Consider the following 57,671-nt stretch of genomic DNA (forward strand, 5'->3'; position numbering starts at 1 on the left):
ACACAATTCACCTGCGCACACTGTCAAAGATCTTCTCGCTTGTCGCCGATTTCTCGGTGACGCCCCAAGACGTTTCGTCCTAGGTGAGCCGCCCATTCTACATCGCTTTTGGTGACCGTCAACACCCGTGAAGAAGAATTTTTCGTCGTCGGTTGTTGCGGAGACCTTCGCGAAAGGGCGTTTCGTCGAAGGGGGACGAATCATAGCGCTGTGGCGTACATCTGGGAAGGGCTTCGTGCATTTTTTCTGTCACGAAAGACGCAGGTGGCGGCGACACTACACTTCGCATGGCTTCCCTCCGCCTATGGATGAGTGCACCTGATGAGAAGAATGCTCACACCCCTGTTGCTCTTGCTGACCAGTTGCACCAACACGGCTCCCGCGAGCACGAGTCATGCAACGCCCGCCGTGAAGTTGCATGGGCAGCGCTTTTCGGTCGAATTCGCCACTGACGAGACCAGCCGCGTGCACGGCCTGATGATGCGCAGCGCGCTCGCCGCCGATCACGGCATGCTGTTTGTGTTTCCCGACACGGCCCCACGCGCATTCTGGATGAAGAACACGCTGATCCCGCTCGACATCCTGTATTTCGACGCGGATCGCCGACTGGTTTCAATGCAGCTGGATGTGCCGCCGTGCAAGGCTGATCCCTGCCCAACCTATCCAAGCAATGCAGCTGCCCGTTACGTACTGGAGCTCTCGGCCGGCACGGTGCAGCGCATCGGCGCAAGGGCGAACGATGAACTGAAGATCGACGGGGAGGTCGGAGCGGTGCGTTGAGCGACCGTTGCCGACCGATCCAGCAGGCCGACGCGATAGGGAATCAGATCCTCGGGACGCAGTCTCTCCAGTGCGTCCCAATCGTCTTCGAACGGAATGAATTGCTGCATGGGATGCTCCACGGCGTGACACACCAGATGATCGTGCGCAAGAGCATCAGAGCAGACGGCCCGGTCAATCCGGTGACGGGTTCGGGCCGTTTGCAGGCAGGGTGAGGCGTTCAGTCGATTTCGATCATCTCAAAATCGTCCTTGGTGGTGCCGCAATCCGGACAGGTCCAGGTATCGGGCACAGCTTCCCAGCGCGTGCCGGGAGCGATGCCTTCATCGGGCACGCCCACGGCTTCGTCATAGATATAGCCGCAGACGACGCACATCCATTTACGCAAGGCTGCGGTTTCGGTGGAGCTCTGGCTCATGGTCGGACTTCTTTGCTTACGGTTGAATGACGCATTCTCTCAACTCGTCCGACAATGCGAAAGCATGCCGACACCATCGGACGCCCTATCCACCCATTCGAGACCCGTACTTGAAACAATCCCTGCAACTGAGCGGCCACGGTCTGTACGTGATTACCGATGGGCCGCGCCCTGACCTGCTGGATGTCGTCGCGCAGGCGCTGGCCGGTGGTGCACGGCTCCTGCAGTACCGCGACAAGAGCGCCGATACAGCACGACGCCACGCGGAAGCCTTTGCACTCAGGCAATTGTGTACGACCCATGCGGTACCGCTGATCATCAACGACGACGTTGCCCTGGCACATGCCGTGGCGGCAGACGGTGTGCACCTGGGCAGGGACGACGACGATACCGCTGCGGCACGTGCCGTGCTGGGCGAAGGCGCGATCATCGGCGTGTCATGTTACGACTCACTGCCACGCGCGCAGACGGCAGCACGCGCCGGCGCGAGTTACATCGCCTTCGGTGCGTTTTTCGCCTCGCCCACCAAGCCGCTGGCGCCGCATGCCCCGCTCGACCTGCTGAGGCAAAGCGCCGCGCTGGGCGTGCCACGGGTGGCGATTGGCGGCATCACGCCTGACAATGCCGCTTCCCTGGTGAAAGCGGGCGCGGATTATCTCGCCGTGATTTCCGCGATCTTTGGCGCCGCCGACGTGCGCGCTGCAGCCCGACGCTTCACCGACCTTTATTCCCAAGATTGAGAATCTGACGATGAGCAACCACGAACTCTTCCAACGCGCGCAGAAACTGATGCCCGGCGGCGTGAACTCGCCGGTGCGCGCGTTCAAGTCGGTCGGCGGCGAACCGTTCTTCACCGCACGTGCCGATGGCGCCTATCTGTGGGACGTGGAAGGTACGCGCTATATCGACTATGTCGGCTCGTGGGGACCGATGATCGTCGGCCACAACCATCCGGCGGTGCGCGAAGCGGTCGAACGCGCAGTGAAGAACGGCCTTTCGTTCGGCACGCCCTGCGCGGCCGAAGTGACCATGGCCGAGACGATCACCAAGCTGATTCCGTCGATCGAGATGGTGCGCATGGTCAACTCCGGCACCGAGGCCACCATGTCGGCGATCCGGCTGGCGCGTGGCGCCACCGGTCGCGCGAAGATCGTGAAGTTCGAGGGCTGCTATCACGGCCACGGCGACAGCTTCCTGGTCAAGGCCGGCTCCGGCGCGCTGACGTTCGGCGTGCCGACTTCGCCGGGCGTGCCGAAGGCGAGTGCCGATCTCACGCTCACCCTGCCCTACAACGATCTCGATGCCGCGAAGGCGCTGTTCGCCGAGCAAGGCCATGAGATTGCGGGCCTGATCATCGAGCCGGTCGCCGGCAACATGAACTGCATCCTGCCGAAGGACGGTTATCTGCAAGGCCTGCGCGAGCTGTGCACGCAGCACGGCGCTCTGCTGATCTTCGATGAGGTGATGACCGGCTTCCGCGTCGCCCTCGGCGGCGCGCAGGCGCATTACGGCGTGACTCCCGACCTCACCACGTTCGGCAAGATCATCGGCGGCGGCATGCCGGTAGGTGCCTATGGTGGCCGTCGCGACCTGATGGAACAGATTGCACCGAGTGGCCCGATCTATCAGGCCGGCACGCTGAGCGGCAATCCGGTGGCGATGGCCGCGGGCTTGGCGATGCTTGAACTGATCCAGACGCCGAGCTTCCATGACCAACTCGCCGCGCGCACACGTCTGCTCGCCGACGGCATCCAATCGGTAGCCGATGGCGAAGGCGTCGCCTTCAGCACCAATCGCGTCGGCGGCATGTTCGGGCTGTTCTTCACCAACGAAAAGGTGGAGAGCTACACGCAGGCTATAGCGGCGGATACGGCGCTGTTCAACCGCTTCTTCCACGGCATGCTGAAGCGTGGCGTGTACCTTGCGCCGTCAGCCTTCGAGGCCGGCTTCATGTCCAGCGCGCACAGCGAGCAGGACATTGCCGATACGCTGGAAGCGGCACGCGGCGCCTTGCGCGAGGCGAAGGGCTGATCACCACTGACCGGTGTTGGGCATCGACGCCCACGGCTCCTGCGGCGGCAAGCGACCTTCCTGTAACAACTCGATCGAGATCAGATCGGGCGAACGCACGAAGGCCATGTGACCGTCACGCGGCGGCCGATGGATGATGCACCCCATCGCCTGCAGCCGTGCGCAGGTGGCGTAGATGTCGTCGACGCGAAATGCCAGATGGCCGAAGTTGCGTGCCGAGCCGTAATCCTCCTGCGCACCCCAGTTGTAGGTCAGCTCGATTTCCGCCTCGGGACTTTCCGCCGCGGCTAGAAACACTAGCGTGTACTTGCCTTCGGGGACTTCCTTGCGACGCACTTCACGCAGGCCCAGGCCCTCGCAGTAGAACTGCAGCGAAGTGTCGAGGTCACGCACACGTACCATGCTGTGCAGATATCTCATCGGAAATGCTCCTCCTCGACGTAGCGATCTTCAGGTTGCCACGAAATCGTTCAATGCCGTGTGCAGGCGTGCAAGTCCTTCGGCCAGCTCGTCATCGGTGATCGTCAGCGGCGGCACGAACCGCAATACATCCGGGCCGGCCTGCAGCAATAGCAGGCCATGCGCGGCGGCGTGATCGAGCACCGCACCTGCTTTGCCCTTGAATGCGTCGGCCAGCACCGCACCGATCATCAGGCCGCGCCCGCGCACCTCGCTGAACAGCTTCAGCTGATGGTTGATACGTGCCAGTCCCGCGCGCAGCTCATTCGCCTGACGCTCCACGTTCCTCAGCACAGTGGGCGACGCGAGCTTGGCCAGCGCGACGCGGGCGACGGCGGAAGCCATCGGGTTGCCGCCGAAGGTGGTGCCATGCGAGCCGTACTGCATCACCTCAGCCACCTTTGGCCCGGCCAGCATCGCACCGATCGGGAAACCGCAACCAAGTGCCTTGGCCAGCGTCACGATGTCCGGCACGATCCCGTCCTGTACATGCGCAAACAGCGTGCCGGTGCGGCCCATGCCACACTGGATCTCGTCCAGTACCAGCAGCGCATCGTGTTCATCGCACAGCTCGCGAACGCGCCTGAGAAACTCCGGCGCAGCTGGCAGTACACCGCCCTCACCTTGCACCGGCTCCAGCATTACCGCGGCGACGTCGCCCGCGGCGAACGCGGCCTCCAACGCAACGGCGTCGTTGAAATCGAGATAGCGGAACCCGCCTGGCAAAGGCTCGTACCCTTCCTGGTATTTCGGTTGCGCCGTGGCGGTGACCGTAGCCAGCGTGCGACCGTGGAACGAGCCACGGAACGTGATGATCACCCGCCGCTCCGGCGCACGGCCTTTCGACGCGGCCCACTTGCGCACCAGCTTGATCGCTGCTTCGTTCGCCTCTGCACCGGAGTTGCACAGGAACACTCGCTCGGCAAAGCCCGAAGCATTCACCAGTTCCTCGGCCAGCCGCAGCGGCGGCTCGGTATAGAACACGTTGCTGCTGTGCCACAGCTTGTGCGCCTGCGCGCTCAGCGCGGCGAGCAGATCCGGGTCCTGATGACCCAGCGCATTCACCGCGATGCCGGCGCCGAAGTCGACGTAGTCACGCCCCTGCGTATCCCACACCCGCGCGCCCTTGCCGTGATCCAGCACCACCTCGCGTGGTCTGTACACCGGCAACCAGTAACGCTTGCCGAGATCCATCAGGATGGGTGCGGACGGGACCTGCGTATGCATGACATGCTCCGGGCATGGCCGCCGGGGCGATGCCGTCAAAGTGGGTGAGGGTGCCGCGCATCCTAGCCCAGCGAAATCCCGCAACACCAGTCATCCGCTGATCGCGACGCCAGAGCTCGACGGAATCGGACGGCTCCTGCCGTTCCGTGCAATCCGACACTCCACGCAACAAGCCTGGCGGTGACCCGTTCACCCGGGGCGCACACGATCCCGGTAACCATGCAGAACTGGGCATGGCGCCCCGAGTGCGGGATTGCCGGATGAACTTCAGGGTGCTGTGCACATCCCGAGTCGCTGGAGCCAGACAGCTATCAAGCTGCCGTCGCTGGCCGCCCCATGAACTGGCCATTTCCGCGCAACTCGCCCAAGGCCACCTTGTGCTTCTTGCACAGGCGGTAGACAGTTACCCGCGACACCTTGAGACGGCGCGCGCATTCACTGATGTTGAAATGGCTTTCACGCAGGCAGGTCAGCACGGCCTCGCGCTCGGCCGCCACGCGCGAAAAACCAAGACTGGAGCGATCCGCAGGCAGTTGCAAGTCCTGCAGATCCAGATCAGCTGCGCTGATGAGCGAACTCTCGGTCATCACCGCCGCCCGTTGCACTCGATTGATCAGCTCGCGCACGTTGCCAGGCCACGCGAACCCGCGAAGCGCCTGTCGTGCGTCATTGCTGAACACACGGGCGCGACCACCGTGCTGCTCATGGAACACGTCGAGAAAGTGCTGGGCAAGTACGTCGATATCGTCCTTGCGTTCGCGCAATGCCGGCACACGCAGGCGCAGCACGTTGAGTCGGTAATACAGATCCTCGCGGAAGGAACCCTGCGCCACGGCCTTGTCGAGATCCACATGCGTCGCGGCCAACACGCGCACGTCCAGCCTGATCAGTTGACTGGAGCCGACCCGCTCAAGCGTCCCCTCCTGCAACAGGCGCAAGAGGCTGGTCTGTGCATCCTGCGGCAGATCGCCGACCTCATCGAGGAACACCATGCCTCCGCTGGCGGCTTCGAAATGACCGATACGTCGCGCATTGGCGCCGGTAAAAGCACCGCGCTCATGCCCGAACAATTCGGACTGCACCAGATTCGGGGGAAGCGCCCCGCAGTTGATTGCCACGAAGGGCAGTTCGCGGCGTGCCGACAACCGGTGCAGCGCACGGGCAAGAACTTCCTTGCCGGTACCGGTCTCGCCCGTGATCAGCACCGGCAGATCCACCGACGCGAATTTTTGCAGGCTGGCCACGACGGTGCGCATCGCGTGGCTATGCACGCCGATGACCCCGGGAATGTTCACTTCAACCGCCTCAACCGCCGCCGACGGGGAGCCTGCAAACTTCATCAGCGTGTCGATCAGGCGTTGCATGTCAACCGGGACCGTAAAAAACTCGGCGCTGGCCTGAAGAATGCGCTCCACTGCCGTCGAGCGTGCTGCTGGTTCCGGAGAAACCAACGCCAGCCACGGCAGCCATGGATGCGTGGCCATCACTTGCGCCATCGACTGCACCGCATCGATACCGCCTTGGCGCAGGTCGGCCATCGCCACGACGATATCGTCATGCCGCGTGCCGATGCCATCCTGCAGCTGCGCGTCAGCCACGCGCGTATGCCAACCCGCCTGCGCCAGGAGTGCACGTTCCTCATTCCCCGAATGACCGAACCAGACTACACAGCGTCTGGGCGTTTCTTTGCTAGTCATGGAGATGCCCCTTAGCCCTTCCGGGGTGACTGACTGCAGTTCGGATGAAATATCGGGACGTCCCTACGTCCCGTCACCTTCGCACTCGCCGTCAGATATCGCCGCGAGGTGATGTTTTCCGAGTTATATACTCCGTCTGAAAAGCAAGTTCATGACAAAAGGGCACATTTCTGCCGGAATGACCACTTCCATACGATGTATGACTTGCGCACGAATTGACAGGCGATCAGCCATGCCCGCCCGAAATACCGCGAGATTTTACGACCCTCAGCCCAGGAAAAGATCCGGCAACAGCGAGGCACCCGGCTGCACTGCGTATGCATCGAAATCACGGATTCCCGTGTCGCGCAGAACATCCTCGTCGATGGCGAAGTGGCCGGTATAACCATGTGCCGGGCGAGTCAGGATGGCGTGAGCTGCGTCGGCGACAATTTCCGGCTTGCGGCAATGCTCAGGTTTCACGCCATCGATCATGCCGATCGCCGCGGTGGCGATCACCGTGCGCGGCCACAAGGCATTCACTGCGATGCCGAGCGGGGCGAATTCCGCACTCATGCCAAGTACGCACAGGCTCATGCCGTACTTGGCGATCGTGTAGGCCGTGTGCGGTGCAAACCACTTCGGATCGAGGTTCAGTGGCGGCGACAACATCAACACATGCGGATTGGCCGCCTGCTTCAGATACGGCAGGCAGCTCCGGGTGACCAGAAAGGTACCGCGGGTGTTGACCTGATGCATCAGGTCGTAGCGCTTCATTGGCGTATCGGCGGTGCCGGCCAGCCAGATCGCGCTGGCGTTGTTGACCACGACGTCGATGCCGCCGAAATGTTCGGCGGCCTGCGCCGCCGCGGCGCGCACCTGCTCCTCTTCACGAATGTCCACCTGCAAGGCCAGCGCCTTGCCACCAGCCTCCTTCACCGCTGCCGCGGCAGTATGGATGGTGCCGGGAAGCTTCGGATTCGGCACGCCACTTTTGGCTGCGATCACCACATTCGCGCCATCGCGCGCAGCGCGCAGCGCGATCGCCAGTCCGATGCCGCGCGAGGCACCGGTGATGAACAAGGTCTTGCCAGCCAGGGTGGTCATGCACATCGACTCCATCAGGAAATATCAGTTGAAACCGGATCAGCTTGACGGTTGCCGGCTCACGGCTTCTGGAAGCGCGGCAGGATGTCACGCAATTCCGCCAGGCGCAGTATCGGATCACTCAACTCAAGCATATGTTGCTGTTCGTGCACATCCAGCGGCAGCAGCTCGGCCAGGCGCAGACCCAACCAGCTGGCATCGTCGTAGGCGCTGCGCGGGGCATGTCGCCAGTGCGGCGCCATGGTTTCGATCAGCCGCTCGAGAATGCTCTGCAGCAACGCAAACTCCACCGGCACCGGCAGCTCCGGTTCAACCGGCCAGACCTCCGCATCGCCGCGCAGCAGGCCATCGGTGCGCACCCGTGTGCGGGCAACCCGGAAGCGCGAGCCGCCCTCGACCACGATGCCCAGCAGGCCGTCCTCGCCACGATGAAAATCGCTGATGCGAGCAATCGTGCCGATCGCTGCCGGAATCGCGGGCTCGCCGGCCTCTCGCCCTTCGAGAATCAGGCATACGCCGAAACCGGTGCCATGGCGCGTGCACTCGCGCACCAGGTCGAGATAGCGTGGCTCGAAGATGCGCAGCTGCAGCCGGCCACCGGGGAACAGCACGGAGGTCAGCGGGAACAAGGGCATTTCGATAAGTGGCGACTGGGCAGCCATAGGGCGAGTGTAGCCAGTGCCATGGAACCGGTCAGCGACCTCGCCAGCAACAACCAGCTCAGATCTGGCGCAGGCGCTCGACGAAACGCCGCGGCGCCGCCTCGAACCCGCCATTGGACATGAAGATCACCTGGTCACCCGGAGATGCCTGGGCGTGCAACGCCTCGATCAGCGCATCCACCGTCGGCGCAGTACGACCACGGCCAGCCAGCGCCGCGGTGACATGGCCCGCATCCCATGGCAACTCGGGACGATGAAGGAACACCACGCTGTCGGCATCAGCCAGCGAGGGCGCCAGTGCCTCGGCATGCGCGCCCTGCCGCATCGAGTTGGAACGCGGCTCCAGCGCCACCAGGATGCGCGCGTTGCCGACCTTCGCGCGCAGTCCGGCCAGCGTGGTGGCGATCGCGGTCGGGTGATGGGCGAAATCGTCGTACACACGCACGCCATTCACCTCGCCGACCAGTTCCATGCGCCGCTTGACGCTCTCGAAACTGGCGAACGCGGGCAGCAGGACGCGCGGATCGGCGCCGGCAGCAGTTGCCGCGGCCAGCGCGGCCAGCGCATTCATCACGCTGTGGTTGCCGAGTAGCGACCAGCGCACCTCGCCGATCAGCTCGCCATGGCGCTGCACGGTGAACACCGAACCATCCCCCTCGACCAGCGTGGCCTGCCAGTCGCCGCTACCGATGCCGAAGGTCTCCACCGGTGTCCAGCAGCCCATCGCCAGCACTTCGACCAGATGCGCATCCGCCGCGTTCACGATCAGGCGGCCATTGCCCGGCACCGTGCGCACCAGATGGTGGAACTGGCGCTGGATCGCCGCCACATCCGGGAAGATGTCGGCGTGATCGTATTCGAGGTTGTTGAGGATCGCGATGCGCGGCCGGTAGTGCACGAACTTCGAGCGCTTGTCGAAGAACGCGGTGTCGTATTCGTCCGCCTCGATCACGAACGGCTTGCCCTGCCCCAGCCGGGCCGACACGCCGAAATTGCCCGGTACACCGCCGACCAGGAAGCCCGGTGCGAGTCCAGCTTCCTGGAGCAGATGCGCCAGCAGACTGGTGGTAGTGGTCTTGCCGTGAGTGCCGGCCACCGCCAGCACTTCGCGGCCGGCCAGCAATGTCTCACCCAGCCATTGCGGGCCGGAGATGTAGGGCAACTGGGCGTCGAGCATGTATTCGACCGCGGGATTGCCGCGCGTCATCGCATTGCCGACTACCACCAGATCAGGCTGGCCGTGATCAGGTCCGGCCTGCAGATGTTCGGCGGCATAGCCACTCATCAACGTGATGCCAAGTGCTTCGAGTTGGGTGCTCATCGGCGGATAGACGTTGGCGTCGGAGCCTTCGACCGCATGGCCCAGCTCGCGTGCCAGCGCAGCGACACCACCCATGAAGGTGCCGCAGATGCCGAGGATATGCATGCGCATGCCGGAGAGGATTCCTTGAAAGCCTCTCCCCTATCGGCAAGGGAGAGGCATGGGCTCAGCCGTTGGCTGCTGCCGATTCTTGCTGCAGGGCGCGCTTGACCCGCGCGGTGACTTCGCTCAGTTCACCGACACCGTCGACCACCTGCAGCTTGCCGCGCTTCGCGTAGAAGTCGGCCACTGGCGCGGTCTGCTCGGCGTAGATCGCCAAACGCTTGCGCACGGTGTCCGGATTGTCGTCGACACGACCTTCCGCCTTGAAGCGGATCTCGGTGCGGGCAATGATCGCCTCGTTCGGCACATCGAGCTTCACTACGGCATCCAGCGGCTGACCGAGCTTGGCCAGCAGGTGATCGAGCGCATCAGCCTGAACCAGATTGCGCGGGTAACCGTCGAGGATGAAACCGGCCCGGGCATCGTCCTGGGCCAGACGCTCTTCCAGCATGCCGAGGAGGATGTCATCGGAGACCAGCTGACCGGCATCCATCACCGCCTTGGCCTTGAGTCCCATCGCGGTACCCGCCGCAACGGCGGCGCGCAACATGTCACCGGTCGAGATATGCGGCACACCCAGTTCGATCTTCAGCCGGGCGGCCTGCGTACCTTTGCCCGAGCCGGGCGCACCAAGTAGGACGAGTCGCATAATGCTCCACAAGTTTGGCCGGCTGCCGCACACTGCAGCAGCCCGCCAGATTCCGAGAATTGGCTGTCAAATTAGCCGCTGCACCCGGTGCCGTCAAACGGAAGGCGCCGTCTTCGGCAGCCAAATGCTTGTTGCCGCAAAAGATTGTCGTTGACTGCCCGCTTCGTGCCGCCACCTGATCGAGGATCCCCATGAGTCCGAACCGTCGCCGCCCGCCCGCCATCGTCGGCAACCTGCTGTACGCCCAGTCCGGTGGCGTCACTGCTGTCATCAACGCCACGGCTGCCGGCGTGATCGAGGCTGCCCGCGCCAAAGGTATGAAGGTGTACGCAGCACGCAACGGCATTCTCGGCGCACTGCGCGAGGAGTTGATCGACACCTCGAAAGAGTCCGCCGCCGCCATCGCCGCGCTGCGCCATACGCCGGGTGGCGCCTTCGGCAGCTGCCGCTACAAGCTGAAGTCGCTGGAGGACAACCGCGCCGAATATGCGCGGCTGATCGATGTGTTCCGTGCCCACGACATCCGCTGGTTCCTCTACAACGGCGGCAACGACTCGGCCGATACCGCGCTGAAGATCTCGCAGCTCGGCAAGGCGATGGGCTACGACATCCGCTGCATCGGCGTGCCGAAGACGGTGGACAACGACCTGGCCGTCACCGACTGCTGCCCGGGCTTCGGCTCGGTGGCGAAATACACCGCGATCTCCACGCTGGAGGCGAGCCTCGACGTCGCCTCGATGGCCGAGACCTCGACCAAGGTGTTCATCCTCGAAGTCATGGGGCGCCATGCCGGCTGGATCGCCGCTGCTGCTGGACTCGCCGGTGAAGGTGCGGACGCGGCACCGCACATCATCCTGTTCCCTGAGAACGTGTTCGATGAAAAAGCGTTCCTGGCGAAGGTGAAGGCCACCGTCGAGCGCGTGGGCTGGTGCACCGTGGTCGCCTCCGAAGGCGTGCGCAATGCGGCCGGACAGTTCCTCGCAGAAGCCGGTACACGCGATGCCTTCGGTCACGCGCAGCTCGGCGGTGTGGCGCCAGTGCTGGCTGCCCTGGTGAAGGAGAAGCTCGGTTACAAATACCACTGGGCGTTGCCCGATTACCTGCAGCGCTCCGCGCGGCATGCCGCGTCCAAGGTCGACGCCGAGCAGGCCTTCGCCGTCGGCAAGGCCGCGGTCGAGTACGCGCTGGCCGGGATGAATGCGGTGATGCCGGTGATCGTGCGCAACAGCGACGCACCGTATCGCTGGAAGGTCGAACCGGCAGCGCTGGCGAAGATCGCCAACCGCGAAAAGAAGATGCCGAAGAACTTCATCAGCCGCGACGGTTTCGGTATCACTGCCGTCGCACGCCGTTATCTGGCACCGCTGATCCAGGGTGAGGCGCCCCTGCCCTACGGCAAGGATGGCCTGCCGCGTTATGTGCAGTTGAAGAACACCGCGGTGGCGAAAAAGCTGCCTGTCTTTCAGCGCTGAAGCGCAAATCCGTGCGGTGCATCCCGATCAGCTGAGCCCAGCCTGAAGCCATCATGGGCCAGCTGCCCCTTGTTCAGACGCATGTTTTTACGATTCCTCCAGCCCGAGTCGATCACCGCACCGTTGCGGTCACGACCTCCACGGAGGAATCCATGATGAAACTCATCAACCACCTGCTCGTTGCCACTGCCCTGCTCGCGACCACCAGCGTGGTGCTGGCTGCCCCAGATCGCGACAATCATGGACGCCATGATCGTGACCACCACGGACATAACCGCGGCCACGACGACCACCGGCACGGCGATGACCATGGCCGCTACGGCTACCACGATGGCGGGCCTCGCAATTATGGTCGTCCGCACTGGCAGCGTGGCCATCGCTACGATGGCCCGACCTATGTCGTGCGCGACTACGGCCATTACCGCCTGCGTCAGCCACCGCGCGGTTACCACTGGGTGCGCGCGAACAACGACTTCCTGCTGGTCGCCGTCGCCACCGGCATCATCCTGGACGTCGCGCTGCATTGATCCAGCATCGACACACATGATCCAAGGCCATGCCATGCGCATGGCCTTTTTCTTTTCAAAATGATGGCATCCCTGCGCGCTGCGCCGCACAACAGCCTGTGCAACAAGGTCTGCCTATACTCCATGAGACCGCCTGTTTCGGCGGCCGCTTACAACCCATGGGGAGGCTCAGATGTTGCAGCAGTATGGCTGGATCGTTCTGGCGTGTGCGGTAGTGGCGATTTTGTATGGCGCGATTTCCGCGCGCTGGATCCTGGCGCAATCGCCGGGCAACGATCGGATGCAGGAGATTGCGGCAGCCATCCAGGAAGGCGCACGCGCTTACCTCAACCGCCAGTACACCACCATCGGGGTGGTCGGTGTGGTGCTGCTGCTCCTGATCGGCTTCTTTCTCAATTGGCCGACGGCGATCGGCTTTCTATTCGGCGCGATTCTTTCCGGCGCTGCCGGCTACATCGGCATGAATGTATCCGTGCGCGCCAACGTGCGCACGGCCGAAGCTGCACGGCGCGGCTTGGGACCGGCGATGGATGTGGCATTCCGCGGCGGTGCGATCACCGGCATGCTGGTGGTCGGTCTGGCCCTGCTGGGCGTTACCGGTTACTGGCTGGTGCTCAACCACCTGGGCATCAGCGGTGAGCCTGCCCTGCATGCACTGGTGGGACTGGCCTTCGGCAGCTCGCTGATCTCGATCTTCGCGCGCCTCGGTGGCGGCATCTTCACCAAGGGTGCCGATGTCGGCGCCGACCTGGTTGGCAAGGTCGAAGCCGGCATTCCCGAGGATGATCCGCGCAACCCGGCGGTGATCGCCGACAACGTCGGTGACAACGTGGGCGACTGTGCCGGCATGGCGGCCGATCTGTTCGAGACCTATGCGGTGACCGTGATCGCCACGATGCTGCTGGCCGGTCTGACCTTTGCCAACAATCTCAACGCGGTGCTGTACCCGCTGGTGCTGGGTGCCGTATCGATCATCGCCTCGATCATCGCGACCTTCTTCGTCAAGGTGAAGGCAGGCGGCTCGATCATGGGCGCGCTGTACAAGGGCGTGATCGTGTCGGCCGTGCTCTCCGCCGTGGCGTTCTGGTTCGTCACCGGCAACCTGCTGCCGGACGGCCTGACCACCGGCGACGGTCTGGTGATCTCCAATCACGCGCTGTTCCATTGCTCGCTGATCGGGCTGGTGCTGACCGGCCTGATCGTGTGGATCACCGAGTTCTACACCGGCACGCAGTACAGCCCGGTGCAGCACATCGCCGCGGCGTCGACCACCGGCCACGGCACCAACATCATCGCGGGCCTCGGCATCTCGATGAAATCCACCGCGCTGCCGGTGATCGTGATCTGCGCGGCGATCTGGAGCGCCTATGCACTCGGCGGCCTGTACGGCATCGCCATCGCCGCCACCGCGATGCTGTCGATGGCCGGCATGATCGTTGCGCTCGACGCCTATGGCCCGATCACCGACAACGCCGGCGGCATTGCCGAAATGTCCGACCTGCCGCCGGAAGTGCGTGGTGTCACCGATCCGTTGGACGCAGTCGGCAACACCACCAAGGCGGTCACCAAGGGCTATGCGATCGGCTCGGCCGCACTGGCTGCACTGGTACTGTTCGCCGACTACACGCACAACCTCGAAACGCATTTCGGCAGCGCCACCACATTCGACCTGTCGAACCATTACGTGATCATCGGCCTGCTGATCGGCGGCCTGATCCCGTACCTGTTCGGTGCGATGGCGATGGAAGCGGTCGGCCGTGCGGCTGGTGCCGTCGTCGAGGAAGTGCGCCGCCAGTTCCGCGATATCCCCGGCATCATGGAAGGCACCGGCAAGCCGCAGTACGACAAGGCGGTGGACATGTTGACCAAGTCCGCCATCAAGGAAATGATCGTGCCGTCGCTGTTGCCGGTGCTGGTGCCGGTGGTGGTCGCGTTCGGCTTCAAGTGGCTCGCCGGCTCATCCGTCGCCGGCGCGCAGGCGCTCGGCGGCGTGCTGATCGGCACCATCGTCACCGGCCTGTTCGTGGCGATCTCGATGACCACCGGTGGCGGTGCGTGGGACAACGCCAAGAAGTACATCGAGGATGGCCACCACGGCGGCAAGGGTTCCGAGGCGCACAAGGCCGCGGTCACCGGCGACACCGTCGGCGATCCGTACAAGGACACCGCCGGGCCGGCAGTAAACCCGCTGATCAAGATCATCAACATCGTGGCGCTGCTGCTGATTCCGCTGCTGTAAGCCACGCGTTCCGTGACAGCGAAAGTCCCGCTTCGGCGGGACTTTCCGTTTCAAGCAAGGGCAGCTCAGTTCACCCTGACTTTAGTCACAGGCGCCCGCATGATCATGCGGCTACGCTCGATCGGTCGCGGGCCACGCCCGTCACATCCATCCGCACACGAGGGGTACACGATGAAATCGGTCTGGCTGATGCTGGCACTCGGCGTCACACTGACGGGCATGAGCAACAGCCATGCGCAGAATGACAAACCCGCCAAGACACCCACGGATACCAAGGTGACCGATGATCCCTACCTGTGGCTGGAGGACATCCGCGGCACCCGTTCGATGGACTGGGTAAAGAAAGAGAACGCAGTGACGACGAAGCAGTTCGTCGACAATGCCGAATTCACCAAGACCCGTGACAGCATCCTCGAAGTGCTCGACTCGGACGCGCGGATTCCCGACGTGGGTCGCATGGGCGATTACCTCTACAACTTCTGGCGCGACAAGGCGCATCCGCGTGGCATCTGGCGGCGCACCACGCTGGCCGAGTATCGCAAGGCCGAGCCGAAGTGGGACGTCGTGCTGGATATCGACGCACTGAACAAGGCCGAGGACAAGCGCTGGGTGTTCAAGGGCGTGCAATGCCTGAAGCCGAACTACGCACGCTGTCTGATATCGCTGTCGCCGGATGGCGGTGATGCGGTCACCGTGCGCGAATTCGACATACCCAGCAAATCCTTCGTCAAGGACGGCTTCGAGCTGCCGGTGGCGAAGACCGAGGCCAGCTGGATCGATGAGAACACGATCTACGTCGGCACCGACTTCGGTCCCGGCACGATGACGGAATCGAGCTACCCGCGCATCGTCAAGGAATGGAAGCGCGGCACACCGCTGACGGCAGCCGCCACGGTGTATGCCGGCAAGCCGACCGACCTCGCCATTGGCGCGTCGCACGATCGCACGCCAGGCTACGAACGCGACTTCGTTTCCGTCGCCAAGGACTTCTTCCACAGCGAGTTGTACCAGCGCATCGGCGACAAGCTGATCCGCGTCGACGTACCGACCGATGCCAGCGCCGACGCCCATCGTGAATGGCTGCTGGTGCAGACGCGCTCGCCATGGACGATCGGCGGAAACACCTATCCGTCCGGCGCGTTGCTGGCGACGAAGTTCGATGACTTCATGGCCGGCAAGCCGCATTTCACCGTACTGTTCAAGCCCGATGCGCATACCTCGCTGGCCTCGGGCACATGGACCCGGCACCACCTGATCCTCGACGTGCTGGACGACGTCAAGAGCCGCCTGGAAGTGCTGACACCACCGGAAAAGGGTGCGGCTGACTGGAAGCGCGAAACCATGGCCGGCGCACCGGCAATGAGTACGGTCAGCGTGGTCGACACGGATCCTGACAACAGCGACGAATACTGGCTCGGCGTTGCCGGCTTCCTCACCCCGGCATCACTGCAGCGTGGCGTGCTCGGCAGTGTGCCGGCCGAGACGATCAAGCAGGAGCCGGCGTTCTTCGATGCCTCGAAATTCGAGGTCAGCCAGCACTTCGTCAACTCGAAGGACGGCACCCGCGTGCCCTATTTCGAGATCGCGCCGAAGGACATGAAGCTGGATGGCTCCAATCGCACCCTGCTGTACGGCTACGGCGGCTTCGAGGTTTCGCTGCAACCGTTCTACAGCGGCAGTGTCGGCCGTGCATGGCTGGATCGCGGCGGCGTCTATGTCGTTGCCAATATCCGTGGTGGCGGCGAATACGGTCCGCAATGGCACCAGGCCGCATTGAAGGCGAACCGTCCGCGCGCCTACGAGGACTTTGCTGCCGTTGCCGAAGATCTGGTCAAGCGCGGGGTGACTTCCGCGAAACATCTCGGCGCCGAAGGTGGCAGCAACGGCGGCCTGCTGATGGGCAACATGCTGACCATGTATCCGCAGCTGTTCGGCGCGATCGCCTGCGAAGTGCCGCTGCTCGACATGAAGCGATATACCCACCTGTCCGCCGGTGCCTCGTGGATGGCCGAATACGGCAATCCGGATACCGCCGACTGGAACTTCATCAAGACCTTCTCGCCGTACCAGAACCTGCACAAGGGCACGCACTACCCGCCGGTGCTGTTCTACACCACCACCAGCGACGACCGCGTCGGTCCGGTACAGGCACGCAAGATGGCGGCGAAGATGCAGGCGATGGGCATTCCGAACGTGTGGTTCTACGAGAACCTCGAGGGTGGCCACGGCGCGGGTGCCGACAACAAGCAGGCCGCCCTGATGCATGCGCTGGCCTACGACTTCCTGTGGGATCAGCTGAAGTAAGCTCTTCGATGACTTCGTGCCAGGCGACGCGCACCTTGTCGCGTCGCCTGGTGCCCAGCCGGTTTCATCGAAGATTGCGCATCCGGTAAGATTTCCGCGTCATTCCTCACCTGCGCCACCATGCACCTACGCACCGCCATCCGACCCGAACTGCGCGACTGGATTCTTTCCACGACACGTGCCGGACACAGTGTTGCAGACGTGCTCAAGCTCATGAAGGAGAACGGCTACACCGTGCCGGAAAGCCGGCGGATCGTCGCCGAGGTGCTGAAGTTGCCGCTGGCCGCCCTGAACGCAACGACCGTCAAGGCGACGATACAAGGCATGCGAACCAGGCATCCCGAAGCACCCATGGTCAAGGTTGATGACCATGCCATCCATGTCACGGTCAGCATGGATGCACCGGCGCTGCGCGTACTGGAAGGCCTTCTGACCGAACAGGAATGTGCCGAGCTGATCGAATTGGCCAGGCCGCGATTGCAGCGCGCCCTTGTCGTCGACCCCAGCGGCAAGTTCCAGGAGGACCAGCGACGCACCAGCGCGGGCATGTTCTTCAATCTCCACGAACTGCCGCTGATCCGCCAGATCGAGCAACGCCTGGCGACATTGCTCGATATCCCGGTGAATCACGGCGAAGCGCTGCAGATCCTGCATTACCTGCCCGGCCAGGAATACGAGCCGCATTTCGACTGGTTCGATCCGACCCTGCCGAGCTTCGACTCCTGCACGCAGTTCGGCGGCCAACGCATCGCCAGCGTGGTGATGTACCTGAACACGCCCGAGCAAGGCGGCGGCACAGCCTTCCCCGAGGTTGGCGTAACCGTTACCGCACGTCGCGGCTCAGCGGTCTATTTCGCTTATGAAGGCGGCGAACGCAATTCGCTGCACGCTGGCCTGCCGGTGATCCGTGGCGAAAAATGGATCGCGACCAAATGGTTGCGCGAGCGGCCTTATCTGAACCAGAAGTAGGTCGTTCCGACTGTCTGGTGCCCGGACGATAGCCTCATCCGCCCCATGACACCCGGAGATGCTGCTGTGCAGCAGCCTTTGGCGTATCCTATTCGATCAACTTTCCATCAGTGCAAGGACATCCCATGGGTCTGCATCTCGTGCCCGCCGGCCGCAACGTGCCGGACGAAATCAACGTCATCATCGAAATCCCCAAGGATGCCGAGCCGGTCAAGTACGAGGTGGAGAAGGAAAGCGGCGCGATCTTCGTCGACCGCATCCTGTCCACGCCGATGCGCTACCCGTGCAACTACGGCTATGTGCCGGGCACGCTGGGCGGCGACGGCGATCCGCTGGACGCGCTGGTGATCCTGCCGCTATCACTGATCCCGGGCTCGGTGATCCGCTGCCATCCGGTCGGCATGCTGAAGATGACCGACGAGGCCGGCAGCGACGAGAAGCTGATCGTGATCCCGTCGCCCAAGGTCTTCCCGGGCTACGCGCACATCAACGACATGACGGGTGTCTCGCCGCACTGGCTGGAGCGTATCGGCCACTTCTTCGAGCACTACAAGGATCTGGAGAAGGGCAAATGGGTCAAGGTGGACGGTTGGGTCGGTGCCGACGAGGCAAAAGCCGAAATCACCGCCGGCATCGCCCGCTACAAGGCAAGCCACGCGTAAGGCCGCGCGATCGACGGCGCGTCACCCCCGTGGGTGGCGCGCCGTTTCTGTGTGTGCAGGCAGCATCGTGCGCTCCCAAGGCGGATCCTCGCCCAATCGTTCGGCCAGGAAATCGACGAACGCACGTACCCGCGGTGGCACCAGCCGGCGCTGCGGCATCACTGCATGGATGCCGGTGGTGGCGATCGGATAGTCCGGCAGCACCACCTGCAACTGACCTGCACGCAATTCCTCGTGCACATGCCAGATCGAGTGCACGGCGATGCCGAGCCCGGCCACCACGGCATCGCGCAGCAATTCGCCGAGATTGCTTTCGAAGCGGCCAGCCACCCGCTGCGTAATTTCGCCGCCGCTGCCATCACCGAAGCGCCATACATCCTGCCGTCCGTGGCTGCCGACCAGCAGCAGACAATCGTGCGCCACAAGATCGGCCGGCGTCCGCGGATGGCCACGCTGCTGCAGATACGCCGGCGAGGCGCACAGCACGCGACGATTGGTGGCCAGCTTGCGCGCGACCAGGCCGGAATCGTCCAGCGCGCCCACGCGGATGCCAAGATCGAAACCGGAACCGACCAGATCCAGCATCTGGTCGTTGAGGTTGACGCTGAGCTTCACCCGCGGATGCAGGTCGAGGAATTCCGGCAGCAGCGGTGAAACGTACTGACGACCGAACGAGGCCGACATGGTGACCCGCAAAGTGCCCGTGATATCCGTCGCGCTCTGGCGCAGACCGTCAGTCAACGCTTCCAGATCCTCCACCAGAACCCGGCCGCGTTCGGCCAGCGCCGCCCCTTCCGGGGTCGGGTGCAGCTGGCGCGTGGTCCGATGCAGCAGGCGCACACCGAGGTCGCGCTCCAGCCGTTTCAGGCGCTGACTGGCCACCGCCACCGACAGGTCCAGACTGCGCGCAGCCGCGCTGATCGAGCCCAGGTCGAGTACGCGCAGAAACAGACTGAGGTCACCGACGCGATCCATGATTATCAATCATTTATTGAAAATGATTAGTCATGCTGCCGGTTTTTCAAAAGGATGTCACGACCTAGTCTGTTGCATCGCAATATTCCGGACACCTCGTCATGGCCATCCCCGCCACCAAACCGCGCACGCCGCTGGCGCTTTACGCACTGACGGTCGGTGCGTTCGGCATCGGCACCACCGAATTCGTGATCATGGGCCTGTTGCTGCAGGTCGCCGCCGACCTGCACGTCAGCATCGCCGCCGCCGGCCTGCTGATCTCCGGCTATGCGCTGGGCGTGTTCGTCGGCGCACCGCTGCTGACCGTGGCGACCAGCCGGATGCCGCGCAAGGCGGTGCTGGTGGCACTGATGGCGATCTTCACCCTGGGCAACCTCGCCTGTGCGCTGGCGCCGAATTACCCGCTGCTGATGCTCGCACGGGTGATCACCTCGCTGGCGCACGGCACCTTCTTCGGTGTCGGTGCGGTAGTAGCCACCGGCCTGGTTCCTGCCGACCGCAGGGCCTCGGCGATCTCGATCATGTTCACCGGCCTCACCGTGGCGACCCTGCTCGGTGTGCCGGCTGGCGCCTGGCTGGGCCTGCACTTCGGCTGGCGCGCCACGTTCTGGGCGGTGAGCGCGATCGGTGTGATCGCCACGCTCGTGATCGCCACCCTGGTGCCGGCCGGTCACGGCGACAGCATGCCGATTGCGGTGCGCGAGGAATTGAAGGCGATCGCCCGCCCGCCGGTGCTGCTTGGCCTGCTGATGACGGTGCTGGGTTTCGCCGGCGTGTTCACCGTCTACACCTACATCCAGCCGATTCTCACCCAGGTCAGCGGCTTCGGCGAAAGCGCGGTATCGCCGATCCTGCTGGTGTTCGGCGTCGGCATGATCGCCGGCAACCTGCTCGGCGGCCGCCTCGCCGATCGCCGATTGATGCCGGCGTTACTGCTGACGTTGGCGACACTGGCGGTGGTACTGGGCGTGATGAGTTTTGTCCTGCACAGCCAGATGCTGACGGTGATCTTCGTGGGCCTGCTTGGCGTGGCCGCGTTCGCCACCGTGCCGCCGCTACAGCTATGGGTGCTGCACAAGGCCGAAGGCGCGCAAAGCCTGGCATCCAGCCTCAACATCGGCGCCTTCAATCTCGGCAACGCGCTGGGTGCGTGGCTCGGTGGCGTGGTGATCATGCACGGCCCCGGCCTCGGCGCCGTGACCTGGGTAGCGGCGCTGGTGACTGTGTCCGGCCTGACGGTCGCGCTGTGCAGCCTGCGTCTCGAACGCACGCGCCAGCCGCTGCTGACGGCGGCCTGCCCGCAGGCGTAGCGCCTCACTCATTCACCACTCATTGCAACGGAACACGTTCATGGACTATCGCTATCTCGGCAACTCCGGCTTCAAGGTACCGGCGCTCGGCTTCGGTGCCGGCACGTTCGGCGGCAAGGGACCCTTGTTCAGTGCATGGGGTAACACCGATACCGAGGAAGCGAAGCGACTGATCGATATCTGCCTCGAGGCCGGCGTGAATCTGTTCGATACCGCGGACGTCTATTCGGATGGCGCGTCGGAGTCGATCCTCGGTGCGGCACTGAAGGGTCGGCGCGAGCAGACGATCATCTCGACCAAGCTCACCCTGCGCGCGGGCGATGGCCCGAACGATGCCGGCGCATCACGCCATCATCTGATCAGCGGTGTGGAGCGTGCGCTCAAGCGGCTCGGCACCGACTACATCGATCTTCTGCAACTGCATCACTTCGATGCGATGACGCCGGTGGAACAGGTGATGTCGACGCTGGACGACCTGGTGCGCGCGGGCAAGGTACGTTACCTCGGCGCGTCGAACTTCTCCGGCTGGCAGTTGATGAAATCGCAGGCCGCGGCCGACCGGCACGGTTACTCACGCTTCGTCGCCAACCAGACCTATTACTCGCTGATCGGTCGCGATTACGAATGGGAGCTGATGCCGCTCGGCCTCGATCAGGGCGTCGGCGCAGTGGTGTGGAGTCCGCTCGGCTGGGGTCGCCTCACCGGCAAGATCCGCCACGGCCAGCCGCTGCCGGATGGCAGCCGCCTGCATGACACTGCCAGCTTCGCGCCGCCGGTGGATGAGGAACGGCTGTATCGCGTGGTCGATGCACTCGACGCGATCGCCGCGGAGACTGGCAAGAGTGTACCGCAGATCGCGCTGAACTGGCTGCTGCAGCGACCGACCGTATCGACCGTGCTGATCGGTGCGCGCAACGAGCAACAACTGCGCCAGAACCTCGATGCGGTCGGCTGGAATCTCAGCCGCGAACAGGTTACGCAACTCGATGCCGCCAGTGCCATCACGCCGCCTTATCCTTACTACCCGTATTGGAATGGGCAGTTCGCCGAGCGCAATCCGCCGGCCGTCTGAATCGTCCCATCTGCATGCCATGCATTACGCCGGAGTCCCCATGAAAGCCGTCGCCCTCACCCGTTATCTGCCGATTGACGATCCGGACTCCCTGGTCGATGTCGAATTGCCCAAGCCGGTGGCCGGTGCGCACGATCTGCTGGTGCGCATCGCCGCAGTCTCGGTGAATCCGGTCGATACCAAGATCCGTTCGCCGAAACCGCAGGTCGAGGCGCAGCCGAAAGTGCTCGGCTATGACGCGGCCGGCACGGTCGAGGCGGTCGGCACTGACGTCACCGGCTTCAAGCCGGGCGACCGCGTGTACTACGCAGGCGATGTCACCCGCCCCGGCAGCGATGCCGAGTTCCAATTGGTGGATGCGCGCCTGGTCGGCCATGCGCCACAGTCGCTGGACCTGGCCGACGCGGCGGCGCTGCCGCTGACGGCGATCACTGCATGGGAACTGCTGTTCCAGCGCATGCCTTTCGACAGCGAGCACGGTGGCGAAGGCAAGTCACTGCTGGTCATCGGTGGTGCCGGTGGTGTCGGTTCGATCGCGATCCAGCTGGCGCGTCGCGCCGGCTTCACGGTGATTGCCACGGCCTCGCGTCCCGAGACCATCGCGTGGTGCCGCGCGATGGGCGCGCAGCATGTGATCAATCATCGTGAGCCGTTGGCGCCGCAACTGGCCGCGTTGGGTTTCACGCAGATTGATGCAGCGATCAATCTCGCCGACACCTCCCGTTACTGGGAACCGCTGGGCGAGTTGCTGGCGCCGCAAGGCCATGTTGGCCTGATCGTGGAGCCCAGCGGCGCGCTTAAGATTGGCGACCCGTACAAGGCCAAGTGCATCGGCATCCACTGGGAAATGATGTTCGCCCGCCCGCGCTTCAAGACGGCAGATCAGGCCGAGCAGGGACGCATTCTCGAGCGCATCGCGGTATTGATCGATGCCGGCGAACTGCGCGGCACGCGTACCGAAACGCTGTCACCGATCAACGCCACGAATCTGCGCGAGGCACATCGCCGACTGGAATCAGGCACGACGATCGGCAAGCTGGCTTTGGCCGGTTGGTGATCACTGTCGAATGATGGCTGGCACGCAGACGCGCGCCAGCCGCACCGATTCGATCAACCGCGTTTGGTCGCCGGCTTCTTGTCCGGCGCCGGCTTGGCCGGCTCGCCTTTCTTGCCCAGCTGTTCCAGCAAGGTGTTCATGTCTTCGGCGTGCTCCTCTTCCATCGCGAGGATGCCTTCCAGCATCCGCCGGGTGGTCGGATCATCGGTACCGATGTAGCTGATGATCTCGCGATAGCTGTCGATCGCGATGCGCTCGGCGACCAGGTTCTCCTTGATCATGTCGACCAGATCGTCGCCCTCGACGTAGTCGGAATGACTGCGGCTGAGCAGACCTTCCGGCGACAGGTTCGGCTTGCCATCGAGCTGGGTGATGCGCTCGGCGATCAGGTCGGCGTGGCCCTGCTCCTCGTTCGCATGCTCCAGGAACTCGGCCTTGACGCTTTGCGAGTTGATCCCCGATGCCATGTAGTAGTGGTACTTGTAGCGCAGCACACAGACCAGCTCGGTCGCCAGCGCATGGTTGAGCAACTTGACCACGGTGGCGCGGTCGGCGCTGTAGCCCGCGGTCATCGCGCCTTTATCGATGTCCTTGCGGGCACGCTTGCGGATGTTCTCGATATCGCTGACGAACGGCTTGCTCTTGGCCATGGCTTGCTCCGGCGAACGTGGGAAGGGACAACGGCGTGCGTTTACGCCGACAGTCCGCGGAGCGTAGGAATTCCCATGAAAAAGTCAGGTGAAGGTGTATCGCTTGGCCCGGCGTGCCTCGAAAAATTCCGCCACTGCCCCTGCTCAACGGCTCACGAATTGCTCCACGCGATCAATCGTGTCCTGCAGGCCCGGAAGTACTTGCCCGATCAGTTCCTCATGCCGGCGCCATTTATCCGTGGCCGGTTCGGACACGGTATAGCGCGAAAGCGGTAGTGCACCCTCCAGTGGGCGATCCCAGTCGAGGCCGAGTGCCGTGCACAGCCGATTCGTTTCCCCGGCAGGATTCGCTAGGAAACTGTCATAGCGCACGACATGGCAGCATCCGGCAGGCAATGCGCCAAGATCGTCAAGCAGCGTGCGCATGGTGATATCCCACTGTGCTGCCACGATTTCCTGTACTGGCCGTCCCTTCAATTCGCGCCAGCCTGGCACCAGCAGCAGCGACCATGGAAGCCCGGTCCAGCCCGGAAGCTCCGAGTAGGTGCGAAAACGGCCCGATTGCCAGGCTTCGATCATGCTGCTCAGTGTCTGGCGTGGGTCGCGGTACAGATAGACGAATTGCGCTTCCGGGAAGATCTTCGCCAGCAACGGCACACGCAATGCGTTCTTCGGCGTTTTCTCCAGCATCCGCAGCGGCCACGCTGCCGGATGATGACCGTCCCGGTCATGCAGCTCGGCCAGGAAGCGCTGGCGCAACTCCTCGGGCAGCCCCGGCGTCGCCGCTGCCGCGTCGAGCCGGTTGGAGGCAAATTCGCGATGCGCCGGGTGCAATGCCGGGATGCCTTCGATCAGTGCATGGCTTTCCATGCCGGTGGTGAACAAGCCCGGTGCCTGCGCCAATGTCTCGAACAACAGGGTCGAGCCCGAACGCGGCGATGAAACGATGAACACCGGGCGATCGAATACCGGATCACGTCTGCTGCCGGCGGCGCGTGGCGCCGACACCGCAGGCTGCCGCGGTTCATAGGCAGGCAGGCTTTGTCCCTGCTCGGTGACGGCCATGTCCAGGATCATCGATCGCAGGACATGCATGACCTTCGCGCCGTTGATCACCCTGAGCTCGTCAGCAGTCTGCGCCATCGACTGCTCGAATGCATCCAGCTGCGCGCGGTAGGCCGGCCAGCCCGCGTGATCGGCGCCGTATTGCGCCCAGAGCGTCTTCCAGTTGGAAAGGAAGTGCGTTGCAATCTGTCGTGCCTGGTGAAGTTGCTCATGCGGTCGTACTTCGCCGAGCAGAAAGACGACATGTTCCTTCAGCTCCCATGGTGTCATCACCACAGGCACGTTGACCGACTCGTAGGTCAACGCGGGACGTTCATCGGATCTTGGGGACATGACTTCGGCGTGCCAGCCCGTGGCATCGGCATTCCCGGGCACGCGACCGCGACCGACCAGATTCCAGAAGCTCTCGCTGCCGACAGTATCCGCGACCAGGTGAATCCGCTCGTCATCGTCTGCATTGATCACCTGGTGATTGCGCCAGGTGTCAAAGATCCAGCATTCACCGGGCGCCATGTTGACCTCGGACTCGCCGCAAATGAACCTGACCGTCGGCTTGGTCTGGATCGGCACATGGACGCGCACGCGCTCCCGCCAGTAATAGCTGGCATCGGCATGTGGTGTGACCTCGGCGTGACCACTCAGCTTCATCAGGCGGGTGCGTCCCCATACCGCGCCGATCCGCTGCAGCACCTGGCTTAGATACGGGCATTGCTCAAGATAAGGGGTGGGCCGCATCGGGCCATTGATCGCATCGTTGTCCGGGTCGCCATTCACCGCGATCAGTGGCAGCGCGAAATTGCCGGGAAACTTCTGCGGATGTTCGCGCCAGCACGCTTCATCCAAAGCGTTTATCTCGGCAGACAGGCGATCTGCATCGAATTGCAGGGGCAACTGAACAAATGGAACTGCAAGCTTCACCGGGCCTCCCCTCAACTTCGTCGATAGACTTCGCTGCCTGCCGCACGGAATTCGGCGGCCTTTTCGATCATGCCTTCATCAATCACCGCGGACGCTTCCACACCGTGTTCGGCAGCATAGTCGCGTACGTCCTGGGTGATCTTCATCGAGCAGAACTTCGGACCGCACATGGAACAGAAGTGTGCACTCTTGTGCGCATCCTTGGGCAGCGTCTCGTCGTGGAATTCCCTGGCCTTCTCCGGATCGAGGCCGAGATTGAACTGGTCATCCCAACGGAACTCGAAGCGTGCCTTGGACAGCGCATTGTCGCGCACCTGCGCACCCGGATGGCCCTTGGCGAGATCCGCCGCATGCGCAGCGATCTTGTAGGCGATGATGCCGTCGCGCACGTCCTGCTTGTTTGGCAGGCCGAGGTGCTCCTTCGGCGTCACGTAGCAGAGCATGGCGGTGCCGAACCAGCCGATCATCGCCGCGCCGATCGCGCTGGTGATGTGATCGTAGCCCGGCGCGATATCGGTGGTCAGCGGCCCCAGCGTGTAGAACGGCGCTTCGCCGCACTTCTCCAGCTGACGATCCATGTTTTCCTTGATCAGGTGCATCGGCACATGGCCGGGACCTTCGATCATCACCTGCACGTCGTGTTTCCAGGCGATCTGGGTCAGCTCGCCCAAGATGTCGAGCTCACCGAACTGTGCCGCGTCGTTCGCGTCCGCGATGCAGCCCGGGCGCAGGCCATCGCCGAGGCTGAAGGACACGTCGTACGCCTTCATGATCTGGCAGATCTCCTCGAAGTGCGTGTAGAGGAAGTTCTCCCTGTGATGCGCCAGGCACCACTTGGCCATGATCGAGCCACCGCGCGAAACGATGCCGGTGACGCGCCTGGCGGTCAGCGGCACGAAGCGCAGCAGCACGCCGGCGTGGATGGTGAAGTAGTCCACGCCCTGCTCGGCCTGCTCGATCAAGGTATCGCGATAGATTTCCCAGGTGAGGTTCTCGGCCACGCCGTCGACCTTCTCCAGCGCCTGGTAGATCGGCACGGTGCCGATCGGCACCGGCGAGTTGCGGATGATCCATTCGCGCGTCTCGTGGATGTGCTTGCCGGTGGACAGGTCCATCACGTTGTCCGCGCCCCAGCGGATCGACCACACCAGCTTCTCCACTTCCTCGGCGATGCCCGAGCTCACCGCGCTGTTGCCGATATTCGCGTTGATCTTGGTGAGGAAGTTGCGACCGATGATCATCGGCTCGCTTTCCGGATGGTTGATGTTGGCCGGGATGATCGCGCGACCACGGGCCACTTCCTCGCGCACGAACTCGGGCGTGATCAGCTTGGGCAGCGCGGCGCCGAACGACTGGCCCGGATGCTGGTCGAGCAGCGCGCTGGCGTGCAGCGCCTCGATCTTCTGGTTCTCGCGGATCGCGATGTACTCCATCTCCGGCGTGATGATGCCGCGCCGGGCGTAATGCATCTGGGTGACGTTGGCGCCGGCCCTGGCACGACGCGGCACGCGGGTGGCGGTGAAGCGCAGCGGATCGAGCCCGGGATCAGCGGCACGCTTGCGTCCGAATTCGGAGCTGAGCCCGTCGAGCTGCTCGGTATCGCCGCGCTCGGCGATCCACGCGGCACGGTGTGCCGGCAAGCCGCTGGCCAAGTCGACGCTGTAATCCGGATCGGTGTACGGGCCGGAGGTGTCGTAAACGGTGATCGGAGGGTTCGTCTCGCCGCCGAACAAGGTCGGCGTCTGTGCCTGGCAGATTTCACGCAGCGGCACCTTCAGATCGGGCCGGCTGCCCTGCACATGGATCTTGCGCGAACCGGGGATCGGGCGAACAACGGCTTCGGAAAGTTCCTGCGCGGCACGCGCAAGGTCGGAGGGCTGGGCATTCATCGGCATACGTCCTTCGTGAGGCAACGGAACGAAGCGACGGCACCGGACGCACGAAGGCTGGGTTCGTGCGTCGAAGCTCCCTACACCGGTGCTAACCGGATCAGGTTCGAAGGGACTCTCTCAGCCGACTGTTGTCGGCACCCCCGCTTCAACCTGGCTATTCAAGCACGAAGCAGGGTGACTGGCGAGCACGATGGCTCAGTGTGGCCGATACGCGCGCAGGAACATCGTGACACCGGCACGCGCGGTGGCCTCGATTTCCTGGGCATAGCTTTCGGGGCAGTCGGTACAACCGAACATCTGGCGCATCATCAGGTTGCCCTTGATCAGGGTGAGGAACTGCACGCTTGCACGTGGCACGTCCTCGATCTCCAGCTGACCGGCATCGACCGCCTGCTGCAGCAGACGGTCCATCAGGCCATGCGTGCGCGTCGAGCCTTCCTCCCAGATCAGCCGGCCATAGCGCGGATTGCCCTGCCGGCAATCGCTGAGAATGGCGCGGAAGGTACCCACGGTTTCCGCATTGCAGTCCACACGGGCATGGGTCAACGCCACCCGCAGCAAGGTGTCGCGGATATCGGCACGCGGGTCGAAGGCGTAGGTTTCCTCCGGCAACAGATCTTCGATGCGCGAACGAATCACTTCGCGGAACAGGTTGTCCTTGTCGCCGAAATGGCTGTAGACGGTGAGCTTGGACACGCCAGCATCCGCCGCGATGGCGTCCATGCTGGTACCGGCAAACGCATTGCGGATGAACAATGCCTTGGCCGCGACCAGAATCGCTGCACGCTTTTCCATGTCCTTGGGGCGACCTGGGCCCTGCTGGGGTCTGATTTGCGCGCTGCTGCTCATGCCCGCACCTTCACAAATGAATAGCCAAGCTTTATTATACGAGACGGTTCAATTATTTTCCAGAACGTTACCCCGCTCCGTTCAGACAGACTGTTCCGCATGCCTGATGGTGTCGGGTGACGCCCGTCAACTCGATGCGATGACTTCCGGCACTACGTGGGTCGGCGCGCAACCGGCAGGCTTGGCAGCGTCCAGGTTTGTCATTGTGGGAACGGGCTCGAGCGCTTATCCTTTTTGACCTTTTTCGATCCGCACGGGACACGAGCAGATGGCGATGAACTTCGAGCAGGCGCGGCTGAACATGGTGGAAAACCAGGTGCGCCCCTGGGAGGTGCTGGACGCCCGCGTGCTGGACGTCCTCAGCCAGGTACGCCGTGAGGACTTCGTCGACGCCGCACATCGCCAACTGGCCTTTGCCGACCTGTGCCTGCCGCTGGGCCACGGCGAAGTGATGATGAAGCCGGTCGTGGAAGGTCGCGTACTGCAGGCACTTGAGCTGCTGCCCACCGATCGCGTGCTGGAAATCGGCACCGGCTCGGGTTTTCTCACCGCCTGCATGGCCACGCTGTCGGCGCAGGTGATCAGCATCGACATCCATGCCGATTTCACTGCAGCGGCAACGCAGCGGCTGCACGCGGCGAGCATTGGCAACACTACCCTGATCACCGGCGAAGCGGTCAACGCATGGCAGCCGGACGGGTTGTTCGACGCGCTGGTCGTGACGGGTGCGGTGTCCGAAATTCCGTCGCGCTGGCTGACCTGGCTCAAGCCCGGTGGTCGTGCGCTGATCGTGCACGGTCAATCGCCGGTGCAGCAGGCCACCTTGCTGACCCACGAAGGTGCGGGCCGTTACCGCGAGGAAGTCCTGTTCGAGACCGACCTGCCTTACCTGACCCACGCCGAACCGCCACCGCGGTTCGTCTTCTGACTACGCCCCCGACCATCCCCACGAGGCAACCCATGCGTTTGAAGCTGCTCACCCTGGCCCTGGCCCTGGCCGCCACGTCGTTGCCCAGCCATGGCGAGGATCTGCTCGATGCCTACCGTGATGCGCGCGCCAACGATCCGGTGCTGGCGCAGGCCGATGCCACCCGGCTTTCCACCGGCGAAGGCGTCGATCAGGCGCGTGCCTTGCTGCTGCCGCAGGTCTCGGCCGGATTGACCTTCAGCCAGACCAAGAGCGATGGCAGCCAGATCATCGAGGATCCGAACAACCCGGGCCAGACCATCAACAGCAGCGGGTTCGGCCATACCCGTACGCGCGACATCAGCGGCACGCTCAGCCAGAGCGTGCTCGACTTCAGCAAGTACGCCAACCTCAAGGCGGCCCACTCGGCTGCGGATGCACAGGACCAGACCTATCAGGCTGCGGTGCAGGACTTGTACGTACGCGTCACCACGGCCTATTTCACCGTGCTGACCGACGAGGACGAGCTGACCTTCGCCAAGGCCAATGAGGAGGCGTTCAAGCGGCAGTACGACCAGGCCGACCAGCAATACAAGGTCGGCATCGCGGCCGTGACCGGCTCCTATCAGGCCAAAGCCGCCTACGAGGCAGCCAAGGCACAGACGATCGCCGCACAGAACACCCTCGACAACGATCGCGAAGCATTGAGCCAGATCACCGGCAAGCCCACCGGCGAACTGAAGAAGCTGCGCAATGACCTGCCGCTCGACCCGCCCACGCCGGCCGACCCGGATGCGTGGGTGCAGACCGCGCTGGGATCCAACCCCAGCCTGCTCGCGCAACGAGACAATGTGGAGACCGCGGAACACAACATCAGTTCGGCACGTGCCGGCCATCTGCCGACCATCAGTGCGAACGTCAGCTACGGCAAGAGCGCGAGCTGGTACCAGAATGCCGACATCCACTCGAATACCCCCGCCTCGACCACGATCGGGCTGACCCTGAGCGTACCGATCTTCTCCGGCGGCCTCGTGCAGTCACAGGTGCGTCAGTCGATCTACAACCGCGACGCCGCCCAGGATTCGCTGGAATCCGAGCGTCGCCAGGTCAAGGCCAGCACGCTGAACTACTACCGCTCGGTGCTTGCCGGCATTGCCCAGGTGCAGTCCGGCAAGGCTTCGGTGCAGTCGGGCCAGGAGGCACTGGATGCCACCCGCGCCGGCTACTCGGTAGGTACCCAGACCATGACCGACGTACTGCTGGCGATCCAGACCCTCACTTCCTCGGAAAGCAGCTATTCGCAGGCCCGCCATCAGTTCGTCGTGAACGGGCTGCTGCTCAAGCAGGCCGCCGGCACCGCCGACTACAAGGACATCGAGGCGATCAACGCACTGCTGCAGTAAACCGCTGATCGCGAACGCCGCAAACAAGACGGCCGGGCTCATTGCCCGGCCGTCTTGTTTGCGGCTATTCCTGCAGAAGGGTATCGATCAGTTGCATGGTCCGCTGCACCGCGCCACGTTCGCGCTCGAACACGTGCTGCGCCGCCAGACCCATCCGCTCGCGCGTGGCGCCATCAAGCAACAGCTGCAGCACGTCAGGACCAAGTTGATTGCTGTCCGGCACACGCGCGGCACCTCCATGTTCGATCAGGAGGTGTGTGATCTCCTCGAAATTGAAGGTATGCGGCCCGACCAGTACCGGCACCGACAAGGCCGCCGGTTCCAGCACGTTGTGGCCGCCGATCGGCACCAGGCTGCCGCCGACGAAGGCCACATCGGCGGCAGCAAAGAACGGCATCAGTTGCCCCATCGCATCGATCACGAAAACCTGGCTCGACGGTGACGGGACGCCATGGGCGCTGCGCGTGGCGACTGCGAAGCCCAGGCTGCGCACGGCTTGCTCGACCACACGAAAACGCTCCGGATGACGTGGCGCCAGCAGCAGCAACGCATCAGGCAGTCGCTTGAGTACCTGCAGATGCGCCTCCAGCACGACCAGCTCCTCGCCTTCGTGCGTGCTGGCGGCCATCCATACCGGCCGCAGCGGTCCCCAGTGCCCGCGCATGGCGGCGCCATCCGCCACCGCCCCTTCGGGTATCGGCATGTCGAACTTCATGTTGCCGGTGACCACGATCTGTTGCGGGTCGGCACCGAGCAACCGGTAGCGGGCCGCATCCGTGCGCGACTGCGCGGCAATCTGGCGCACGCAGCGCAACGCCGAACGCGCCAGCGAGCGCAGCGGCCGATAGCCGCGCATCGAGCGCCCGGACAATCGCGCGTTGACGATCATCAACGGGATCCCGCGACGGCGACAGGCGAAATACAGGTTTGGCCAGATCTCGGTTTCCACGATCAATGCCAGCCGTGGCCGCACCTTTTTCAGGAAACGGCCCACCGAATACGGCAGGTCATATGGCAGATAGACATGGAACACGCTGTCGCCGAACAACTGATGCACTCGTGCGGTACCGGTCGGCGTGACGGTGGTGATCACCACCGGTGCATTCGGGTAATCCCGGCGCAGCGCCTTGATCAACGGTTCGGCCGCATTCACCTCGCCGACCGACACCGCGTGAACCCACAGGCTGCCACTGAAGCCTGGCGCCTGGAAAAATCCGAAGCGTTCCGGCCAGCGCCGATGGTACGGCCGTGAACGCACTCCGCGCGCAAGCAAGCGCAGCACCAGCAACGGTGTCACCAGGTACATCGCGAGTGTGTAGAGATAGCGCAACGGTCGACCCCTGCAGGCAACGCGGGAGTATAGCGACAGCCGCTCATCCGAGCCGGATCGGGTTCGGGCCGTTACAATGCCGACGATGCCCGGCATGTCCCGCCCCACCTTCACCCACTCACTGCTTGCGCCGCGCCACTGGCCGGCATGGCTGGGTGCGGCTGTCATCTGGCTGATTGCGCAACTGCCGCAGGCGGCACTCTTATGGCTGGGTCGTCGGCTTGGCGCCCTGGTGCTGCGGGTGCCTTCGGAACGGCGACATATCGCCGAAACGAATATCGCCCTGTGCTTTCCCGAACTCGACGCGGCCGCGCAGGCCGCGCTGGTCGACGCCAACCTGCGCGACATCGGCTTGATGCTGGTCGAATTTGCGCTGGGCTGGATGGGCAGCGACCGCCGCATGGCGCGCATCCCGACCCGCATCGAAGGACTGCAGCATCTGGAAGCGGCGCGTGCACAAGGCAAGGGTGTGCTGCTGGTCGGCGGCCACTTTTCGCACCTGGAGCTGTGCGCGCGACTCGTCTCGCAGCGCATCCGCATTTCCGGCATGTACCGCAAGATGGACTCGGCCGTGTTCGAGTGGACCGTACTGCGCGCACGACTGCATTACGCCGAGGCGATGTTCGACAAGGACGACATCCGCGGCACCGTGAAACATCTGCGCAACGGCGGCACGCTGTGGTACGCGCCGGACCAGGACATGCGCAGCAAGGACAGCGTGTTCGTGCCGTTCTTCGGCGTGCCGGCGGCCACCATCACCGCCACCCATCACCTGGCGCGGCTGTCCGGCGCGGTGGTGATCCCGTTCTTCCACCGCCGCCTGCCCGGAAACCAGGGCTATGCGCTGCGCCTGGGCGCGCCACTGACAGATTTTCCGAGCCCGGATGTGCTGACCGACACCGCCCGCGTCAATGCCTGCATCGAGCAGATGGTGCGCGAAGCGCCCGAGCAGTACCTGTGGGTGCACAAGCGGTTCAAGACGCGACCGCCGGATACGCCAGCGGTGTACTGAGCCCGACAGGCGGGCGAAAGGCGGCCGCGTGTGAAATGACGCCCGCCGTCCCATCAGCCTTGTCCGCCATGCCAATCCATTCCTGCCCGCGTCTGCCGTGCCGGCATCAGTCCGGGTGCGCATGCGCTTTCCGGCGACATGCATCCCTCCTGAGGCGGATAGCCGCATGAGCCGCGATCCAACGCCGCGGGCCGATGCCCTGCCGATCCTCACCTACCACAACATCGCGCGCGCACCGCGCGGGATCCGCCGCTGGCGCAGCCTGTATGTGAGCCCCGGCGCGTTTGCGCGGCAGCTGTGGCTACTGCGGCGATTCGGCTACACCGGGCTGTCCATGGCCGCCGCCATGCCGTATCTGCGCGGCGAGCGCAGTGGCCGCATCGCCGTGATCACCCTGGACGACGGCTATGCGGACAACCTCGACCATGCCTTGCCGCTCCTGCAGCAGCATGGTTTCAGCGCGACCTGCTACGTGGTCAGCGGCAGCATCGGCCAGTACAACCAGTGGGATGCAGAGCGGCTGGGCGTGCGCAAGCCGTTGATGTCGGTGGAGCAATTGCGTGATTGGCACCGCGGTGGCATGGAGATCGGCGCACATACCCGCAGCCACCCCCGCCTGACCCAATGCAGCGACGCACAACTGCGGGACGAGATCCACGGCAGCAAGGCCACGCTCGAGGATCACCTCGGCACACCGGTCACGCAATTCTGCTACCCGTACGGCGATGCCGACGATCGCGTGGCCGATATGGTGCGCGAAACAGGCTTTGCCGCGGCCACTACCACGGCGCGCGGTCGGGCCAGCGCCGGCATGGACCTGTGGCAGTTGCCGCGCGTGCAGATCGCACGCCACCACCTGCTGCCGCAATTCGCCATGCGCGTGATGTCGGGTTACGAGGATCGCCGCGCGTGAAACTGCTCTTTGTCGGCACCAATCCCGAGAATACCGGGGCCGCCAGCCACTTCGTCACCTTGGTACAAGCCATGGCCGAGGCCGGGCATGAGATCAGCGTCGTGACCTATCCCGACGGCATGATCTGGCAGGGATTGGCGCAGTCCGGCGTACGGCTGTACAAGGCGAAATTCCGCAATGTGTTCGACCTGCGCGGCCACGCCGCGGTCTTCAAGGCCGCGCGAGATCTGAAGCCCGACTGGCTAATCGGCAACTTCGGCAAGGAGTATTGGCCACTGATCCTGGCCGGATGGGTGCTGCGCGTGCCAGTCGCGCTGTTCCGGCATCGCACGCCGCCGATGAAGCAGCTTTCCGCCTGGCTGATCCCACGCCTTGCACAGCGGTTTCTGACCGTCTCGAAAAATGCCCGCCAAGCCTATCTGGACCGGGGCATTCCGGGTGATCTGGTACGGGTGCTCTACAACCCGGTGAACATGCAGCTGTGCCGGTTCGATCCGCAGCAACGCAGCGAAATCCGGCGTTCGCTCGGCCTGGACGAGGAAGCGATCGTGCTCGGCTATGCCGGACGCATCCACGGGCGCAAAGGTGTCTTTCCGCTGTTCGAAGCCGCCTCGGCGGCCATGGCCGTGGAACCCCGGCTGCATTGCGTGTGGGTAGGCGACGGCCCGGATGCCCCGACCCTGCGCGAGCGCGCCACTGCACATCCGACCTCAGCCCGGCATCATTTCCCGGGCTGGACCCACGACGTCCATCCGTATTACAGCGCGTTCTCCATGCTGGCCTTTCCATCGATCGCGACGGAAACCTTCGGCCGTGTCTCGATCGAGGCGCAGGCCGCCGGCATACCCGTACTGGGCAGCGATATCGGCGGGATTCCGGAGACGCTGGAAACGGGTGTGACCGGCCTGTTGCTGCCACCGGGCGACGTGGTCGCCTGGCGCGAGGCGATCCTGAGGCTGTGCGATCCGTCGCTCCGGAAGCCGATGGGCGCAGCTGCCCATGAATACGTGCAACAGCATTTCAGTACGCGCGTGATCGCCGACGAGTTCCGGCGGATCCTGGCCGAGGACTGACTCTTTGACGAATCAGTCAGTCCTTCCGCTGCTGCAGTTCGTACAATTTGGCGTATTTCAGGAACGCATAGAACGCGTGGATGCGGGCGGCGATGAAGCCGGCCCAGCCCGAGCGGTAATGTCCACGAAGCGCGTAATAGCGCAGGAAGGCCACCGCCGGATAGGCCACCATGCGCAAACGCAGCCAGGAGACCTTGCGCGGGGCCAGATCCGCCAGCTGCATGGTGGAATAACGATTGGCCTTTGCGACACGCCCCGCGATATCGGGCTCGCCAGCATGATCGATCACCACATCGAGCACACCGATCGAACCATCCACCAGCACCGACTCGTGGACCTGGTGATCGCTCATCCGCGCACGCTGTCGGTCGAACAGCCGCACGTAGTGATTGAGCCGGCTGTGCAATGATTGCCAGCGCCAGAACTGCCATTCACGCCGCCACAGCTGATAGCCCGCATGTGCCGGTGCCTGCAATGTCTGCTGCAGGATGGCGACACCGGCCGGCGCGAGCGACTCATCGGAGTCGAGCAACAGCACCCAGCGCTGGCTGGCCAGGTCGATTGCTGCCTGCTTCTGCGCGCTGTAGCCGGTAAACGGCTGGACATGGATATGCGCGCCGTAATGCGCGGCAATCGCCAGCGTGGCGTCGGTCGAACCCGAGTCCAGCACCACGATCTCGTCCGCCCATGCCACCGAGCGCAGGCAGGCATCGAGCGTGCCGGCGTTGTTCATCGTGGTCACCACGACCGACAACGGTTCACGCTGGCTCATCGTCATCCTCCACCACGTGCAGCGCGGCGCACCACAGCCCGAGCAGCCAGCCGAACAGCAGACCCCACCACGCCGAATAGAAGGCCAGATGAGTGTTCAACGGGAACAGCATCACGCCCAGCGCCAGTGTGGCCGGGAATGCGCGCGTGCGCGCCACCGGCCCGACCTGACGCCATGCGCGCCATGCCAACACGCCTCCAGCCAGCCACAAAAACAGGCCAAGCACACCGGTTTCGGTGAGTATCTCCAGCACCAGCTGATGCGGATGACAGGCACCCTCGCCGACACCGCACGACTCGGCGGTGAGGAAGTGATCATTGGCCGGCGCGTAGTGCGGATAGGCGTAACGGAAACCGCGCACACCGACGCCATTGATCGGGTGCGCCGCAATGATCTCCACGCTGGTGTGCCAGATATCCAGTCGGCCACTGAGTGCGGTATCGATGGACTGACCGGTGCCATGCAACGCAAGCAGGGTGCGATCCATCCGCAACTGGAATCGCGTGGAAGTTTTCCAGGCAATACCACCCGCAAGCGCCAACAGCAGCACACCGGCCACGCAGAATCCGGCAAAGCGCCATGCCGAGCGCGCCTCACGCCAGGCAAAGCCCAACGCCACGAGGGTGTAGCACAGCCATGCCGCGCGTGAACCGGCCAGCAGTACCGGCCCCAGCATCAGCAGGAAAGCCAGCAGCAGACCGGGCGCGCCCCAGCGCCGCCGCGCCGCCCACAGTGCAAACGGCGAGAGTACCGCCAGCGTCGGACCCAGCTTGAGATCGGTGGCGCCGAAGATGCCGGAAACACGCTCGGCCTCGGCATGCCCGCCCAGGCTCCAGCCAGTCAGTGCCTGTACCCAGGCATCGAGGGTCCACAACACCAGTACCAGTGCCACTGCGAGGTACAGCGCCTGCAACTTGCTGTCGCGGCGAATCGCGAAGCATGCATACAGGCCAAGCGGCACATAGCGCAGCAGGGCCACCACCGTGCCCCAGCTCTTGCCAGGCACGATCGAATCGAACGCGGAGAACAGTGCGGCGAGAATGTAGGCACCGAGCAGCCACAGCAGCAGGCGCGCGCCGGCATGCTGTTGCAAGGCCCGCGGATCCCGCGCAAACAACAGGATTACCCCGAGCAGGCACAGGAAGGTGCCCAGCTCGGAGCTGCGTCCCAACGGCAGCAGGGCCACCACCAGCCAATACGGCAGCAGCGGCGAACGCAGCGCCGCCTTGAGCGAGGTACCGAAAGAGTTCATGCGCGGATCGAGGTGGAGGCGATCACGCATTGTAGGCGAGCCGGATGGCCGCGGATTGCCGCTCAGTCGCCGGCGGTCACTTCATCGTACAAGGCCAGCGTGGCCTGCTGCATGTCGATCAGGCGATAGCTCTGCAACGGCGAAATCGACGGTGCCACCCGCAGCAACTCGGCGGCACGCTCCACCAGACGTTCGCGGTCCCCCGGGGGAACCCGACCGGCCGGATACAGTTCGGCCAGCAGTTCGCCCACGCCACCATGCGCGTAGCCGAGCACTGGCCGACACAACGACAACGCCTCGATCACGGTACGTCCGAACGACTCGGGCTTGTTCGACAGCTGCAGTACCAGCGCAGATACCGCATAAATATCGCGAACATCGTTGCGCGGTGGTGCCAGCACGACCTGCGTGGTCACCCCACGCATGCTGATCAGCTCGCGCAATTCCTTCACATAGGCCTCGCGGCCGGGCTCGATCACGCCCAGCAGCAACAGGCGCGCCTCGATCCCTCGCCGCTTCAGGTCGGCCAGCAGCTCGATCGCATCATGGTGACCCTTCAGGCGCGTGCCGCGTCCAGGCAGCGTCAGCAAGGGCGCGCCGGTCAAGGCGGGAAACTCCGCAAAAAATGCCTTCTTCCATGCGTCGTCAGGCCAATGCCCGTACGGGAATGCGTCGGGGTCGATGCCTCGCGGAATCACCCGCACCTTGGCTGGCTCCAGCCAACGATAATGACTGAGCACGTAGTCACGCACGGTCTGCGAGACTGCGATCACCCGCTCTCCACGCAACAGGATCGCGCTGTAATTTCCCGGCGAATTGAGTCCGTGCACGGTGGTGATGAAGTGTGGCCGCGGCGTCATCCCCTTCAACGCCCACCAGCCCATCCAGGCCGGCAGCCGCGAACGGGCATGCACAATGTCGGGCTTGAGCTCGCGCAACACCCGGCGCAATGCACCCAGACGGGTCAGCGTGCCCAGCGATTTGCGGCCGAGATCGAGCGTGACATGTTCACTGCCTTCAGCCAGCAACTGTGCGGTCAGCCGGCCACCGGCCGAGATCACCACCGAGCGGTGCCCGGCCTGCACGAGTGCCCGGGCAATTTCCAGCGCCGAACGCTCCGCACCACCCGAATGCAGTGCGGGGATCAGCTGGACTACAGTCAGCAGCCTGGCGGGAACGACAATGCTGGACATGAGCTCTGGACTGGCGGCTTTCATTCCTTGACGCAAGCAAAAACAATGCCGCCGGCCATCCGGATGAAGCCAGCCGATCAGTCGCGCAGGACGTATTGCGCGCCACAGTAGGCACAGGTTGACTCGCCGCCGTCATCGACGATCGGCAGGTACACCTTCGGATGCGAATTCCACAGTGCCATGCCCGGCATCGGGCAGGACAGCGGCAGGTCCTTGCGCGTCACTTCGTAACGATTTTCGGCATTTGCCGGTATCAGCGGCACCGCCGCGGAAAGGGGACCCGACATGGGCAAACTCCAGGCTGGATATCAGGCGTCGAATGGTAGCAGGCCGATGGCATTGCCTGCGCCCGGCAGCATTCCTGAAGGGGCTTTCGAGCGCTGCCTGCAACGCGTCGTGACAGATCCGGGCCAGCCATGATCACTTGGCCGAACGCTTTCAGCGCGCTGTCAGACGGAAACCCGAACCAGCCGAAGGACATAGCCCTTGCGGTCAATACAGATTGCGCTCCCCCAAGCCGAGAATCCCTGGGCGGTTTGCATCGGAACCGCCGGCCTCAAGGGGACACACTCATGGATTTCGGAAAAATCATCGAACGCGCCAAGGCCATCCTGACCACACCCCGGACGGAATGGCCGATCGCCGCCACCGAACCGGCCACGGTTGGCGGGTTGTATGGCGGCTACATCGCAATCCTCGCAGCACTGCCCGCCCTCGCCGCCTTCATCAAGGGCAGCCTGCTCGGCAGCAGCGCCTTCGGCATCACGGTACGCATGCCGATCGGCTACGGCATCGGCGAGATGCTGCTGCGCTACATCCTGACCCTGGTGCTCGCCTATGTGGTTGCCCTGATCATCAATGCCCTGGCGCCGACTTTCGGTGGTCAGAAGGACACCACGCAGGCACTGAAGACCGTCGCCTATGCATGGACCGCCTACTGGGTGGCCGGCATTGCCGTGATCGTGCCCTGGCTCGGCTGGCTGATCGCCATCCTCGGCGGCATCTACTCGATCTACCTGCTCTACCTGGGCCTCCCCCACACCATGAAGTGCCCGCCGGACAAGGCTGCTGGCTACACCGCCGTCAGCGTAATCATTGCGATCGTGCTCGGCTGGATCATCGGCATCATCCTCAGTTCGTTCTTTGCGGTTGGCGCGCTCGGCGGCGGCGCGATGAGTGGCATGCAGATCAGCGCCAGCGACGGCAGCAGCGTCAAGATCGACAGCAACAGCGCGCTGGGCGTACTCGCCGCGATGGGCCAGCGGGCCGAACAGGCTGGCAAGGAAATGGATGCTGCGCAGAAATCCGGCGACGCCCATGCGCAGCAGGCGGCGGTGGGCAAGATGATGGGCGCGATATCCGGTACCAACGGCACCGTCCAGGCACTCGCCCCGGACCAGATCAAGACTTTCCTGCCCGACAGTCTGGGCAGCCTCAAGCGGACCAGCATCTCGGCACAGCGCAACAACGCGATGGGCATGCAGGTGTCCGATGCCAGTGCCGAGTACGCCAGCGACAGCGGCCAGCACATCACGCTGGAAGTCACCGATACCGGCGGCGCGAAGGGTTTCGTGGCGATGGCCGCGGCGATGGCGCCGGAAGATGAGAAGGAAACCGACCATGGTTACGACAAGACCCACACCGTCGACGGCAACCTGGTGCACGAGGCGTGGGACACCCAGTCCAGATCCGGCGAGTACAGCGTGGTGCTCGGCCAACGCTTCACGGTCAAGGCAAGCGGAAACGCCGACAGCATCGATCAGCTGAAGCAGGCCGTGGCCAGCGTCGATCTCGGCAAACTGGAATCGATGAAGGATGCCGGCGTGAAATCCGACTGATCCATCGGTACGCACCCACAAAAAAACCGCGCCGGTGATGGCGCGGTTTTTTTGTGGGTGCGGGAGCTTACTTGTCCGCGTCAGCCTTCGGCACTTCGCCTTCGGTGGTGATGTGGATCGTGATCTCGTCACTGACGTTCGGCACATAGGCACCGATGCCGAAATCCTTCCGCTTCAGGGTCGCGGTGGCATCGAAGCCGATCGCCTGGGCCTTGGTCATCGGATGCGGACCCACCTTGTTCAGCGTGGCATCCAGCACGACCGGCTTGGTCACGCCATGCACGGTCAGGTCACCGGTGACCTTGAACTTGTGGCCGCCCAGCGGCTGCACCTTGGTGCTCTTGAAGGTCACCGTCGGGTACTTGTCGGCGTCGAAGAAATCGGCTTCCTTCAGGTGCTTGTCGAGCGCCGGCACGTGGGTATCGAGGTTGGCCAGCGGCAGGGTCACTTCCACGCTGGCCTGCGCCGGATGCTGCTCGTCGAACACCAGGGTGCCGTCACCCAGACCGAGGTTGGCGACGGGATTGGAATAGCCGAAGTGGTTCCAGCTGAACAGGACCATGGTGTGGCCCGGATCGAGCTTGTAGGTGACCGGTGCGGCCTGTGCCGATACAGCGGCGCCGAGCAGGCCGGCAAGTACGAGATATTTCAGTGCGCGCATGGCGGTGACTCCTTGTGGATGGGGATACAGCCTTAGCTTCATGGGATTTTTCAAGCGATCGTGCAGGCTTCGTCAAACGAGAGACGGGGGCTGCGCGGAAACAGATTACGGCTGGCATCGCCGTAACCGATATTGATCAGGAAATTGGATTTGACCGCGGTGCCGGCGAAGAACGCCGCATCCACCCCGCCCTGGTCGAAACCGGACATCGGGCCGCAATCGAGCCCGATCGCGCGTGCCGCCATCAAGACATAGGCGCCCTGCAGGGTCGCGTTGCGGAAGGCGGTGGTATCGATCAGCGGCTGGTTGCCGACGAACCAGCTGCGTGCATCGGCGTGCGGGAAAAGTTTCGGCAGATGCTCGTAGAATTCATGGTCGGTGGCCACGATCGCGGTCACCGGTGCCTCCATGGTCTTGGCGCGGTTGGCTTCGGACAGGAACGGTGCCAGTTTCGCCTTGGCCTCCTTCGACTTCACGAACACCACCCGCATCGGCGAGGCGTTGGCGCTGGTCGGGCCGAACTTGGCCAGCTCATAGAGCTGATGCAGCTGCTCGTCACTCACTTCTTTCAGCAGCCACGCATTGAACGTGCGGGCGTTGCGGAACAACTGGTCGAGGGCGGCCTCGGAAAGCAACTCGCTCATGGGTATCCTCTGCGGAAAGACGCGCCGGCATGACGCTACAGCCTGCAAGTGTATAGCTGCCCGCGCACCAGCAGATCACGATCTGAGGAACGTACTGTGTTGATCAGGGAAACAATGCCACGCCGCCCGCGCCGATGCTGAAGCTTCAGGGCGAGTGCTGGGTGATCACCGACACGGCTGCCGGCAATCAGCGTCAGGCGCTGGCACTGGCCGAACAGCTGCGGATGCCGTTCCGCCATCTGGTCCTGGAGCCGCGTGCACCATGGTCATGGCTGGCACCGCGGCTGACTACGGGCGGCCGGCTGGCGCTATCTGCGAGCCAGCGCCCCCTGTTTGCACCACCCTGGCCGCAAGTGGCGATCGGTTGCGGTCGCGCCGCCGCCCTGTTCACCCGCCTGCTGCGCCCCCTGTCCGATGGTCAGTGCCACACGGTGCAGATCCTCGACCCGCGCATCGACCCGGCGCACTGGGGCACGGTAATCGCGCCGCGGCACGACCGCGTCGCCGGCCCCAATGTGTTGCAACCACTCGGCTCGCTCAATTCGGTGGATGACGCATGGCTGGCCGACGGCAGGGAATCCTGCCCGCAGTTTGCAGAACTGCCGCAGCCGCGCGTCGGCGTGCTGCTGGGTGGTTCGCGCAAGGGCATCGCACTGGATGCGGACTACGCCCAGCAACTGACCGCCCGTCTGCTGGAGCGCCAGCAACGCGAAGGCGGCAGCCTGCTGGTATTGGCCTCGCGACGCACGTCGGCCGCCCTGATCGAAACCTTCCGTCATGCGCTGAACGGCTTGCCGGGACTAGTCTGGGCGGGTCGCGACGATGGCCGCAACCCCTATCCCGGCGTACTTGGCTGGGCCGACCGACTGGTCGTTACGCCCGATTCGGTGAACATGCTCAGTGAGGCCTGCGCGGTTGGCTGTCCGGTGCAGACCTTCATCACCAGCGCGTTAACGGCGAAGATCGAACGGTTTCATCGCGCGTTGCGCGAGGCCGGGCTGCTGCAGGATCTCGATGCTCCTTCGCCTGCGGAACACAGGCCACCCCTGCGCGAAACCGCAGCGATTGCGATCGAGCTGCGCGAACGGATCCGGCACCGGCAAGACCACGCGTAACTCAAGAGGCAATCGACCTCAGGACGCTTCGTGCACCCAGCGCAACCGCTCTGCGGCGATCAGTGCGTCGAGTTGCGGCGCGAACGGGTTGTCCAGAATTTCCGCCGGCAGCAGGGTGGTGGCAACCAACCCGACACAGGTGTTGCGTCCGTCCTGCTTGGCCCGGTACAGGGCCAGGTCGGCCAGTTCGAGCGCAGCGTCGAAGGCCCCACAATCGGCCTGCATCACGAGTGGATGCAGGCTGAAACCGATCGAGCAGGTCAACCGGATCGTGCCGCCACGGCCGTCCATGAAATCCTGCGCAGCGATGTCCCGTCGCAGGCGCTCGGCAATGTTCAGCGCACCGGCGACATCGATGCCTGGCAGCAGCAACAGAAACTCCTCACCGCCCCAGCGCACGGTGATGTCGCTGCTGCGCCGAGCCAGCAGCAGCAGACGACCCAGCGCACGCAATACGGCATCACCCGTCGCATGGCCGTAGCTGTCGTTGACCTGCTTGAAATAATCGATATCGATCTGCAGCACGCCGATGTTTTCGTTGGCTGCCAGCAACCCGGGCAATCGCCACAGCAGGTAGCGGCGATTGTGCAGTGTGGTCAAGGCATCGGTGTGGCTTTCCTCGGCAAGCGCAAGATTGGCCACGCGCAGGCGTTCGACCGCACGGGCAAGCTGCGCGGTGCGCCGTGCGACCTGCGCCTCCAGCCGCGCATTGTGGCGGCGTTGCCTGCGCAGGCTCCATGCGATCAACAGGATCACCACCAGACCCGACAGCAGGATCACCGCAGCGCGCACCAGCACGCGTTCGTACCAGTGCGGCTCGACCCGGATCGCCAGATCCGCCTCCTGGCCGAAGGTCGGAGCACCGGACAGCGACACGGCGACACGGAAGCGGTATTTGCCGGGGGGAAGGTGCGTGTAGAACGCGACGCGCCTGGCACCCGCGTCCTGCCAGTCCGCGTCATAACCTTCCAGCTGGTAGCGGAAACGCAAGTCCCCCACGCGCAGATAGGGTGCGGTGTAATGGATGGCCAAGTCACGTGCGCCCTGGCTCAGGTCGAACGATTCAGTCGGAAACTGATGGCCTTCATGTTCGATGGATTCGATCTTCGCGTCGGGCGACTTCGGTTGGGCGAGCAGGACTCTTGTATCCACCCCGAGCGCACCATCCGTGGTGCTGAACCAGATGACATCGCCCACGACCAGACTGCGCGCGCTGGCTCCACCATTGCAGCAATGCGCATTGTGCAGGCTGGTGGTACGTGCCTCCCCGGCGAGCAGCTGCGGCACGACCTGCCGTACCGGCGAACCCGGCAGCGGCAGCTGCGCCAGCGGCAGCCGCCACGCCCCGGCAATCGAGCCGACGTAAAGCTCCTCGTCGAGCACGTCGAGCGTCCACGCATTGTCGCTTGGCAACCCATCCTTCTGGGTGGTCATGCGCAATTGTCCGTTGCGCATGATTCCAATGCCGGCATCGGTGGTGGCAATGCCAAGCAAGTCCGGACCCAGCATCACCACACGGGAAACGAAGTGCCCGCGCAGCGGCTCGGCCCACGCGGGCTGCGTCAGGCTGCCACCGCGCCACTCGCGCACGCCATCCTCGGTACCCAGATACAGATGGTCCGGTCCCAGCGGAAGGATCGAGCGAATGATCGCCGCCGCGGCCGAGGCGCCGGGATCGGCACGATCGAGGATGCCCGCATGCCAGTGATACAGACCACCGGTAGTGCCGATCCAGAAGTCGTCATCGGCCGTTTCGCGAACATCGTTGATCTGCAAGCTGGCCAGTGCAGACAAGGCTGGCGGGGTGACGTCCTTGCCGTGGTCGAAAACCGCGATACCCGCACGGGTACCGACCCACAACCGGGCATGCTGGTCGTAATACAAATCGTAGGCGGAAGGGTTCGGCAACACGTTGCCCGCTATCCAGGGTTGTACACGCCGGCCGTCGAAGGTTTCGATATCGGCATTGGTGCCGAACACGATCCTGCCATCCGGTGCGCGCACGATGCTCCACACCAGTGAATCAGCCAGCCCGTCACGTGCCGACACCCGGCGTGTCCAGCCATTCCAGATCCGGTACAGACCGTTGATGTGGGTGCCCATCCACAGATTGCCCGCGCGATCCTCATGCAGTGCCTGGACCCAGGGGTGGTGTGCGATGTCGTTATCGGTCGCCTGCTCCAGGACCTCGCCGGGCAGCAGCCGATACAGCCCGGGCACCGTGCCGATCCACAACACGTCGTCGCGATCGGTCAACAGGCTTTCGATCGAGGTGTTGTCGAGGTCGGAACCAAGCCCGGCGGAGATGATGCGGTTACCGGCCAGACGCATCAGCCCGATGCGCGTGCCCAACCACAAGCTGCCCCGACTGGTCGCCATCTGGGTGATCGCCACCGACTGCCGGCCCGCGGAGTCTTGCGAAACGCAGGTCACGTTCGGCGAATCCAGTGTGGCCGTGAGGCGGCATACGCGTCCCAGGCCACCGATCCATAACGCATCACCCTCACGCAGCAGGGTGTAGGCCGGGCCGTTGTAACCGGGAACCGGAATGATCCGGCCATCACGCACCCGTGCCAGGCCGCGCGAGGTGGCCAGCAACGGAGTGCCATCACCCGCATCGACGATCGCGTTGACTGCCTCGCCGCCCAGTGCGGTGAAATGATCCTGCTCTTCGCGCAGCAGGCCGCGCGCACCACCGAACCAGACCTGGCCGAGCGGATCCGCCCAGACCGCGGTGAGCATGCTGGTGTCGATCCCGGTGCCTGCCCGGTCGAACACGACGAACTGCGCGCCATCGAAACGCGCCACGGCAGCCTGGGTATTGATCCAGAGAAAGCCGGCACGGTCCTGGGCGATGCCGAGGACGGTGATCTGCGGCAGGCCCTGTTCGACGCTCCAGTGGTCGGTGACGAAGGCGTGGATCGGAATCTGCGGACTTAACGCGACGGCGGACCGCATACCGGATATGCAGATCGAAACCGCGAACAGGACCGCGTACAACGCACGTGCCATGCGCCCCCTTCTGCCGGCAAGGTCGCCTCCCCCTGGATGACGTCGCCGGCCTGTTGCGATCTTGCCCTGTCGGCAAGGTGACAACAAGCGTTGCCACACTTGAGTCCTTAGCATTCATGATGCAAGGGCCTCACGCAATAACCTGCAGCCCATCGGCTTGCCTCGATGGTGCGCGGCCACGCACTCATGCAACGAGACCGGTTACATCGGGCTGCCGGATGCGCCGAATGCAAAACCCAGCGCATCGGTGACTTCGCGTACGCCGGCACACAACTGCTCAAGCTCCGCATCGCGCAGTGCGATGCGCGAGCGCAGGTCGAGTGTGCAGGCGAGCGAGCGCTGCAGCAGATCGGCATGCGCCACGGTCAGGATCGCGGCCTGCCTGGCATCGAGCAATGCGGCAGCACGGCAGGCCTCGATCAAGCCGGCATTGGCGGTGGCGCCAAGCAGCCCGGGATGCTTCGACGCGTGCGCCAGCACCAGCCCCTGCAGCGCGAACTCGATATCGAGCAGGCCGCCGTGGCCTTGCTTGAGATCGAGCTGGCGTTCGTCGGAACGATCACGTTCGGCCCGCCAGCGCGAACGCATGCTGCTCACCTCCGCCAGCACCGCGGCGCGCGCACGCGGCACCGCGAGAATTTCGCGACGTACTTCCGCCAGTTCGAGGTGGAGTAACGCGTCGCCGGCCACCGGGCGCGCGCGCAGCAACGCCTGATGTTCCCATGTCCACGCACGACTCTTCTGGTAGGCCGCGAAAGCGTCGAGGCTGCTGACCAGCAGGCCCTTGGAGCCGTCCGGACGCAGTCGCGCGTCGACCTCGTACAGACGACCACCGCGGGTCAGCACGGTGAGCCAGTTCATCACACGCTGTGCCAGCCGCTGATACCAGCGCGAACCCTCGATCGGTCGATGACCATCGCTCATCGCCTGTGCGCGGCGACCGTCGTAGACGAACACCAGATCCAGATCCGAAGCGAAACCCAGTTCCTCGCCACCCAGGCTGCCGTAACCGAGCACGGAAAAGCCTGAACCCGTACCGGGCAGCCGGCCGTGCTGTGCGACCAGCTCGCGCTCGGCCAGCGCCAGCACGGCACCCACCACCGACTCGGCCAGGGCGGCAAGGCGACGCGCAGTAGCGACCGCGTCGGCACGGCCATCGTTGAAGGCCAGCCCGAGCCGGAACGCAGTGGAGGCCTTGAACTCGTTGATCCGATCGAGCTCCGCTTCGGCCTCGCGCTCGTCCAGTGTGGTCAGTACGCGGGCGATTTCGGCGGCGATGTCGGCACGCTTGAACGGCAGATGATCGATGCGCGGATCGAGCACGTCATCCAGCAACAACGGCTGTGCGATCACGCGTTCGGCCAGGAACGCGCTGTCGCCGAACAGGCGTACCAGCCGCTTGCGTGCGGCCGGCTGCTCCTCCAGCAGGGCCAGATAGGAGGATCGCCGCGCCACGGCTTGCATCAGGCGGCACAGTCGCAGCAGGCATGGCACCGCGGCGGCACTGTCGCGGGCCACACCGAGAAGCTGCGGCATCAGGTGATCCAGCCGTTCGCGCGAGCGCGCCGACATTGCGCGTACCGCGGCGGCCTGCGGCAACTTCAGCAACGCCTCGGCAAGTTCAGCGCCGGGCACGAAACCGGAGGCTTCCAGCGCAGCTGCGTCGAGGGACTCATCGCAGGCACGTTGCCACAGCACCTGATCAGCAGCCGGCACGCTGGCGGCACGACCGCCCTGCGGCATCAGTACGGCAGCAAATTCCTCGCTGACGATACTGCGGTGGGTGGCCAGCGCGGTATTCAGCGTGTCCCAGTCCGGATAGTCGAGGCTCAGCGCGATGCGCTCACGGCTGAGTGCGTCGTCGGGAATGTCATGCGTCTGCGCGTCGCGCAGCATCTGCACGCGGTTCTCCACCCGACGCAGCAGTACATAGGCCTCACGCAACATGCGCGCGCGCGCGGCGCCGATGTGTCCGCGCGCCTCGCACGCAGTCAGCGCCGGCAACAGGCCGCGCACGCGCAGGCTGGGTTCGCGGCCACCGCGGATCAACTGGGTCAGCTGCACAATGAACTCGATCTCGCGGATACCGCCGGGACCGAGCTTGAGGTTGTCGGCCAGGTCCTTGCGCACGACTTCCGCATCGATCAGCGCCTTCATCTCGCGCAGGCCGGCGAATGCGGTGTAATCGAGGTACTTGCGATAGACGAACGGCCGCAACAGCTCCTGCAGCTGCTTGCCGGCAGCGGTATCACCGGCCACCGGGCGTGCCTTGATCCATGCATAGCGCTCCCAGTCACGCCCCTCGCTCTGGTAGTACTGCTCCATCGCGGCGAATGACAGCGCCAGCCGTCCCGCATTGCCGAACGGACGCAGGCGCAGGTCGACCCGGGCACAGATACCGTCCACGGTCGGCTCGTTCAGCAGACGCACCAGCTGGCGACCGAGCCGGATGAAATATTCGCTGTTGTCGAGCGGACGGGCGCCATCGGTCTGGCCCGCGTGCGGATAGGTCAGCACCAGGTCGATGTCGGAGGAAAAATTCAGTTCACTGCCACCGAGTTTGCCGAAACCGATCACCAGCAGGCGCTGCCGCGCGCCATCGGGCGTACGGCTGTGGCCGTAGCGCGTTGCCAGCGCGTGCTCGGACCAGTCCAGCGCCACGCCCAGCAGTGCCTCGTACAACACGCTGGTGGCCGACAGTGTTTCGGGCAGTTCGTCCAGGCCGTTGACGTCGCGGAACACCAGCCGCAGCGCCTCGGCATGACGGAAGCGCCGCAGGGCCTGCATGCAGGCGGCTTCGTCGCCGGGCAGTTTCAGCGCGTCGATGCGAGCCCCGGCATCACTGCCGGAGCGCAATCGCTCCAGCCCCTGTGGCGCCAGCAGTTGCGGTTGGCGGCACCACACGTCAAAGGCGAAGTCGCTGGCCAGCAGGGTCCGCCGGATCCGTTCGGCAACGCCGGCGTCATCGTGCAACGGCACACCGGCAGCACGACAACGGGCGACAAGGTCGCCATAGCGATCGTCGATCAGCGCACGCAGCGCGGCGGATTCATGGACAGGCATCGGAGCATTGTGCCGCAGTGCGGCAAAGGATGCCGCCTCCGGAATGTGCCGATTCCCGCGTGGAGCGCCATCGCGCCCGGTGCACCAAAGGCGCGGCGCGGCGTTGTACCAACCACCCACACGCCCCGGGATTGTCGATTCTCTGGCAACACTTGGTTCATCCGGGCACGATTACATTTTCATGTCCACACCATGACAGCAAGCACAGGACTGCCATGTCATTGAATTCCACCGACCCATCCCGCTGGCACGTGCCGGCCACGCGCGTCACGTTGCTCTTGCTGCTGGCGCTGGCGTTTGTGCTGCTGACTGGCGTACTGGATGGTGGCGCAGGGGTGGCACCATCGCAACTGTTCGATCAGCCGCGCTTCCCGCTGGCCAATGCATGGCCCGGCCTGCTCCTGGCCGGCGTGTTGCTGGCGATCACCCGTCGGGCGTTGCTGTCGTTCGGACTGGCATTCCTGCTGCAAGGATTGCTGTACGCGGTCAACACACTCAAGGTGGCGAACCTCGGCACCCCACTGTTGCCGGATGACTTCCGCATGGTGGGCCAGCTGCGCAAGGGCGGCGCACATCTGTTGTTCGGCTACCTGCCACATAGTCCGTGGCCGTACCTGGGCCTGCTGGTTGGCGTGGCCCTGATCGTCGCGATGTGGCGTTTCGAGCCACCACTGTTCCCGCGACGCACCCGCGGCAAGCGATTGCTGGGCGGCGGCGTGCTGGCGTTGGCGCTGATCAGCATGCTGGCCGGGCAATCCGCATGGAGTCATGTCTACAACGCCCGGGTGCTCTGGCTGGAACCGTGGTCAGCTTCGTCGACCAGCGCCCATTCCGGCCTGATCAGCTCGCTGGTGATGTTTCATCTGCAGTATGGCCAGGGCAAGCGCAAACCCGATGTTGCCGCGGCATCGCAATTGATCGACCAGTCGACGACGGCACTGCAACAGTCGATGCAGACCCCGGGCGCGGGTGATGCCCTGCCCGACATCGTGGTGATCCAGAGCGAATCGTTCTTCGATCCCACCATCATGCGCGGCTACGAGGACAGCAACTTCGCGCCGAACCTGCGCCGGCTCGCCGCCCATGGCATCAGTGGTGCCCTGCATGTGCCGACCTTCGGCGGCGGCACCATCCGCACCGAGTTCGAGGTGCTCACCGGGCTGTCGCTGCGCTACTTCGAGAACCTGCAGTTCCCCTATCTGCAGATGAGCCACAAGTCCATGCCGAGCCTGGTGCACGTCCTGAACGCGCATGGCTACGGGACCACCGCGCTGCATGGCAACGACCCGTCGTTCTGGAACCGCACGGCTGCATTCAAGTCGCTGGGCTTCAACCGTTTCGTGTCGCAGTCATCGTTCCCTGCCAACGCGGCGATGGACGGCAAGTACATGGCCGACAGTGCAATGACCACCGAGATCATGCAGCAGTTGAAGGACAGCGGGCCGCCGCAATTCATCTTCGCCATCAGCATCGAGGCGCACGGACCGTACGACGTCGAGCCTGCCCATCCCGCCGAACGCGACGCCATTCCGGTACCCGACGGCATCTCGGGCGAGGACAAGAAGGAGCTGCAGACCTACCTCTACCACCTGCAGCACGCCGACGCCGAACTCGGCCGACTGGTGAGCTGGCTCGCGCAGCGCAAACGGCCCAGCCTGGTGCTGTTTTACGGTGATCACCTGCCGGGGCTGAGCAGCAGCTACCGCAGCACTGGTTTCGTCAATGACGGGGACATGCTGAGCCAGGCCGGTACATGGCTGCTGGTCGACCCGCATTCCCAGAGCCAGCCGGTACACGAGGACACTGCCGCCTGGCTGCTGCCGGGCCGACTGCTGACGCAGGCCGGCATCCACGACGATGCCTACTTTGCCCTGACCGGCGTGATCGGCCCGCAAATCGCTGCCCTGACCGCTGCCCCGGGCGCCCCACCGCCCGCCGAGGATGGTGAGCAACAGAGAATCGACAATGCCATGGCCAGCGTGAATCAGCTGCGCATGAGCGGCAAACTCGACAGGCTGCTGCCGAAGGGGACCGCGCTGCCCGCCAGTGGCATCGCCCACAACGACACCATTCCGATGCAAGCACCCACAACCGTCGCCCTGCCTCAGTAAGCAAGAGGGCGATGCCTCCCGGGTCCAGGGTCGGCGTGAATGCCAGCGCCGACGCATACGGCCATCGAGTTACCACAGCGTGCAAAAGAAAACCCCGCCGAGGCGGGGTTTCTTATTGCAGCTTGACGAGCGGGACTTAGAAGTCCATGCCGCCCATGCCACCCATGCCGCCACCCATGCCACCGCCGCCATGGCTGTGGCCTTCGTCCTTCTTCGGCAGCTCGGCAACGATCGCCTCGGTGGTGATTGCCAGGCCGGCAACCGACGCAGCGTGCTGCAGCGCCGAACGGGTCACCTTGGTCGGGTCCAGGATGCCCATCGCCACCATGTCACCGAACTCGCCGGTGGCTGCGTTGTAGCCGAAGTTGCCGCTGCCTTCCTTGACCTTGTTGAGGATCACGGACGGCTCTTCGCCAGCATTCGACACGATCGCACGCAGCGGCGCTTCCAGCGCGCGGCGGGTGATCGCGATGCCCAGGTCCTGGTCGGTGTTGTCGCCCTTCAGGCCTTCGACCGCCTTCAGTGCGCGGATCAGCGCAACGCCGCCGCCCGGGACCACGCCTTCTTCGACGGCTGCGCGCGTAGCGTGCAGGGCGTCTTCGACGCGGGCCTTCTTTTCCTTCATTTCGATCTCGGTGCCGGCACCGACCTTGATGACCGCAACGCCGCCGGCCAGCTTGGCCACGCGCTCCTGCAGCTTCTCGCGATCGTAGTCGGACGAGGTCTCCTCGATCTGCGCCTTGATCTGGCCGATGCGCGACTGGATCTTCTCGGCTTCACCGGCACCGTCGATGATCGTGGTGTTTTCCTTGGTGATGACGATGCGCTTGGCGCGACCCAGATCGGCGATCGTGGTCTTTTCCAGCGACAGGCCCACTTCCTCGGACACGACCTGACCGTTGGTCAGCACCGCGATGTCTTCCAGGATCGCCTTGCGACGATCGCCGAAGCCCGGCGCCTTGACGGCGGCGACCTTGACGATGCCGCGGATGGTGTTGACCACCAGGGTGGCCAGCGCCTCGCCCTCGACTTCCTCGGCGACGATCAGCAGCGGCTTGCCAGCCTTGGCGACGGCTTCCAGCACCGGCAGCAGCTCGCGCACATTCGACACTTTCTTGTCGTGGATCAGGATGTACGGGTCGTCCAGCTCAACCTGCTGCGAAGCCTGGTTGTTGATGAAGTACGGCGACAGGTAGCCGCGATCGAACTGCATGCCTTCGACGACGTCGAGCTCGTTCTCGAGACCCGAGCCTTCCTCGACCGTGATCACGCCTTCCTTGCCGACTTTCTTCATCGCGGTGGCGATGATGTCGCCGATGTTGGTGTCGGAGTTGGCCGAGATCGTGCCGACCTGGGCAATTTCCTTGTCGTTCGCGGTCGGGTTGGAGAGCTTCTTCAGCTCACCGACGGCAGCCGTGACGGCCTTGTCGATGCCGCGCTTCAGGTCCATCGGATTGATGCCCGCAGCCACAGCCTTGAGGCCTTCCTGGATGAACGCCTGCGCCAGCACGGTTGCGGTGGTGGTGCCGTCACCGGCGACGTCGGAGGTCTTGGAAGCGGCTTCCTTGACGATCTGCGCGCCGAGGTTCTCGTACTTGTCGGCCAGTTCGATCTCCTTCGCGACAGACACGCCGTCCTTGGTGATCGTCGGGGCGCCGAAGCTCTTCTCGAGCACGACGTTGCGGCCCTTCGGGCCCAGGGTGACCTTGACCGCGTTGGCCAGGGTGTTCACGCCTTTCAGCATGCGGGCGCGGGCGTCTTCGCCGAAACGTACTTCTTTAGCGGCCATAATTTTTTGCCTCAAAAATTTGAATAGGAATGGGGTTTGCTTTTACAGCGGTAGCGCGAAGGATCAGGAACCCGGGAAGGTCGGCGTGCGCGGATGTACGCGCTCAACGAATCGCGAATCCCGATCCCAAAGGCAATCAGCCTTCGATCACGGCCACGATGTCGTCTTCCTTCAGGAAGACCAGCTCTTCGCCGTCGATCTTGATTTCCTGACCGGCGTACTTGCCGAACAGCACGACGTCACCGGCCTTCAGCGCCATCGGGCGCACCTTGCCATCGGCCATGATCAGGCCGGTGCCGGCGGCGACGACCTTGCCGCGGGTGGGCTTTTCGGTGGCGCTATCGGGGATGACGATGCCGCCGGCGGAGACGCGCTCCTCTTCCAGGCGCTTGACGATGACGCGATCGTGCAACGGACGCAGTGTGCTCATGGACAACTCCAGCTGACTATTGAGGTGGGACAAGGCTTTGAAGACCCGGATCGGCAGTCTTGTTAGCACTCGGAGTAAATGAGTGCCAATTTTACGGGTATGGAACGCCGCTGCAAGAACATTTGAACCAGGGATGGACAGCTAATTGGGTGGGTAGGGACGGGTTTCAAGGGCTATTGGCTCACAGCCCCACAAATCGCCGGGATGAGGTAGGAGCGCACCCTGTGCGCGATGCCCTTTCTCCAGCTACCAGCAAAAGCATCGCGCACAGGGTGCGCTCCTACACGGTGCACGCTAGGCTGAAGGCATGCCCGACATCGTCCTGCTTTGTTACTGCAGCTGTCCCGATGCAGCCAGCGCACAGGCGATCGCCGAAGCGCTGGTCAACGAGCGGCTGGCCGCCTGCGTCAGCCGTCTGCCCGGGATCAGCTCCACCTATCGCTGGCAAGGCACGGTAACCACCGATAGCGAGGAACTGCTGCTGATCAAGACCGCTGCGGGGCGCTTCGACGCGCTGAAAGCCCGTCTGCTGGAACTGCATCCCTACGAGCTGCCGGAGCTGATCGCCGTACCGGCGAAGTTCGGTCACACCGCCTATCTGGACTGGGTACGGCAAGCCGTCGGCAGCTGACACGGCGCCGCCCCGCACACTTGATGACCAGCTCATGCAGAAAGCGTCGGGCAAGACTGCTGACAGATCCTGTCAGTGCACGCGATTAGCCTGAGCACTCCGCCACCTTCAAGCCGATGCCATGAAAAAGTCCGACGCCGCCGCCCTGTTGCTGCTTGGCGCCTTGTGGGGCGCCTCGTTCCTGTTCATGCGCATGGGTGCCAACCAGTTCGGAGGCATGGCGCTGGCCGGTATGCGCGCCATTGGCGCGGCCATCTGCTCCATCCCCTTGCTGAACTCGCGTGAGCGCCTGGCCGAGCTGCGCACGCACTGGCGATCGGTGCTCATCGTCGGCATCGCCAACTCGGCGCTGCCATTCATCCTGTTCTCCTACGCCGCGCAAAGCCTGCCGGCCGGCCTCTCGGCCATCTTCGACGCGATCGCGCCGTTGCTGGTGGCGGCCTCCGGCTGGCTGTGGCTGGGCGAACAGCTCGACCTTCCACGCGCCAGCGGCTTGCTGATCGGTTTGGCCGGCGTGGTATGGCTGATCGGCGGCAGCCTGGGTTTCGGGCATGGCGGCAGTTCGGTTGGCTGGGCGATGGCCGCCTGTGTCGGCGCCAATCTCTGCTACACCTTCGGCGCCCATTACAGCCATCGCCGCCTGCAGGTGGTGACACCGATGACCGTGGCAATCGGCAGCCAGTTCGCCTCCGCGCTCCTGCTGCTGCCCTTCACCGTCTGGCTATGGCCGGCGAAAGCGCCGACGGCGCAAGCCTGGTTCGCCATGTTCGGCCTCGCCGCAGCCTGCACTTCACTCGCTTACGTGCTGTTCTACCGACTGATGGCGCGTATCGGCTCGACCCGCTCGATGGCCGTGCTGTACCTGATTCCGGTATTCGGCGTGCTGTGGGGCGCGCTGTTCCTTGGCGAGACGGTCACCGTCGCCATGGCCGGCGGCTGCGTGGTGATCCTGCTCGGCGTGGCGCTGACCACCGGCATGCTGCGTTTCGGGGCGAACGTCGCCGCTCCTCTCGATCAGGTCGAAAAGGCCTGATCGTAAACAGGCTCTAATGCCGCATATCCGGGCGCCGGTCCAAAGCTGGGCCATAATCCGCTTTCACGTCGAAACACGATCCAGAACGCGGAGTTGCAATGCGCTCGATTTTCCACGGCCACCGGGCCGCGCTGTTGTCGCTCCTGCTAGCCCTGCTGGCGGGTGCGCAGACAGCTCTTGCGCAGGACACGGCCGACCTGCTGCCGGTCACCGAGGCGTACAAGCTGACGGCTGAAGCCACCATGCCGGGCGTGCTGAAGCTGCACTGGACGATTGCACCGGACTATTACCTCTATCGCGGCCGCATGAAGTTCAAGGCCGGCGACGGAGTAACGCTTGGCGAAGCGCAGCTGCCGGACGGCGAGAAGCATGTCGACCCGTACCTGGGACCGGTCGAGACGTACCACCACAGCGTCGATGCCACCGTGCCCTACACCGTGACCACGGGTACCACACGACTGAAGCTGAGCGTGCAATACCAGGGCTGCCACGAGGTCGATCCGAAGATCTGCTATCCACCGCATACCGAGCAACTGGATCTGCCTTTGCCAGTGCCGGCGAACCTCGGCGAGACGGCCGCACCCGCCTCCGGCAATCCGCTCGGCGCAGCACTCAGCCAACTCGGCAGCCATACGAACAGCACGACAACCGGGATGGACAGTGCACCTTTGCCGGCCGAACAGGCGTTCCGTTTCGAGGCGCTGGCGCATAACCCGCACCAGCTGTTGCTGCGCTGGGCAATGCCGAAGGGCTACTACCTGTATCGCGACCAGACCTCGCTGAAGCTCAAGGATGCCGGCGGGCTTAGCCTGACGCCGACATGGCCAGTTGGCACCGCGCATCACGACGCTCATTACGGCGATGTCACCGTGTATTTCGACCAGGTCGAGTTACCGGTGACGGTCGAAGGTGATCCCGCTGGCCGAAAGCAGCTGTCGCTTGAGGCCAGTTTCCAGGGCTGCCAGGACGGTGGCCTGTGCTATCCACTGATGACACGTGCGGTGAATGTCGATCTCGGCACTAGCGTTGCCGCCACCGGACAGGTCACGGAGACCACACCGGAATTGCCACCGGCCAGTGTCACTGCATCGGCCGCGCAGATCAGCCTGATCGCCGCGCTGCTGCTCGCGCTCGGTGGCGGCCTGGTGCTGAACCTGATGCCGTGCGTGCTGCCGGTGCTGTCGATCAAGGCGGTGAGCGTGCTGGAGAGCGGCGAAAGTCGCACCACCGCGCGTCGCCATGCGCTGTTCTATACCGCCGGCGTGCTGTGCAGTTTCGCCGCGCTGGGGCTGGGCATCCTCGCCCTGCGCTCGGCCGGACAGGTACTTGGCTGGGGCTCGCAACTGCAACAGCCGATGGTGGTGGCCGCGCTGGCGCTGATCATGCTGGCGGTGGGCCTGTCGATGTCGGGCGTGGTGCAGTTCGGTGCCTCGCTGGGCAATACCGGCGCCAGCCTGGCCAGCCGTTCCGGGCCAGCCGGCGACTTCTTCACCGGCGTGCTGGCGGTGGTGGTGGCCAGTCCATGCACGGCGCCGTTCATGGGCAGTGCGCTGGCCTATGCGTTCACCGCACCGATGCTGGCCGCACTGCTGGTGTTCCTGGCGCTCGGCCTCGGGCTGGCGCTGCCGTTCCTGGCCGTAGGTTTCGTGCCGGCGCTGACACGCCTGCTGCCGCGGCCCGGACGCTGGATGGAAACCCTGAAACAGGTACTGGCCTTCCCGATGTATCTGACGGCTGTGTGGCTGGTCTGGGTACTGGCCAAGCAGCGCGGCGCCGATGCCGTGGGTCTGCTGCTGGTCGCCGCCGTGCTGCTGGCGATGACACTGTGGTGGTTCGAACGCAGCCGCTCACGCGGAGCGACCAGCAAGCTCGCGGTCGCAGTGCTGGCGGTCGCCACGCTGGTGCCGATATACCTGCTCGCCCATGTATCACCACCGTCGGCCACCGTTGTCACCGAGGAAGGCGTGGTGGCCTACAGCCCGGAAAAACTCGCCGCGCTGCGTGCCGCCGGCACCCCGGTGTTCGTCGACATGACCGCCGACTGGTGCGTCACCTGCAAGGCGAACGAGCACACCGTGCTCGATACCCAGGCCTTCCGCGACCTGCTCCAGCGCACCGGCGCGGTTTACATGAAAGGCGACTGGACCGACGTCAACCCGACCATAAGCGCCTTCCTGCAGCAATACCACTCACCCGGCGTACCGCTGTATGTGGTGTTCCCGAAAAATGGCGGCGCGGGCAACCAGTTGTCGACCGTGCTGACCTCCTCGCTGGTCGAACAGGCGCTGACGGAAGCGGCACGCTGATGCTGGACCGGGCCAACGGGCTGATTCTCGGCCTGGCCGTTCTGGCCGCGGCGATCGGTGGCTATGCACAACACCGCCATCAGCAGCAGAGCGTGACGGCCATGGACTCGGCCATGCTCGGTCAGCTGGTTCCCGCCCTCACCTTGCCCGATCTCGACGGCCAGCCGCACCGATTGAGCGACTACCGTGGTCACCGCGTGCTGCTGAATTTCTGGGCCAGCTGGTGCGGTCCGTGCCTGGACGAGATGCCGGCGCTGAATCAAGCCCAGGCAAAGTTCGGCGAACATGGTCCGATCGTCGTCGGCATCGCCATGGATGAACCTGAGCGGATTCGCGCCTTTCTGGCCATGCATCCGGTGAATTACCCGATCTTGCTGGGTCGCCTGAGCTCGCCAAGTACCACGTTGCAACTGGGTGATGCCCGCGAAGTGCTGCCATATAGCGTCCTGATCGACGGTGATGGGCGCATTCTCGCTGCCAATGCGGGCGCCCTGTCGACGGCACAGCTGGAACACTGGCTGACGCTCGGCCACGATGAGCCCTGATCAAGTCTCGACATACGCTTCCGCACGGATAGTTGCGCTTCTCCGTCAAACATCGCCGATCTGCAGTGAACTGGACAACATCCCCGACTGCGCGCACACTGCGCCGGGTTCCGGGTGCTCCGGACGCAATGTGGACGGCCTCGTGGCGAAAATCCTGGTCCTGCACGGACCCAACCTCAATCTGTTGGGTGTACGCGAGCCGCAGATCTACGGCCACGAGACACTGACGGACATCAACCAGCAGC

At 64.1% G+C, this 57,671-nt stretch carries 49 protein-coding genes and 1 riboswitch (1 of these 50 running past the window's edge); of the genes, 25 read left to right on the plus strand and 24 right to left on the minus strand.

The genetic code is table 11. From position 1 onward, the window contains the following. The first annotated feature begins 342 nt into the window (after positions 1–342). Positions 343–780: a DUF192 domain-containing protein gene (locus B0E50_RS04590; protein WP_077440273.1), complete on the plus strand. Its 438-nt coding sequence runs from the start codon at positions 343–345 to the stop codon at positions 778–780. A gap of 220 nt (positions 781–1,000) precedes the next feature. On the opposite strand, the gene B0E50_RS04600 is transcribed toward B0E50_RS04590, so the two are convergent. Beyond that, complete coding sequence (locus B0E50_RS04600; protein WP_077440020.1) at positions 1,001–1,198, minus strand: rubredoxin; 198 nt, start codon at positions 1,196–1,198, stop codon at positions 1,001–1,003. A 143-nt stretch (positions 1,199–1,341) separates the two neighbouring features. On the opposite strand from B0E50_RS04600, the gene thiE reads away from it, so the two are divergent. Together thiE and hemL are read left to right on the plus strand one after the other, a co-directional pair. Further along, positions 1,342–1,938: a thiamine phosphate synthase gene (gene thiE, locus B0E50_RS04605; protein WP_256364086.1), complete on the plus strand. Its 597-nt coding sequence runs from the start codon at positions 1,342–1,344 to the stop codon at positions 1,936–1,938. Positions 1,939–1,948: 10 nt separating this feature from the next. Next, positions 1,949–3,229: a glutamate-1-semialdehyde 2,1-aminomutase gene (gene hemL / locus B0E50_RS04610; RefSeq protein ID WP_077440022.1), complete on the plus strand. Its 1,281-nt coding sequence runs from the start codon at positions 1,949–1,951 to the stop codon at positions 3,227–3,229. Here the strand turns inward: hemL and B0E50_RS04615 are convergent, their stop codons facing one another. The 7 genes from B0E50_RS04615 to B0E50_RS04645 all read right to left on the minus strand — a co-directional run bounded on the left by B0E50_RS04615 (position 3,230) and on the right by B0E50_RS04645 (position 10,432). Continuing rightward, entirely contained in the window at positions 3,230–3,649 is a 420-nt protein-coding gene (locus B0E50_RS04615) for a VOC family protein (protein ID WP_077440023.1), read from the minus strand. A 30-nt stretch (positions 3,650–3,679) separates the two neighbouring features. Beyond that, positions 3,680–4,915, minus strand: coding sequence for an acetylornithine transaminase (locus B0E50_RS04620; protein WP_077440024.1), 1,236 nt, complete (start codon positions 4,913–4,915; stop codon positions 3,680–3,682). A gap of 311 nt (positions 4,916–5,226) precedes the next feature. Then, the gene (locus tag B0E50_RS04625; protein WP_077440025.1) at positions 5,227–6,612 is read right to left on the minus strand and encodes a sigma-54 dependent transcriptional regulator; all 1,386 of its coding nucleotides are present in this window, start codon (positions 6,610–6,612) and stop codon (positions 5,227–5,229) included. 267 nt (positions 6,613–6,879) lie between these two features. After that, positions 6,880–7,698, minus strand: a complete 819-nt coding sequence (locus tag B0E50_RS04630; RefSeq protein ID WP_077440026.1) for an NAD(P)-dependent oxidoreductase — start codon at positions 7,696–7,698, stop codon at positions 6,880–6,882. Positions 7,699–7,757: 59 nt separating this feature from the next. After that, positions 7,758–8,360: an LON peptidase substrate-binding domain-containing protein gene (locus tag B0E50_RS04635; protein ID WP_077440027.1), complete on the minus strand. Its 603-nt coding sequence runs from the start codon at positions 8,358–8,360 to the stop codon at positions 7,758–7,760. 58 nt (positions 8,361–8,418) lie between these two features. Beyond that, entirely contained in the window at positions 8,419–9,792 is a 1,374-nt protein-coding gene (gene mpl / locus B0E50_RS04640; RefSeq protein WP_077440028.1) for a UDP-N-acetylmuramate:L-alanyl-gamma-D-glutamyl-meso-diaminopimelate ligase, read from the minus strand. 55 nt (positions 9,793–9,847) lie between these two features. After that, positions 9,848–10,432, minus strand: a complete 585-nt coding sequence (locus B0E50_RS04645; RefSeq protein WP_077440029.1) for an adenylate kinase — start codon at positions 10,430–10,432, stop codon at positions 9,848–9,850. A 191-nt stretch (positions 10,433–10,623) separates the two neighbouring features. Here B0E50_RS04645 and B0E50_RS04650 point away from each other — a divergent pair, with 191 nt between their 5' ends. The 6 genes from B0E50_RS04650 to ppa all read left to right on the plus strand — a co-directional run bounded on the left by B0E50_RS04650 (position 10,624) and on the right by ppa (position 18,605). Further along, positions 10,624–11,904, plus strand: a complete 1,281-nt coding sequence (locus tag B0E50_RS04650) for a 6-phosphofructokinase (protein WP_077440030.1) — start codon at positions 10,624–10,626, stop codon at positions 11,902–11,904. 155 nt (positions 11,905–12,059) lie between these two features. After that, positions 12,060–12,431 (plus strand): RcnB family protein, encoded by a 372-nt coding sequence (locus B0E50_RS04655; RefSeq protein WP_077440031.1) that lies wholly within the window; start codon positions 12,060–12,062, stop codon positions 12,429–12,431. A 172-nt stretch (positions 12,432–12,603) separates the two neighbouring features. After that, positions 12,604–14,670, plus strand: coding sequence for a sodium-translocating pyrophosphatase (locus B0E50_RS04660; protein ID WP_077440032.1), 2,067 nt, complete (start codon positions 12,604–12,606; stop codon positions 14,668–14,670). A gap of 219 nt (positions 14,671–14,889) precedes the next feature. Next, complete coding sequence (locus tag B0E50_RS04665; protein WP_254427192.1) at positions 14,890–16,974, plus strand: prolyl oligopeptidase family serine peptidase; 2,085 nt, start codon at positions 14,890–14,892, stop codon at positions 16,972–16,974. A 120-nt stretch (positions 16,975–17,094) separates the two neighbouring features. Continuing rightward, positions 17,095–17,943 (plus strand): 2OG-Fe(II) oxygenase, encoded by an 849-nt coding sequence (locus B0E50_RS04670; protein WP_077440034.1) that lies wholly within the window; start codon positions 17,095–17,097, stop codon positions 17,941–17,943. Between the two features lie 125 nt (positions 17,944–18,068). Then, a complete protein-coding gene (gene ppa, locus B0E50_RS04675; RefSeq protein ID WP_077440035.1) occupies positions 18,069–18,605 on the plus strand; it encodes an inorganic diphosphatase in 537 nt (178 codons plus the stop codon). Positions 18,606–18,626: 21 nt separating this feature from the next. Here the strand turns inward: ppa and B0E50_RS04680 are convergent, their stop codons facing one another. Then, the gene (locus B0E50_RS04680; protein ID WP_077440036.1) at positions 18,627–19,580 is read right to left on the minus strand and encodes a LysR family transcriptional regulator; all 954 of its coding nucleotides are present in this window, start codon (positions 19,578–19,580) and stop codon (positions 18,627–18,629) included. 101 nt (positions 19,581–19,681) lie between these two features. On the opposite strand from B0E50_RS04680, the gene B0E50_RS04685 reads away from it, so the two are divergent. Genes B0E50_RS04685 through B0E50_RS04695 form a run of 3 tightly spaced genes read left to right on the plus strand, consistent with a single transcriptional unit; the run spans position 19,682 to position 23,019 of the window. Then, a complete protein-coding gene (locus B0E50_RS04685; RefSeq protein ID WP_077440037.1) occupies positions 19,682–20,890 on the plus strand; it encodes an MFS transporter in 1,209 nt (402 codons plus the stop codon). A gap of 40 nt (positions 20,891–20,930) precedes the next feature. Beyond that, complete coding sequence (locus tag B0E50_RS04690; protein ID WP_077440038.1) at positions 20,931–21,962, plus strand: aldo/keto reductase; 1,032 nt, start codon at positions 20,931–20,933, stop codon at positions 21,960–21,962. 40 nt (positions 21,963–22,002) lie between these two features. Beyond that, positions 22,003–23,019, plus strand: a complete 1,017-nt coding sequence (locus B0E50_RS04695; protein WP_077440039.1) for a zinc-binding alcohol dehydrogenase family protein — start codon at positions 22,003–22,005, stop codon at positions 23,017–23,019. 53 nt (positions 23,020–23,072) lie between these two features. Here the strand turns inward: B0E50_RS04695 and B0E50_RS04700 are convergent, their stop codons facing one another. The 4 genes from B0E50_RS04700 to B0E50_RS04715 all read right to left on the minus strand — a co-directional run bounded on the left by B0E50_RS04700 (position 23,073) and on the right by B0E50_RS04715 (position 28,393). Then, positions 23,073–23,669: a DUF892 family protein gene (locus B0E50_RS04700; RefSeq protein WP_077440040.1), complete on the minus strand. Its 597-nt coding sequence runs from the start codon at positions 23,667–23,669 to the stop codon at positions 23,073–23,075. A 144-nt stretch (positions 23,670–23,813) separates the two neighbouring features. Continuing rightward, positions 23,814–25,652, minus strand: a complete 1,839-nt coding sequence (locus B0E50_RS04705) for a sulfotransferase (protein ID WP_139350749.1) — start codon at positions 25,650–25,652, stop codon at positions 23,814–23,816. Between the two features lie 11 nt (positions 25,653–25,663). Continuing rightward, positions 25,664–27,541, minus strand: coding sequence for a phosphomethylpyrimidine synthase ThiC (thiC, locus tag B0E50_RS04710; RefSeq protein WP_077440274.1), 1,878 nt, complete (start codon positions 27,539–27,541; stop codon positions 25,664–25,666). 60 nt (positions 27,542–27,601) lie between these two features. Next, positions 27,602–27,696: riboswitch (TPP riboswitch) on the minus strand. Between the two features lie 43 nt (positions 27,697–27,739). Then, on the minus strand, positions 27,740–28,393 hold the full coding sequence (locus B0E50_RS04715; RefSeq protein ID WP_077440042.1) for a TetR/AcrR family transcriptional regulator: 654 nt from the start codon (positions 28,391–28,393) through the stop codon (positions 27,740–27,742). 268 nt (positions 28,394–28,661) lie between these two features. Between B0E50_RS04715 and B0E50_RS04720 the strand changes: the two genes are divergently transcribed. Both B0E50_RS04720 and B0E50_RS04725 read left to right on the plus strand, forming a co-directional pair. Then, a complete protein-coding gene (locus B0E50_RS04720) occupies positions 28,662–29,321 on the plus strand; it encodes a protein-L-isoaspartate O-methyltransferase (protein WP_077440043.1) in 660 nt (219 codons plus the stop codon). 32 nt (positions 29,322–29,353) lie between these two features. Then, positions 29,354–30,703: a TolC family outer membrane protein gene (locus tag B0E50_RS04725; RefSeq protein ID WP_077440044.1), complete on the plus strand. Its 1,350-nt coding sequence runs from the start codon at positions 29,354–29,356 to the stop codon at positions 30,701–30,703. 64 nt (positions 30,704–30,767) lie between these two features. On the opposite strand, the gene waaA is transcribed toward B0E50_RS04725, so the two are convergent. Continuing rightward, entirely contained in the window at positions 30,768–32,033 is a 1,266-nt protein-coding gene (gene waaA, locus B0E50_RS04730) for a lipid IV(A) 3-deoxy-D-manno-octulosonic acid transferase (protein WP_077440045.1), read from the minus strand. Positions 32,034–32,127: 94 nt separating this feature from the next. On the opposite strand from waaA, the gene lpxL reads away from it, so the two are divergent. From lpxL to B0E50_RS04745, 3 genes are all read left to right on the plus strand, one after another. Next, the gene (gene lpxL / locus B0E50_RS04735; RefSeq protein WP_254427181.1) at positions 32,128–33,045 is read left to right on the plus strand and encodes an LpxL/LpxP family Kdo(2)-lipid IV(A) lauroyl/palmitoleoyl acyltransferase; all 918 of its coding nucleotides are present in this window, start codon (positions 32,128–32,130) and stop codon (positions 33,043–33,045) included. Positions 33,046–33,211: 166 nt separating this feature from the next. Then, positions 33,212–33,958: a polysaccharide deacetylase family protein gene (locus B0E50_RS04740; RefSeq protein WP_077440047.1), complete on the plus strand. Its 747-nt coding sequence runs from the start codon at positions 33,212–33,214 to the stop codon at positions 33,956–33,958. Beyond that, positions 33,955–35,031: a glycosyltransferase family 4 protein gene (locus B0E50_RS04745; protein ID WP_077440048.1), complete on the plus strand. Its 1,077-nt coding sequence runs from the start codon at positions 33,955–33,957 to the stop codon at positions 35,029–35,031. Before B0E50_RS04740 ends, B0E50_RS04745 begins: the two co-directional genes overlap by 4 nt. A gap of 16 nt (positions 35,032–35,047) precedes the next feature. Here the strand turns inward: B0E50_RS04745 and B0E50_RS04750 are convergent, their stop codons facing one another. The 4 genes from B0E50_RS04750 to B0E50_RS04765 form a co-directional block, all read right to left on the minus strand. Further along, on the minus strand, positions 35,048–35,809 hold the full coding sequence (locus B0E50_RS04750; RefSeq protein ID WP_077440049.1) for a glycosyltransferase family 2 protein: 762 nt from the start codon (positions 35,807–35,809) through the stop codon (positions 35,048–35,050). Beyond that, the gene (locus B0E50_RS04755) at positions 35,790–37,055 is read right to left on the minus strand and encodes an O-antigen ligase family protein (RefSeq protein WP_077440275.1); all 1,266 of its coding nucleotides are present in this window, start codon (positions 37,053–37,055) and stop codon (positions 35,790–35,792) included. Before B0E50_RS04755 ends, B0E50_RS04750 begins: the two co-directional genes overlap by 20 nt. Positions 37,056–37,117: 62 nt before the next feature. Next, positions 37,118–38,248 carry a glycosyltransferase gene (locus B0E50_RS04760; protein ID WP_077440050.1) on the minus strand — a complete coding sequence of 377 codons (1,131 nt, stop codon included), beginning with the start codon at positions 38,246–38,248 and terminating at the stop codon, positions 37,118–37,120. Positions 38,249–38,325: 77 nt separating this feature from the next. Continuing rightward, complete coding sequence (locus B0E50_RS04765; RefSeq protein WP_077440051.1) at positions 38,326–38,535, minus strand: zinc-finger domain-containing protein; 210 nt, start codon at positions 38,533–38,535, stop codon at positions 38,326–38,328. 285 nt (positions 38,536–38,820) lie between these two features. Here B0E50_RS04765 and B0E50_RS04770 point away from each other — a divergent pair, with 285 nt between their 5' ends. Continuing rightward, positions 38,821–40,086, plus strand: coding sequence for a Yip1 family protein (locus B0E50_RS04770; protein ID WP_077440052.1), 1,266 nt, complete (start codon positions 38,821–38,823; stop codon positions 40,084–40,086). Between the two features lie 67 nt (positions 40,087–40,153). On the opposite strand, the gene B0E50_RS04775 is transcribed toward B0E50_RS04770, so the two are convergent. Further along, the gene (locus B0E50_RS04775; protein ID WP_077440053.1) at positions 40,154–40,747 is read right to left on the minus strand and encodes a YceI family protein; all 594 of its coding nucleotides are present in this window, start codon (positions 40,745–40,747) and stop codon (positions 40,154–40,156) included. 50 nt (positions 40,748–40,797) lie between these two features. After that, positions 40,798–41,391, minus strand: a complete 594-nt coding sequence (locus tag B0E50_RS04780; RefSeq protein WP_077440054.1) for a malonic semialdehyde reductase — start codon at positions 41,389–41,391, stop codon at positions 40,798–40,800. 134 nt (positions 41,392–41,525) lie between these two features. Between B0E50_RS04780 and B0E50_RS04785 the strand changes: the two genes are divergently transcribed. Continuing rightward, the gene (locus B0E50_RS04785) at positions 41,526–42,506 is read left to right on the plus strand and encodes a mitochondrial fission ELM1 family protein (protein ID WP_077440055.1); all 981 of its coding nucleotides are present in this window, start codon (positions 41,526–41,528) and stop codon (positions 42,504–42,506) included. A gap of 18 nt (positions 42,507–42,524) precedes the next feature. Here the strand turns inward: B0E50_RS04785 and B0E50_RS04790 are convergent, their stop codons facing one another. Then, positions 42,525–45,518, minus strand: a complete 2,994-nt coding sequence (locus B0E50_RS04790; RefSeq protein WP_139350750.1) for a ligand-binding sensor domain-containing diguanylate cyclase — start codon at positions 45,516–45,518, stop codon at positions 42,525–42,527. 201 nt (positions 45,519–45,719) lie between these two features. Beyond that, a complete protein-coding gene (gene glnE / locus B0E50_RS04795; protein ID WP_077440057.1) occupies positions 45,720–48,581 on the minus strand; it encodes a bifunctional [glutamate--ammonia ligase]-adenylyl-L-tyrosine phosphorylase/[glutamate--ammonia-ligase] adenylyltransferase in 2,862 nt (953 codons plus the stop codon). A gap of 215 nt (positions 48,582–48,796) precedes the next feature. On the opposite strand from glnE, the gene B0E50_RS04800 reads away from it, so the two are divergent. Further along, the gene (locus B0E50_RS04800; RefSeq protein ID WP_077440058.1) at positions 48,797–50,692 is read left to right on the plus strand and encodes an LTA synthase family protein; all 1,896 of its coding nucleotides are present in this window, start codon (positions 48,797–48,799) and stop codon (positions 50,690–50,692) included. Between the two features lie 136 nt (positions 50,693–50,828). Here B0E50_RS04800 and groL read toward each other — a convergent pair whose 3' ends face one another. Next, positions 50,829–52,481, minus strand: a complete 1,653-nt coding sequence (gene groL / locus B0E50_RS04805; RefSeq protein ID WP_077440059.1) for a chaperonin GroEL — start codon at positions 52,479–52,481, stop codon at positions 50,829–50,831. A 136-nt stretch (positions 52,482–52,617) separates the two neighbouring features. Further along, positions 52,618–52,911, minus strand: coding sequence for a co-chaperone GroES (locus B0E50_RS04810; RefSeq protein WP_077440060.1), 294 nt, complete (start codon positions 52,909–52,911; stop codon positions 52,618–52,620). A gap of 307 nt (positions 52,912–53,218) precedes the next feature. Between B0E50_RS04810 and cutA the strand changes: the two genes are divergently transcribed. The 5 genes from cutA to aroQ all read left to right on the plus strand — a co-directional run. Next, the gene (cutA, locus tag B0E50_RS04815; protein WP_077440061.1) at positions 53,219–53,542 is read left to right on the plus strand and encodes a divalent-cation tolerance protein CutA; all 324 of its coding nucleotides are present in this window, start codon (positions 53,219–53,221) and stop codon (positions 53,540–53,542) included. A 121-nt stretch (positions 53,543–53,663) separates the two neighbouring features. Continuing rightward, positions 53,664–54,575 carry a DMT family transporter gene (locus tag B0E50_RS04820; RefSeq protein ID WP_077440062.1) on the plus strand — a complete coding sequence of 304 codons (912 nt, stop codon included), beginning with the start codon at positions 53,664–53,666 and terminating at the stop codon, positions 54,573–54,575. 98 nt (positions 54,576–54,673) lie between these two features. After that, on the plus strand, positions 54,674–56,881 hold the full coding sequence (locus tag B0E50_RS04825) for a protein-disulfide reductase DsbD (protein WP_077440063.1): 2,208 nt from the start codon (positions 54,674–54,676) through the stop codon (positions 56,879–56,881). Continuing rightward, the gene (locus tag B0E50_RS04830) at positions 56,881–57,426 is read left to right on the plus strand and encodes a TlpA disulfide reductase family protein (RefSeq protein ID WP_077440064.1); all 546 of its coding nucleotides are present in this window, start codon (positions 56,881–56,883) and stop codon (positions 57,424–57,426) included. The genes B0E50_RS04825 and B0E50_RS04830 overlap by 1 nt, the downstream gene beginning before the upstream one ends. A 142-nt stretch (positions 57,427–57,568) precedes the next feature. Further along, positions 57,569–57,671, plus strand: partial view of a type II 3-dehydroquinate dehydratase gene (gene aroQ, locus B0E50_RS04835; RefSeq protein ID WP_077440276.1) — the start only. Its footprint extends 356 nt past the window's final position; the window shows 103 of its 459 coding nt (coding positions 1–103); it begins with the start codon at positions 57,569–57,571; its stop codon lies off the right edge, out of view.

This window comes from Rhodanobacter sp. C01 (genome assembly GCF_002001045.1).
Lineage (GTDB): Bacteria > Pseudomonadota > Gammaproteobacteria > Xanthomonadales > Rhodanobacteraceae > Rhodanobacter.

Coding starts and splice junctions, on each gene's coding strand:
- B0E50_RS04600 (WP_077440020.1), bottom strand. CDS start 1,198: ATGAGCCAGAGCTCCACCGAAACCGCAGCCTTGCGTAAATGGATGTGC.
- hemL (WP_077440022.1), top strand. CDS start 1,949: ATGAGCAACCACGAACTCTTCCAACGCGCGCAGAAACTGATGCCCGGC.
- B0E50_RS04615 (WP_077440023.1), bottom strand. CDS start 3,649: ATGAGATATCTGCACAGCATGGTACGTGTGCGTGACCTCGACACTTCG.
- B0E50_RS04620 (WP_077440024.1), bottom strand. CDS start 4,915: ATGCATACGCAGGTCCCGTCCGCACCCATCCTGATGGATCTCGGCAAG.
- B0E50_RS04625 (WP_077440025.1), bottom strand. CDS start 6,612: ATGACTAGCAAAGAAACGCCCAGACGCTGTGTAGTCTGGTTCGGTCAT.
- B0E50_RS04630 (WP_077440026.1), bottom strand. CDS start 7,698: ATGACCACCCTGGCTGGCAAGACCTTGTTCATCACCGGTGCCTCGCGC.
- B0E50_RS04635 (WP_077440027.1), bottom strand. CDS start 8,360: ATGGCTGCCCAGTCGCCACTTATCGAAATGCCCTTGTTCCCGCTGACC.
- mpl (WP_077440028.1), bottom strand. CDS start 9,792: ATGCGCATGCATATCCTCGGCATCTGCGGCACCTTCATGGGTGGTGTC.
- B0E50_RS04645 (WP_077440029.1), bottom strand. CDS start 10,432: ATGCGACTCGTCCTACTTGGTGCGCCCGGCTCGGGCAAAGGTACGCAG.
- B0E50_RS04650 (WP_077440030.1), top strand. CDS start 10,624: ATGAGTCCGAACCGTCGCCGCCCGCCCGCCATCGTCGGCAACCTGCTG.
- B0E50_RS04655 (WP_077440031.1), top strand. CDS start 12,060: ATGAAACTCATCAACCACCTGCTCGTTGCCACTGCCCTGCTCGCGACC.
- B0E50_RS04660 (WP_077440032.1), top strand. CDS start 12,604: ATGTTGCAGCAGTATGGCTGGATCGTTCTGGCGTGTGCGGTAGTGGCG.
- B0E50_RS04665 (WP_254427192.1), top strand. CDS start 14,890: ATGAGCAACAGCCATGCGCAGAATGACAAACCCGCCAAGACACCCACG.
- B0E50_RS04670 (WP_077440034.1), top strand. CDS start 17,095: ATGCACCTACGCACCGCCATCCGACCCGAACTGCGCGACTGGATTCTT.
- ppa (WP_077440035.1), top strand. CDS start 18,069: ATGGGTCTGCATCTCGTGCCCGCCGGCCGCAACGTGCCGGACGAAATC.
- B0E50_RS04680 (WP_077440036.1), bottom strand. CDS start 19,580: ATGGATCGCGTCGGTGACCTCAGTCTGTTTCTGCGCGTACTCGACCTG.
- B0E50_RS04685 (WP_077440037.1), top strand. CDS start 19,682: ATGGCCATCCCCGCCACCAAACCGCGCACGCCGCTGGCGCTTTACGCA.
- B0E50_RS04690 (WP_077440038.1), top strand. CDS start 20,931: ATGGACTATCGCTATCTCGGCAACTCCGGCTTCAAGGTACCGGCGCTC.
- B0E50_RS04695 (WP_077440039.1), top strand. CDS start 22,003: ATGAAAGCCGTCGCCCTCACCCGTTATCTGCCGATTGACGATCCGGAC.
- B0E50_RS04700 (WP_077440040.1), bottom strand. CDS start 23,669: ATGGCCAAGAGCAAGCCGTTCGTCAGCGATATCGAGAACATCCGCAAG.
- thiC (WP_077440274.1), bottom strand. CDS start 27,541: ATGAATGCCCAGCCCTCCGACCTTGCGCGTGCCGCGCAGGAACTTTCC.
- B0E50_RS04715 (WP_077440042.1), bottom strand. CDS start 28,393: ATGAGCAGCAGCGCGCAAATCAGACCCCAGCAGGGCCCAGGTCGCCCC.
- B0E50_RS04720 (WP_077440043.1), top strand. CDS start 28,662: ATGGCGATGAACTTCGAGCAGGCGCGGCTGAACATGGTGGAAAACCAG.
- B0E50_RS04725 (WP_077440044.1), top strand. CDS start 29,354: ATGCGTTTGAAGCTGCTCACCCTGGCCCTGGCCCTGGCCGCCACGTCG.
- lpxL (WP_254427181.1), top strand. CDS start 32,128: ATGTCCCGCCCCACCTTCACCCACTCACTGCTTGCGCCGCGCCACTGG.
- B0E50_RS04740 (WP_077440047.1), top strand. CDS start 33,212: ATGAGCCGCGATCCAACGCCGCGGGCCGATGCCCTGCCGATCCTCACC.
- B0E50_RS04750 (WP_077440049.1), bottom strand. CDS start 35,809: ATGACGATGAGCCAGCGTGAACCGTTGTCGGTCGTGGTGACCACGATG.
- B0E50_RS04755 (WP_077440275.1), bottom strand. CDS start 37,055: ATGAACTCTTTCGGTACCTCGCTCAAGGCGGCGCTGCGTTCGCCGCTG.
- B0E50_RS04760 (WP_077440050.1), bottom strand. CDS start 38,248: ATGTCCAGCATTGTCGTTCCCGCCAGGCTGCTGACTGTAGTCCAGCTG.
- B0E50_RS04765 (WP_077440051.1), bottom strand. CDS start 38,535: ATGTCGGGTCCCCTTTCCGCGGCGGTGCCGCTGATACCGGCAAATGCC.
- B0E50_RS04770 (WP_077440052.1), top strand. CDS start 38,821: ATGGATTTCGGAAAAATCATCGAACGCGCCAAGGCCATCCTGACCACA.
- B0E50_RS04775 (WP_077440053.1), bottom strand. CDS start 40,747: ATGCGCGCACTGAAATATCTCGTACTTGCCGGCCTGCTCGGCGCCGCT.
- B0E50_RS04780 (WP_077440054.1), bottom strand. CDS start 41,391: ATGAGCGAGTTGCTTTCCGAGGCCGCCCTCGACCAGTTGTTCCGCAAC.
- B0E50_RS04785 (WP_077440055.1), top strand. CDS start 41,526: ATGCTGAAGCTTCAGGGCGAGTGCTGGGTGATCACCGACACGGCTGCC.
- B0E50_RS04790 (WP_139350750.1), bottom strand. CDS start 45,518: ATGGCACGTGCGTTGTACGCGGTCCTGTTCGCGGTTTCGATCTGCATA.
- glnE (WP_077440057.1), bottom strand. CDS start 48,581: ATGCCTGTCCATGAATCCGCCGCGCTGCGTGCGCTGATCGACGATCGC.
- B0E50_RS04800 (WP_077440058.1), top strand. CDS start 48,797: ATGTCATTGAATTCCACCGACCCATCCCGCTGGCACGTGCCGGCCACG.
- groL (WP_077440059.1), bottom strand. CDS start 52,481: ATGGCCGCTAAAGAAGTACGTTTCGGCGAAGACGCCCGCGCCCGCATG.
- B0E50_RS04810 (WP_077440060.1), bottom strand. CDS start 52,911: ATGAGCACACTGCGTCCGTTGCACGATCGCGTCATCGTCAAGCGCCTG.
- cutA (WP_077440061.1), top strand. CDS start 53,219: ATGCCCGACATCGTCCTGCTTTGTTACTGCAGCTGTCCCGATGCAGCC.
- B0E50_RS04820 (WP_077440062.1), top strand. CDS start 53,664: ATGAAAAAGTCCGACGCCGCCGCCCTGTTGCTGCTTGGCGCCTTGTGG.
- B0E50_RS04825 (WP_077440063.1), top strand. CDS start 54,674: ATGCGCTCGATTTTCCACGGCCACCGGGCCGCGCTGTTGTCGCTCCTG.
- B0E50_RS04830 (WP_077440064.1), top strand. CDS start 56,881: ATGCTGGACCGGGCCAACGGGCTGATTCTCGGCCTGGCCGTTCTGGCC.